The sequence below is a fragment of the Capnocytophaga canis genome (genome assembly GCF_043187445.1).
GTDB lineage: Bacteria > Bacteroidota > Bacteroidia > Flavobacteriales > Flavobacteriaceae > Capnocytophaga > Capnocytophaga canis.
Map to the genome: position 1 here is coordinate 805,518 of NZ_CP171121.1, position 57,671 is coordinate 863,188.

Here is a 57,671-nt window from a genome sequence, read left to right on the forward strand (position 1 = left end):
AATCCACTGACTAAAGTTAAATTACCATCGTAGTGCATTCCTTGTGGGAAAGTGACAGTAATAAGTGCTTCTGAGGCAGATGTCGAAAAATTTGCTCTCACAGTCAAGATACCTGCCTTAAAACCATTTTCGGCAATTGATTGCCCTCCTGAAGTTGTTACTGGAGTACCTAAACTTTGAGCCATTCCTTGCCCTAAACCGAATAACAACAAAAATAATTTTAAAATTAGTTTTTTCATAAGTAAAACGTTACGTTTATTTTTAGCCCAAAATGTGGGTAGTGAAATGGGTACAAAATTACGACAATTATTCCATAAACGATATATATACACTCATCTTTTGCATTTTATTAACCCAAATTACAGATTCAATAAAAATACTGAAAAACTTTCCAAGATAAATCTTAAAAATTTAACAATTAGAGATTAAATTATTGAGAAATAATTTTGCTTATTAAAATTGTAAAAGTAATAAAGCTATAACCATTCATGTTATTTATTTCTTATGTCACTCTGTAAAATTTTTATGAAGTATATTCAAAAGTGAATTAGTAGAATGTAGTAAGTCCTGCAAAACGAAGAAAACATATCAATTCTTCGGTTTCTCAAGACTTGACTAAAAAAGAGAGATTACCCGTTTAGGATAATCTCTCTTTCTCTTATTCAGTCAGCGGTTACTTCTTAATATACAACCAACTTCCTTTCGTATGTTTCTTGTTGTTGTTATCGGTGTATTCAATGATATAGTAATACGTACCTTGTGGCAATTTCTCAGCAGCTTCAATCGTTACTCGTCCGTTTGAAATCGCTCGGAATACTCTATTAACATTATCATAGCCTTTCGTCTCAAATACCTTAACTCCCCAACGATTGTAAATACGAACCGTATTATTAGGATATCTCTCTATACCTTGAATATGGAAGTAATCATTCAATCCATCTCCATTCACAGAAATAGCATTATAAGGTATAACTTCATCCAACACCGTTATCGTTACCTTAGCTATAGAACAGTTACCCATCGTATCGCAAAGCTCATACTCGAAACTGTCTACCCCTGCATAACCTCGGCTAGGTGTGTAAACAACATCATCATCCGACGGATCATTAGTCGTTCCATTGTCATTGATAACAACCTTTCCGTTTTTAGGTTGCGTAACAATAGTCAAGGTTCCTTGCGTAGGCACATGCTCATCATTAGATACTACTTTAACCGTAACAGGTGTATCAACTACCGTCTGTTCAACATCATCTTTCGCTACTACAGGTGTCGTTGAGGTTGTTACCTCTGTAACTACTATCGTTACTGTAGCAGTATCACAAGTAATCGTTCCTGATTTTGTACAGATGCTATAACCTATCGTATACGTTCCCGTTGGAGTACCTGACGGCACCATAACATTTCCTGTTACAGGGTCTAAGTTCGGTACTATCGCTCCCGTTGGGGTTGACGTTACAGTTATCGTTACATCAGATGTTGTTGGCGTTTTTGTACCAATTTTATCATTATCCAATACGTTAACTACAGTTCCACTTTGAGAGGTCGTTACAGTTACTGGGTCGTCAGTAGCAGTGACTACTGTAGGGGTCGTTACCGCTGTAACTGTTATTACTACAGTAGCTGTGTCGCAGGTAATCGTTCCTGATTTTGTACAGATTCTATAACCTATCGTATACGTTCCCGTTGGTGTACCTGATGGTACCGTAACATCTCCTGTTACAGGGTCTAAGTTCGGTACTATCGCTCCTGTTGGGGTTGACGTTACAGTTATCGTTACATCAGATGTTGTCGGTGTGTTTGTACCAAGCTTGTCGTTATCCAATACGTTCACTACTGTTCCACTTTGAGTGGTCGTTACAGTTACAGGGTCGTCAGTAGCCGTGATTACCGTAGGGGTTGTTACCGCAGTAACTATTACAGTTACCGTAGCTGTGTCGCACATAATCGTTCCTGATTTTGTACAGATGCTATAACCTATCGTATACGTTCCCGTTGGCGTACCTGACGGCACCATAACATTTCCTGTTACAGGGTCTAAGTTCGGTACTATCGCTCCTGTTGGGGTTGACGTTACAGTTATCGTTATATCAGATGTTGTCGGTGTGTTTGTACCAAGCTTGTCGTTATCCAATACGTTCACTACTGTTCCACTTTGAGTGGTCGTTACAGTTACTACATCATCAGTAGCCGTGATTACCGTAGGGGTTGTTACCGAAGTAACTATTACAGTTACCGTAGCTGTGTCGCACGTAATCGTTCCTGATTTTGTACAGATGCTATAACCTATCGTATACGTTCCCGTTGGAGTACCTGATGGTACCGTAACATTTCCTGTTACAGGGTCTAAGTTCGGTACGATTGTTCCAGTTGGGGTTGACGTTACCGTTATCGTTACATCAGATGTTGTTGGTGTGTTCGTACCAAGCCTATCATTATCCAACACATTTCCTACTATTTGCGTATTGGTCGAAGTGGTAACTGTAAACGTATCGGTATTCGCAGTGATATTTAATACGCTTGGCACGACAGGAATTACAATCTCTATCGTTGAATTCGCACAATTGGAAGTAGCATTACCTACACCATCTTTCTCACAGATTGAATATGTCAATGTGTATGTCTTGGTCTCGGTAGCTGTTGTCGATGGAATCAATAATTTACCATCAGTATTAATTACCACTCCTGTGAGTCCTCCATCAGTCAATAACGTTACACTTACCGTACCGCTATTTGGTGTCAATCCGTTCAAATCATCATTTGTAAAGACACTACCCACAGTTTCTCCACCTGCGGTCGTTGAAGTGAATGTATCCGAATTTGCTGTAATAGTTGATACGCTTGGAGCTATAACCGTGATCGTTACCGTAGCATCATCGCAGTTATTAGGGGTCGCTCCATTCTCACAAATCTTATACGTCAACGTATAAACTCCGCTCGAAACATTCGTTCCTACCGTTACTTTTCCGTTAGTAGCATCTAACGTAATGCCCGTTGGGGTAATAAGCGGAGTAAGCGTTACCTGACCCGTACCTGCACCTATAACCACAGGCGTACCATTAAGCTTATCGTTACTAATAACCGTTTGCGTAGTTGTGCCTCCCGATACTACCGATCCTAAATCATCGTTATCAGCTACGATGCTGTTTTCAACCGTGATCGTTACCGTAGCATCATCACAATTATCAGGGGTCGCTCCATTCTCACAAATCTTATACGTCAACGTATAAACTCCACTCGAAACATTCGTTCCTACCGTTACTTTTCCGTCGCCATTCAACGTAATACCCGTTGGGGTAATGATTGGTGTAAGGGTTACCTGACCTACTCCTGTGCCTATAACCACAGGCGTACCATTAAGCTTATCGTTACTAATAACCGTTTGTGTAGTGGTACCTCCCGATACTACCGGTCCTAAATCATCTTCATCAGCTACGATGCTGTTTTGAACGGTTACCGTTACCGTAGCAGCATCGCAGTTATCAGGAGTCGCTCCATTCTCACAAATTTTATAGGTCAACGTATAAACTCCGCTCGGTACATTATTACCAACACTAACTTTACCATTCGTAGTATCTATGGTAATACCCGTTGGGGTAATGATTGGTGTAAGGGTTACCTGACCTACTCCTGTGCCTATAATCACAGGCGTACCATTAAGCTTATCGTTACTAATAACCGTTTGTGTAGTCGTACCTCCCGATACTACCGGTCCTAAATTATCATCTTCGGCGACTATGCCGTTTTGAACCGTGATCGTTACCGTAGCTTCATCACAATTATCAGGGGTCGCTCCATTCTCACAAATCTTATACGTCAACGTATAAACTCCGCTCGAAACATTCGTTCCTACCGTTACTTTTCCGTTAGTAGCATCTATCGTAATGCCTGTTGGGGTAATAAGCGGAGTAAGCGTTACCTGACCTACTCCTGTGCCTATAACCACAGGCGTACCATTAAGCTTATCGTTACTAATAACCGTTTGCGTAGTGGTACCTCCCGATACTACCGGTCCTAAATCATCATCTTCGGCGACTATGCCGTTTTCAACCGTTACCGTTACCGTAGCATCATCACAATTATCAGGGGTCGCTCCATTCTCACAAATCTTATACGTCAACGTATAAACTCCGCTCGAAACATTCGTTCCTACCGTTACTTTTCCGTTAGTAGCATCTATCGTAATGCCCGTTGGGGTAATAAGCGGAGTAAGCGTTACCTGACCTACTCCTGTGCCTATAACCACAGGCGTACCTTTGAGCTTATCATTACTAATAACCGTTTGTGTAGTCGTACCTCCCGATACTACCGGTCCTAAATCATCGTTATCAGCTACGATGCCGTTTTGAACGGTTACCGTTACCGTAGCTTCATCGCAGTTATCAGGGGTCGCTCCGTTCTCACAAATCTTATACGTCAAGGTATAAACTCCACTCGGTACATTATTACCAACACTAACTTTTCCGTTAGTAGCATCTATCGTAATACCCGTTGGGGTAATGATTGGTGTAAGGGTTACCTCACCTACTCCTGTGCCTATAACCACAGACGTACCGTTGAGCTTGTCATTACTAATAACCGTTTGCGTAGTGGTACCACCCGATACTACCGTACCTAAATCATCATCATCAGCTACGATGCTGTTTTCAACCGTGATCGTTACCGTAGCATCATCGCAATTCAATGGATTCGAGCCGTTCTCGCAAATTTTATAGGTCAACGTATAAACTCCGCTCGAAACATTCGTTCCTACCGTTACTTTTCCGTCGCCATCTAACGTAATACCCGTTGGGGTAATAAGCGGAGTAAGCGTTACCTGACCTACTCCTGTGCCTATAACCACAGGCGTACCATTAAGCTTATCGTTACTAATAACCGTTTGTGTAGTCGTACCTCCCGATACTACCGGTCCTAAATCATCATCTTCGGCGACTATGCCGTTTTCAACCGTTACCGTTACCGTAGCATCATCACAATTATCAGGGGTCGCTCCATTCTCACAAATCTTATACGTCAACGTATAAACTCCGCTCGAAACATTCGTTCCTACCGTTACTTTTCCGTTAGTAGCATCTAACGTAATGCCCGTTGGGGTAATAAGCGGAGTAAGCGTTACCTGACCTACTCCTGTGCCTATAACCACAGGCGTACCTTTGAGCTTATCATTACTAATAACCGTTTGTGTAGTCGTACCTCCCGATACTACCGGTCCTAAATCATCGTTATCAGCTACGATGCTGTTTTCAACCGTGATCGTTACCGTAGCTTCATCACAATTATCAGGGGTCGCTCCATTCTCACAAATCTTATACGTCAACGTATAAACTCCACTCGAAACATTCGTTCCTACCGTTACTTTTCCGTCGCCATTCAACGTAATGCCCGTTGGAGTAACTATTGGAGTAAGCGTTACCTCACCCGTACCTGTGCCTATAACCACAGGCGTACCATTGAGCTTATCGTTAGTAATAACCGTCTGCGTAGTCGTACCACCCGATACTACCGTACCTAAATTATCGTTATCAGCTACGATGCCGTTTTGAACGGTTACCGTTACCGTAGCATCATCACAATTATCAGGGGTCGCTCCATTCTCACAAATCTTATACGTCAACGTATAAACTCCGCTCGGTACATTATTGCCAACACTAACTTTTCCGTTAGTAGCATCTATCGTAATGCCTGTTGGGGTAATAAGCGGAGTAAGCGTTACCTCACCCGTACCTGTGCCTATAACCACAGGCGTACCATTTAATCTATCGTTAGTAATAACCGTCTGCGTAGTCGTACCACCCGATACTACCGTACCTAAATCATCATCTTCGGCGACTATGCCGTTTTGAACCGTGATCGTTACCGTAGCATCATCACAATTATCAGGGGTCGCTCCATTCTCACAAATCTTATACGTCAACGTATAAACTCCACTCGGTACATTATTACCAACACTAACTTTTCCGTTAGTAGCATCTATCGTAATGCCTGTTGGGGTAATGATTGGTGTAAGGGTTACCTGACCTACTCCTGTGCCTATAACCACAGGCGTACCATTAAGCTTATCGTTACTAATAACCGTTTGCGTAGTGGTACCTCCCGATACTACCGGTCCTAAATCATCGTTATCAGCGATTATGGAGTTTTTAACCCTAATAGTTACCGTAGCATCATCACATAAAGAAGGTACTACTTTTGAACAAATTTCGTAATTAAAGCTATAATTACCACTTGGCGTTCCCGAAGCTACACGAACTATTCCTGTAATAGGGTCTAAACTTATCCCTGATGGTAACGTTCCTATTGGAGTTAAGGTTACACTCACCATTGAAGACAAAAATTCTCCATCATATTTGTCGTTGTTTAGCACACTACCCGTATTGCCTCCCGCCGACACCTCAAAATCATCATTATCAGCATTGATGTTTTTAACCGTTATGCTTACCGTTGCCGTGTCGCAAGGTGTACCATTTACTTTTTCGCAAATGGTATAAGTAAGCGTATATACGCCTGATGGCACGTTATTAGCCACACTCACTTTACCATCTGTTGTAGCAATGGTTATTCCGGCGTGCGGACTAACCACGTTCTTAATATCTACATCAGCCGTAGTTGCCGAAGCCGTTCCCAACTTATCGTTATCTAAAATACTTCCGGTAGTGGTTGTATTCGCTTCTACAATACCAAAATCATCCTCTACTGCATCAATGGTACACGTAGTATTAACCACAAAAGAGGTCGCCTTAGTACAAGTTCCGTTGGAAACCGTCATCGTATATGTAGTTCCAAAAGCAAAACCTGTAATGGTTGTCCCTGTATGGGTTACCCCTGAACCACTAAACGTATAGGTAAGCGTAGGGTCATAATTAGCAATGATTGCTGAACCACTATTTCCGCAAGTGGCATTTACTACATTTATGGTTGGGGTTGGCAAATCGTTTACGGTAACGGTGTAAACATTCCCCGTAGTGGGTGTTGTTGGACAACCCGAAGCATTAGACACTGAAACCACACGTAGCACTTGGGTGGTGGTAGCATTACTTACCGTATGCGTATAAACGCCACTTGTAGGTAAAGTGATGGTTGAAGCTACTCCATTTACTGTATAATGCACTTCTTCATTGGGGACTCCTGTGAAAGTAAATTTCACATCCTCACCACATTGAACTGATGATAAAGCAGTTACTGTTGGTACAGAAGCCGTCATTCCTTTAACTTCTACCTTTACAATATTCGTATACATAGGTACGTTACAAACATTTTCGACGGTTACCTCCACGAAGTAGTATTTTGCACCCATACTTGCCGTAGATGGCGTATAGGTTGACACCTCTCCCCTATTGAGCGTTTGAGCGTGTACTTGGGTAGCTCCTATCGTTCCGTTGTAGGTGCTTTCAAACCATTTGTAAATCATCTTACCTGCGGTTGGTGGTGAGGTTGAAGCCCCTAAAGCCGTTAACACCACCTGCTCACCCGAACAAACGATATGTGACACGGGTTGTGTAACAATATTAGTTTGATTGAAATTCAAGGTGATGTTTCTCCACGATGAAAGACACCCTCCGTTTTCCATACGATACTTGTACACCTCCGAGGTGGTAAGTGCATACGTATCAGGTAATTCTGTTGCAGTTTCATTACCTCCTACCATACGAATTATATAAACTCTGGGGATTGCCTCACTCCCAAAAATTTGTTTCAAGCGTGCCTTTATGTCGCTTACCACAACTCCGTTGGCACAAGTATTATAGTTCAAATCCGCCAAACGAGGATCTTCTGTTCCGTCTGGTTTTTTGTAAGCCGTATTCTTGATAATTCTTACTCTGGCTATACTGGAACAATAATTGGCTCTATTTATTTTGTAAAAAATATCCCTACTGCCTGCAACAATGTCAAACTGATGAATGGGCGTATTACCTTGCTCATCGCTGAAAAACTCAATAACATCGGTGGTTCGTGCTGTATTTTGAACCTTAATATATTGTGTCAAATCGTTAAAATGATTCGCCTCAAAAGTTACAAAATTGGTTAGATCACCCTCACAAATGTTAAAGGCAATAGCATTCGGAGAGAGGTCTTTGGGCGAAATATTTCGTTTAACCGTTAAAGTAGCGGTTTTGGTAGCCTCCAAACCACAAGCGTTGGAAATTGTATAGGTAAAGGTAAAGGTTTGTCCTTCTAATACGGGTATCATATCCTTGTGCAATGCCATAAGCCCGTTTTGTGAAACCGGGTACATACCTGAAAATTCTCGGATAACACCATTGGTATAGCCCGAAGTTATCGCCTCATTATGCACCACTGAAAACAAATTAGTACGTATGTCGTAAGAGGATTTTCCGTTGAGTTCAGAAGCACATAACTCCACATCGGTAGCGTTCGCCGTTAGCACGGGAGCTACTGCGGTACTGCCCGTTAACTGCACTTCATATTCCGCAGGAATACACAAAGTGAAAGACGCATCTTTCGGAGCTACTCTTAATTTGTACTTATGAGCAAAATCAGTAGCTTGTAGATTGCTCACCTGCAAGGTTGGTGAATGGGATAAAATGGTGCTTGGGTCGTCTTCACGGAACCATTCATAAGTATAAGCTAACGATAAATCGGGTACGGAAAGGGTAGCCGAAGTACCTTGGCAGTACTCGGTGCGGTCGGTGGTGATGACAAACGGGGTCATATTTCGGATTTCTACATCTTTGGTTTCCTGATTGCAGACATCTTCCACCGCAAATTTGTACGAAGCCGAAGGATTGGTTTCCGTGACGGTAAACTTCCCTGTGGTATTCGTAATAGGCACAAAAGAAGTATCCAAGGATCCTCCTACACTTCTGCTCAACACCTTGTAAGTGAAAGGAGGCGTTCCACCACTGGCAACCACCATAATTTCATACTGATTTGCCCCACAGGTAGCCCCTACAATATCTACCAAAACAGGCAACTCCGAAGGGGCTTCGTATTCGCCTATCACTTTCGGACACGCAGAGAGAAGCCCCACCGTGCCGGTGAGTTCCACCACCCGATAACGGGTATAGAGCTTATAGTTGTTATGATTTAAATCCTTGGTTCTATTTTCCTTTCCATTTGAAATAATATCTCCGTAAGGACTTGCATTAGGGTCAATCATATTTACCCAACGGGCTTGTGCCTCATCATAGCCTTGCAACCAATAGGAGCGTTGGTAACTATCATTGACCGCATCATAAAGTTCAATACGTACTTTACACCCTGTTATCGTTGAAAAACGTACCTTGGGGTCGGGCGTTGGGGTTTTTATTTCTACTACCTTATCAACCACATCTTGCTGACATTCAAAACCGATTGCCGATAGAGTATATTTACCAAAAGGTAGGCTGTGAAGTACGCGTCTTCCACTGACTATTGTTGTCCATTGGTCATAATCGTACTCTTGGGGAACGGCAAACGTACCCGAAGTGCCTGGTGCTGGGGTAAAGCCCGTAATACGGATTTTCTGGGGAGCTCCTGCACCACCTGCTTCTAAAAATCCGATACCATAACTTTCATTTTCACAATAATAGGTGCTATGAAACTGACTTGTATTGGGCACACCCACGGGGTTTTGCAAATCGGTTACGGTAATTTGGCGTTGAACTTCAAAGCCACATTCTGCGTGTACGTAGGTGAACTTATAGTCTCCTAACAACAAATGGGGATAGCTCACTAAGGGAAAAGCGGGCTTAGCTAACTGACCATATTTATAATATTTTCCTCCAAAGCGATGATTTTTTGTAAAACCTGCCGCCACGGGGTCAAATCCTATGGGTGCTTCATCCAATACCATATATACAAATCTATGAAGCCATTCCACAGTGGCATAAATATAGGTTTTACCACAAGAGTCGTACGCTTTATTAAGCCTTGCCCAATGGTTAAAATCATCCTCTTTTGTTTTTACCTTCTCAATAAGAGGGGCTAAATTGTGTGTCCCACAGGCGGTGGTTACTTGGAAGTTGTGCGTCCAATTGCCTTTTTCAAACGGAATTTGCACTCCTTCTCCAAAGAAATTTTTATTACCTACTGTCGGTACATTGTGGTAGAAATAGACACTTTCTTGGTTATGATCATACCCTGCATAAGCTACTAATTCAGTTCGGTTGTTAAAACTACGGGTCATCGCATACGACACCCCACTAGGGGAAGTAAGCGTATAGGAGACCGTCATCGGGTAGGGAATGGCATCAGCATGCCAATGTTCCCTTGCCATTTTTATACCACGTTGTAGCCTAACAAGCCCTCGCCCACACTCATCAGTGGGTTTTATGTAAGAAGACCCTCCAATAGGTCCTATATAAAAGGCTTGACCATCAATTCTAAAATTTAGGGTACGCCCTTGCCCGCAAGCGTCTTTTACGTACATTGTGTAATTCCCCGCAGGTAAGTTTTCAAACACATTACTGCTTTGTTCGGGTCGGGTTTCAGGGCCAGAGGTAATTTTAAAAGTAAACGGATAGGACACCCCTTTGGTAATGTTTACAATGGCTCGACCCGTATTAGCCCCACAAAGTATAGGCTGTGCGGTAATGGCGTACTCAATCCCTGGTGGGTTAGGCACTTTTAAATTGCCTACGTTTATGGTTTTTTCATAAAACGTAGTGGGATTGGTTTTCAACTCAGCACGAATAACATAGGTTTTTCCACCTTGTACGGTTTGCAAGTCGTTTCGGTCTGCGGTAGCGGTTTGAAAAGCGGTTTGCGTGGACAGCTTGTGATAAAAATTGTAATTGTCGTTGCTATCGCCCATCATTTGGTAGTAAATTCCCCCCGAATTATCGCAATACTCATCGCGCACACGGGTTTGCAAATGTACCTCCGTGGTTGGTTTTACCTCAAAAGTAACATCATCTACTACCTTGAAACTACAACCACCTGCAATGGCGTGTACTTCAAAAGTGGTATTCTGAGTAAGAACCCCCACAGGAATGGTAACCATAAATAGCGTAGTATCATAACTACCTGCAAACCACATTCCTGTGGTTTTGTTTATGGCAAAATAGGTTACACCGGTAGCCATACGCGAGTTATCCAAATAGATAACCGCATTACTACCCGATTCAATGGGTGAAAACACACTTGCCTTAGTCTGTTTAATCAGTCCATCAAAATACGGGTCACAATCTCCCGAAGGCATTGGTAACGTCGTCGGAGGATTTCCCTGAGCCCACAGCATTGGGCTCACCAAAAAGAAAAATAGTTTGAATAATATTCTCATTGAGTTAAAAATTAGTCTTTAATTATTGGAAGTGATGTAAAAAGTATGATACCTTAAAAAAAGAGGACATTTCTGTCAGGCTGAGCGAAGTCGAAGCCCTGTAATGATAAGGCTTCGACTTCGCTCAGCCTGACAATCAGAACTTCCATCATACTTTTTAAAACACGACCATTATTTATATGTGTGAAAATGGATAACTTGTTAATCAAATTTGTTGGAATATCATTGTTTTTTTATAAATGCGTACTTCATCTATCAAAAACTAACATAAAATTCCTTAACATAGTTTTAAGGGGACAAAAATACATTTTTTTTGAAAAATAATGCAATTTTTTAACTATGCTGAACAAAAAAATAGAATGAAGTTGAAAAAAGACTATTTTGTTTCATCATATCACACAAATTACAGAAAATGACAGCCTCGAAAACCTCTGTATAAACAAAACACACGAACATCTTATGAGGCTCTAAATATGTAAGAAATAGCGAAACGTTGCGTTTAACTTCTCAATTCATCCGATTTTTCCAATGGAACAGAAGGTAATCTGCAAGAAAATACTTTTACAAATTGAATATAACCAACCTCACATAATTTATCTTTCATTTATGTTCTTTTTAAAGCAATTTTTCTCTTTTTACATATCAAAATATAGTAAAAACCACCGATTTTATGCTTTTGCACCCTTACAAAAATGCAAACCTACCCGATTTTATACTCTTATCAGAGTACAATAGTGCAAAACCTGCCGATTTTATGCTTTTGTACCCTTACAAAAACACAGATCTTTCCGATTTTATGGATTTGTATCCTTATAAGAAGATAAAATTCAAGATTTAAAAAGATAGGGAGAGCTCAGTAGGTGATAACAAAACTTCAAAACTTTTAATTTCGACAGACTATGCTCCATGCATTCGCAAATTATGCTAAAAATCAATTCTCACACACTCTTCTTTGGCGGACTTTGTCTCCAAGGTCATAAACTCTCTCTTGAAAATAGCGACAATTTAAAATGAGTTAACTATATAAGAAATTAAAAAAGCTGTCCTTTCAATTTTGGACAGCTTTATATTTTAAGGTATCAAATTAAAATTCAGCATTTTGTGGCGTTCGTGGAAAAGGAATCACATCACGAATATTGCTCATCCCCGTAGCGAAAAGTACCAATCGCTCAAACCCAAGTCCAAAGCCACTATGCACTGCTGAACCGAATTTACGCAAATCCAAGTACCACCAAAGATCTTTCTCTTCAATGCCTACCGATTTTATTTTTTCTATCAACACATCATAACGCTCCTCACGCTGTGAACCTCCAACAATCTCGCCTATACCCGGGAAAAGAATATCCATAGCACGAACCGTTTTACCATCTTCGTTAAGTCGCATATAAAATGCTTTTATCTTAGCTGGGTAATCGTACAAAATCACCGGACACTCAAAGTGCTTTTCGACCAAATAACGCTCATGCTCACTTTGTAAATCAGCACCCCATTCGTCAATGATATACTGGAATTTTTTCTTCTTGTTGTGATTTGAATTTTTGAGAATGTCAATCGCTTCGGTATAGCTCACTCGTTTGAAATTATTGTTAATTACAAACTCTAATTTTTCAATAAGGGACATCGTACTACGCTCATTTTGAGGTTTTGTTTTTTCCTCTTCCAAAAATCGAGCATTCAAAAACTCAATATCTTCGCGACAACGCTCCAAGGTATATTTCAACACATACTTGATGAAATCCTCCGCCAAATCCATGTTTCCGTCCAAGTCGAGAAATGCCACTTCGGGTTCAATCATCCAAAACTCTGCCAAGTGACGCGACGTATTTGAATTTTCGGCACGGAAAGTAGGCCCAAAAGTATAGATTTTACCTAATGCCATTGCAAATGTTTCACCCTCAAGCTGTCCTGATACAGTCAAATTGGTTTCTCTTCCAAAGAAATCTTTTTTGTAATCGACTTTACCTTCTTCCGTAAGAGGCGGATTTTTAGCATCCAACGTTGTTACGCGGAACATTTCTCCCGCTCCTTCAGCATCGCTTCCCGTAATGATAGGCGTATGTACATAGAAAAATCCATTACGTTGGAAATAATCGTGTATGGCAAAAGAAAGGACTGAACGCACACGCATGATCGCCCCGAAAACATTGGTACGTACACGCAAGTGAGCATGTTCACGCAAAAACTCAAAGGAGTGTTTCTTAGGTTGTATAGGATAGGTTTCAGGATTTGAATCGCCTAAAACAATCACATTAGAAGCTTGGACTTCAATAGATTGCCCTTTTCCTTGACTTTCTACTACACTTCCGTGAATCTCTACTGCAGCTCCCGTGGTTATGCGTTTTAAAAGTTCTTCACTCGTATTTTCGAAATCCACAACAACTTGTACATTTTCAATCGTTGAACCATCGTTCAAAGCGATAAACCGATTACTTCTGAAGGTACGAACCCATCCTTTTAGGGTTACATCTTGTGCAATTTTACCTTCACTGAGTAGTTTTTTAACACTGATATACATATAGTTATATTCTTATTCGTTTTTGTTCGTCAAAATAAGTCTGCAAATATAAAGATTTTAAATGCGATTTAAAAATTTTATGAAAAACACGTTTTTCAAATCTATGCTGCTTAAAAATAACCTATACTCGAAGTACTTATGATTCGAAAATCTGTTCTAAAATTTTCAAGGTAATAAGATAGGTGGGTTTCACTCCCATAGCTCCCAAACCTCCTGAAGCTAAAGTACTTCCTGTTTCCAACGGGTTGTCAGAAGCATAGTACGCATAACGCACTTTTACATCCTCACGAATACTTTTCCTAATCTTTGAAGCTGATTGAATTGCCTTTTGATAGTGAACCCCTTCCATTTCAAGTCCGATAACGTTCCAAGTGGAACGTAAAAAATAATTTAACACGTCCTTATTTTGCAGAGATGTTCCTAAAACGGTAATCATAGACCCTTCGAACACACGAAGCCCATTCCCCTCAAAATCAGCCTTTTTCAATTCATTTTTAAACGGATAATTATCCGCTGTTCCTTCAAAAATATGTGCCGTTGGAATCATCAAATCGCCTTTTTCTCCTTCCAAAATCCCTGCTTTCCCCATGATGGAAATAGAAGCTACATTCATGAAATGAACTTCTGTTTCGGTTTTGTAGGGCTTCAAAAGTTCGTCGATGGTTTCATAAGCCTGTTCTCCAAAAGCGTAATCCATTACAAAAATCACTGGCTTTTCAGCTTCTACCACCGAATAAGAGGTATTTGAAAAATCAATCTTCGCTGTGTCGAATATCTGAACATCAATATTTGTTCCCGAGGAATCATCCAATGAAATCATTCCGTTTTTGTGAGCGTAATCATTCACTTTCTGGCGTAACTCTTCATTTTCTTTTTGGCTTAATAACTCAAAGATTTCCATCGGTTTTTTGCCTTTCATCTCGTTTTTTAAGGCTTTTTCTGCAAAAAGACTATTCATAACGCTATGTTTATTGGCACTGATAATGTGCAACGGACGATTTAACAAGCCTTGTGTATGAAGTATTTTCTTGATGGCATCTGCCCAAATTTCACTGTACAGATGATGTCCCAAGCGTTCGCGAAGCACCGAACTAAAGGTAATCACTCGTTTGTCATCGTGCAAAATTTCATCTATTGCCAATTTCCCTAACCAATATATGATGTGTATGAAACGCTCGGGGTGTGTTTCTGTTGAAAAATAGGTGTACGTTTCCAGTACCTCCTCAAAGGTACGACCTAAGATATTTCCGATATGGATCAATGTGACTTCTCGTTCGGCCTGTGAAAGTTTTTGTTTGTTCACCGATTGTGCCAATTTTTCCCAATCGCGTGTCAGTTTCCCATCATCCAACAACACATTTCGAGCAATTTTATGAGACTCCACAAACAAAAACGTCAAATGTGTTAAGGCATCATAAATATCCGACCGTCCACGGGTAATTTCAATATTCATCTGTTGGTCGTCAATGCGATAACAATTACGTCTTCGCTTCGGAGGAATAATTGAGTGAAAATGAGACTTTCGATAACCTTCATCTGCAATAAGATTTATATACTTGCACTGTTCAATACCTTCAGGAAGTCGGTCTAAAACGTACGAAAGCCCTGCTAATTCAGATTTGTTTTCGGCAATAGAACCATAGATTTCAGGACGTAGTAACAGAAGTGCTTCACGCAATGCTTCCCCTGAAATTCCCATAGGCTTATAGAACCCACGAGAGAATAAATGCCTCATTGTAACGTACATACGCTCAATAGCTCGTTTTGACTCCTGAGCTCTGGTTCGTTCTTTTACTTTCATAATATAATATATTTCGTTTTCTTAAATATGTTTACTTTCTCCAATCCTCTCTGTCACCAAAATAGTGGACATAAAAAGCAAATGATTGAAAAATAAAAATTAACTTCACAATCCCCGAAACCTATGCTTCTGCACCTGACGAATGGTTTCGCTGTTCCACTGAATGCTCTCCACAAAAGGCTTCTTTCGTAGAGGACAATCCAAATCGCATATTTCACAGGAAAAAGATTTACAATCATCCATATGGAAATTAAAATCAATGGTTCGTTCAGTATTTTTTAGTAATACCTGAATCACTTTTTCCATTTCTTGATGAGCCTCTCGAAGTGAATAGTAGTAGGGTAAAGTAATGTGTGCATCAATATGCAAGTGAGAGCCAAATTGTTGTACTTTCATGTTGTGGATATCAATCCATTCGGAATGGCGATTTTCCTGAAGAACCTTTACAATTTCGGTAATGAGGTACTCATCTTGCTCGTCCATAATACCACTGAGTGCCTTTCTGATGATTCTGTATCCAACGATGATGATATATCCTCCAAAGACAAGAGCTACAATGGCATCCAACCATAGCAAATGAGTGAAATAAACTAATACTAAACTGGCTACCACTCCAAGAGTCGAAATAGTATCACTTTTCAAGTGTTGCCCAGAACTCATCAGTACCATCGAATTTTCTCGCTTTCCTTTTTGGTAGGAAATATGTCCCAGCACATAGTTAGCAACAGCCGTTGTCCCTACTATGAAAATTCCCCAATCCAGCTGATGCAAAGCTACTCCCATTATGAGAGAATGTACTGATTGTGCAATGATTAAAATCCCAGCAATTACGATGAGCGTCCCCTCAATTCCCGAAGTGATAAATTCGACCTTTCCATGTCCGTAGGGGTGGTCATCATCACGAGGCTTTGCTCCCAAATAAAGTGAATATAATCCCATAAAGGCTGAGATTATATTCACTATACTTTCCATTGCGTCTGAAAAAACGGCATCTGAATTGGTTAATTGCCAAGCAATCAACTTGCCAATAAACAAAACAATGCCAACGATGGCAATCCCTTTTTGGAAGGATAAACTATTAGACATTAGATGGTCGCGATAACTTTTCTTTTGTTAAAATTTATCTTCAACTTCAGCCACATCCAATAAAAACTTGTGCATATCGGTGTTTCGCATAAAAGGCCTTAGTTTTTCACTTCCAGGCCCAAACATTGCCAACTCCACAAAATCAGAGGAATGATCCATACTAATCCACCCAACAGAAGTATGTGCTTTTTGGATTTCAGAAAATAATTTATACGGCAAGTGGTTGTAGTTGTAAATACCATCCTCTTGCCCTGCTTGAGCGTAATAAGTTAACAACTCTCTGGCCTGGTCATCAGTAATAGACATCTTCCCACAGTTATTGTACACGCTTTCTTTGACTTTAGCTATGCCGTCAGTAGGCTTTATGTTCTGCAATATCCAATCATTTGAATGTTTAAAGTCTTGAATTCGGTCAAAATTACCATTACATTGTTTCCCGTAAATCAATCCTGGATTTGCATTTCCATGATCGGATGTTAGCACTACTAACGTATTTCCGTCTTTTTTAGCAAAATCAATGGCAACTTTTACGGCATCGTCAAATGCCACTTGGTCGTAAATCAGTCCTCCAAGGTCATTTCCATGAGCTGCCCAATCTACTTTTCCTGCTTCAACTTGAATTACAAACCCTTGAGGATGATTCTTCATAACGTCAATAGCTTTGGCTGTCATCTCAGCGAGTGTTGGAATTTCAGCTTTAAGTACTTCATCCTGCATGTGGTCGACAGTATATGGCAAAGCTACATCGGCAAAAACTCCAAAAAGAGGTTTTTTAAGTGATGCTTTTTGCATATCTGCTCGATTTCGAACCACCGTGTATCCTTTTTGCTGTAGTATTGCATACACATCCTTCCCATCTTCACGTAAAGAAGGATTGAACACTTTGTTTCCACCTCCCATCATGACATCAAATCCTAATTCCGTATACTTCAACGCAATACCTTCCATATCATTACGTCTTTCCGACCAAACAGAGAATCCTGCAGGTGTAGCATGAGTTATTGGTACGGTGGTTACACAGCCTACCTTTTTTCCAGCTTTTTTAAACTTTTGTAGAATAGGTAGATTTTCCTTTCCATCAGGACTTATATTCAGACTTCCATTATTCACACGAACTCCCCCACCCCAGGAGGAACTTGCTGCAGCTGAATCAGTTACAATAGAACTTGCTGAAGCCATATCCATTAAACCTCGTTGTACTAAATTGGTCTCATAAAGCCCCATCCAATTGGACGGACGATCAAACTTTCGTCTGATATATATGTCTGCCATAACAAGTGTTCCTACACTCATACCATCACTTACCATGAAGATGATATTTTTAGCTTTCTTTCCTTTATTTTCCTCTAAAATGGTATTCGCACGTAGGTCAAAAGAGGAAGTTAACATTCCCCCCAATGTGGCTAATGCCCCTTGTTTAAAAAACGACCTTCTTTTCATACTTCTTATCTTTAAACATTAATCTACTTAATCTCTCTAACCAGAATTTAGTTTGGTCTCATATTCCCAAAAAGACACCTAACTATTGAAAAATATGCATTGAAAATGTTGCGAAAGTTACGTATTTTATCAGTAAAAACAAACATAATAAACAAAAAGTTTTTTTTACATATCTATTCTATTTACTCATTTATCCTGTTTTTCAGTTTTTTGATACCAACGATGTCGTTTCAACATTCGAATAGTTGGAGTTAGAAAAAATAAAAAAAACAACGATGTCAAACTATTACTAATAGTAAATGCTATAGCAACTTGCAACGACGGATTTTGGCTCAGAGATGTAGCTATGCTTTCTAAAAGCCCAAAAAATGGAAAAATAATCAACACCCCGACAATATTGAATACCGAAGCAGAAAGTGCTACCAAACGAGAGATTGGTGACATCCGAAGGCTGATAAGCAGTGCCGTTGAGGTTGTTCCAATATTTGCTCCAATAACTATGGGGATAGCAGAATCAATGGTAATAGTTCCCTGTGAAAGCAACACAATCACTAACCCCACTACTACTGAACTTGATTGAATGATAACAGTAATAAGAATTCCGTATAAAATTCCTAATAGCGGATTCGAGGCTTTGGAAAGTACCTGAATGAGCATTGGGTCTTTTTTTATGGGTTCCATAGCCTCACCAATGTAAGCCAAAGAGAAAAAGATGAAGCCAAAGTAAAATATTGATTTCCCAACAACGGACACTTTAGCAGGAATCATACTAATTAACGTTCCCAAAACGATAAACAGAGGGCCTAAAAACGTAGATTCCAAAGAAACAATCCAAGCTGTAGAAGTTGTCCCCACGTTTGTTCCAAGTAACACTAAAATACTATCTGTAAAGGTAATCGCTCCAGCATTTACTAGTGAAACAGTTATGGACGAAACCAATGTACTTGATTGAATAACAGCTGTGAACACGCCTCCAAGCAAAAAACCTCCTAACGGAAATGCTGTAATTCGACGAATCCAACGAGAAAGACGCTCTGTTCCCAAATTCTCGATTTCTTTACTAAAACTATGCAATCCGTAAACAAATAAAGTAATAGAAGCTATGATGACAATAATCGTTTGAAAATTCTCCAACATTTTTGTACAAAATTAACTTAGCAAAACTACTAAGATTTTCCAATTCAACGAACATTTTTATCATAATTAACAGTACTTTCTTCGAGTTGTTCAACATGTGCATGTATACTGTTTAAAAAAGTTTTTTAATTATGAAAAAATTCCTATTTTTGCGGTACGGTATGCTTTATCTCTTATTTTTCACCTGCATACAACTGATTTTAACCATACTAAAATATACATTTGAAGTAAACAAACTCCTTTCGAGGCACTAAATAACGAACCTATGCTACAACTAAACATAAAAAACGAAACCAGTCGACTAAAAGCCGTAATTTTAGGAACAGCCCAAAGCAACGGTCCTACACCTACGTTAGAGGAGGCATACGACCCTAAATCAGCAGAACATATCAAAGCTGGAACCTATCCGATTGAAAAAGATATGGTAAGCGAAATGGAAGCGTTTAACGCTGTCCTTAAAAAGCACGGTGTTACTGTATACAGACCTGAGTTAATCAAGGACTATAACCAAATTTTTTCACGAGACATCGGTTTTGTCATTGAGGACATTTTCATCAAAGCAAATATTTTACCCGACCGCGAACGTGAACTTGATGCCATTCAATACGTGATTGACCAAATTGATCCTACCAAAGTGGTTCGTCCCCCAGAAGAGGTACATATTGAAGGTGGTGACGTAATGCCATGGAATGACCATATTTTCATTGGAACATACAAAGGAGGGGATTATAAAAACTACATTACCGCTCGTACAAATACACAAGGGGTAGAATTCATCAAAAACCTTTTCCCTAACAAAATTGTAAAGGAATTTGACCTCGTAAAGTCAAAAATTGAACCAAGAGACAACGCTCTGCATTTGGACTGTTGTTTTCAGCCTGTGGGCAAAAATAAAGGGATTATTTACAAAAGTGGTTTCCGCGAAGAAGCAGATTACATGTATTTGGTGGAGCTTTTTGGCAAGGAAAATCTATTCCATATCACGCGAGAGGAAATGTACCACATGTTTAGTAATATATTTTCAATTGCACCCGATGTGGTGGTTTCAGAACAAAAATTTACACGTTTAAACAACTGGCTGAAAGACCATGGATTCACCGTTGAAGAAATTCCATATTATGAAATTTCCAAACAGGAAGGTCTGTTGCGTTGCTCAACCTTGCCCCTTATTCGTGAATAAACCCAGGTTTTAAAAGATACCTTTGGGGACTTACTAAACATCTTTCTGTTTTACGTGAATCATAATCCTCATTACAAACCAATGTTGAATGAAAAGGATAAGCGAATCACTTTCGAGAAGATATCAGTAAACTCTCTTTCTGCCAATTATATTAAAAAAGGAAGTGAATTAAAAATCGTAGGTCGTGTTTTAAAAAGTATGATGGTATAAAAATTTGACAATCAGGGAATAAAGTTGTATTTTTGTTGAATGCTAATAACAATTACACTCCATTGCCCCAATTGTCAAAGCACAAAGATAGTCAAAAATGGGAATAAAAAGAACAAAAAACAAAACTATCTTTGCAAAACCTGTAAACGCCAATTTATCGGCGATCATAATCTGACCTACAAAGGTTGGGCTTCGCATATTGCTGCGAAAATTCTCTTGCTTTTGGCAAGAAATGTAGGTATTCGTGATATTGCTGAAATTGAAAAAGTTAGCATCAAAAAAGTACTTTCGGTTTTGGTAAATTTCAATCGAGAAATCAAACCCAAACAAAACAAATACAAATCATTACAAGTTGATGAACTTTGGACTTTTGTGGGAAAAAAGAAGAATAAAAAGTGGTTGATTTATGCTTATTCTGCTGAAACAAAGGAAATTGTAGCGTGGGTATGGGGCAAACGAAACATAAAAACAGCCCAAAAACTTCGTGAGAAATTGAAGAAATTGGGTGTTAGTTTTGATGAGATTTGTACAGATAATTGGGAAGCTTTTGCGTCTGTTTTTCAAGAATATACACATAAAGTAGGTAAAAAATACACTACTGATATTGAAGGAAACAACACACTTTTGAGACATCGGATACGCCGAGCGGTGAGGAAAACTTGTTGTTTTTCAAAAAAGTTTGAAAACCATATAAAAGCCTTTGAAATTGTGTTTTTCTACATCAATTTTGGGTGGATTTGAGTATCATACTTTGGGAAACACTACCAAAATCGTACTCTACGACATTTTTTACAATATTCTAAAAAACAATAAGTTACAACAGATGCAATAGGTGTTTTTTTAAGTGAGTGACAACCATAACAAATATATTACCTACGGATTTGGCTTTACGAATGTGGCCTAAAGGAGATGACCCATCGGTTAAGTAACTAATAAGTAACTATTTTTTTTTAAAACCATAATATTTTAGTATACAAAAAAATACAATGAAGAAGCAAATAACCAACACAATACTAATGATTCGTCCAGTTCGTTTTCGCATGAATGAAGAGACGGCTATCAACAACTATTTTCAAGAAGAAATAGAACTAAAAAACGAAGAAATTAACAACAAGGCACAACAAGAATTTGATGCTTTTGTACAAAAATTAGAAAAGATAGGAGTAAATGTTATCGTAGTAGACGACATTTACGAACAAAACACCCCTGATTCCGTTTTTCCAAATAATTGGATAAGCTTTCACCAGAATGGGAACATTGCTCTATATCCAATGTTTGCGGAAAACCGTCGTCGTGAACGTCGTGATGATGTATTGGATTTGCTTGAGGAAAAAGGATTTTCAATTGAGAATGTGTACGACTATACCGATGCGGAAAAAGAAGAATTGTTTTTAGAAGGCACAGGCTCAATGATTTTAGATAGAGCGAATGAGGTAGCTTATTGTGCATTATCGCCCCGTGCTGATGAAGAACTATTCATCGAATTTTGTGAAGACTTTGAATATACTCCTGTGATTTTCAAAGCATACCAAACTGTAAATGGCAAACGAGCACTGATTTACCACACTAATGTAATGATGGCTTTAGGAGAAACTTTTGCTGTAGTTTGTTTGGATGCCGTTGACGACAAATCGGAAAGAAAAGCCTTAACAGAAAGTTTAAAACGTACGGGGAAAGAAATTATTAGCATTACAGAGGAACAAATGCATCGTTTCGCAGGAAATATGCTTCAAGTACAGGGTTCAGACCACACTTATCTGGTGATGAGCCAAGCTGCTTATGATTCATTAACTGAAAAACAAATAAAAAACATTGAAAAGCATTGTAAAATCTTGTATTCCAATTTGGAAACTATCGAAACCTGTGGCGGTGGAAGTGCAAGATGCATGATGGCAGAAGTTTTTTTACCAACGAACTAAAATACGAACGCAAACAATGAAAACAAAGAAACGCAACAAAACCACAGCTATTTCAGGTTCATTTTCAAGTCATAAAAAAGGAAATGCTACTCTGAATCTCTTAACCAGCATCCTTTTGATAGCTTATGGATACGTAACTGTATTGACTCCCAATTGGATGGCTTTTGACTCGAATGCTCCCAAATTCTACACTTTTGCCATATTGAACTTAGTGGTTGCTATTTTGGTGTTCTCAATTAAAGATTTCAGAGAGAAAAATAAAGTCCTTTTTGGTTTTTTCACCAATAAAATTGGAATTGCATACACCACCATCATCTTTTTTGCTTTGCTTTCATTTGCAAAAGTAATTAATGTTGAAGAGGCTGTTTTACATTTTTTCAAAGTCTTCACCGCATTTTCGGCAGCTTGGATGGTATCCGCTTTAGTGATTTATAATCCGAAAAGCATTACGGTTTTAGCCGTTTCAATGACCGCTTTATTGCTTTACGATTCGTTAGAAACATTTCGTGGGGTGTCAAAAATCATTAAGGGAACAGGCTCAGACATCGACATAAAGTCCTCCTATTCAAACAAGAACATTTTAGCTTCAGCAATGTTTATTAAAATTCCGTTTGCAATTTGGTTGTTCTTCTTCAAAAAGGATAAACTTCGCATTATTGGAGGTATCGGAACCCTTGTGGGAACTCTTGCTATATTTTTCATGAGTGCACGTGCTTTCTACTTAGCTACATTCATCATCATGTTTGTACTCATTGGATATGGTATATTAAATTATTTCATTTTAAAAAATAAAAAAACTGCTGTTAGCGTTGGTGGGCATACGCTATTTGTGTTAATCGCTTTTGGAATATTTTCCTTTGTGCAAGGAGTGATGTATCCAAAAGCTATTAAGGAAAGTACAAGTTTCACGGCTCGTTTGGCTACAATTGCAGATCAAGAGAACACAAGTAATAACCTTCGGAAAACAGCTTGGACAACAACCCTTACAGAGATGATTCCAAATGACCCTCTGTTGGGAGTAGGAATCGGGAACTGGAAGGTTCGCTATTTGGAATACGAAAACTCGTACAGCCCTCATTACATATATATGTACAAGGCTCACAACGACTTTCTTGAATTAACCTCAGAAGCTGGTATCTTTGCTGGGTTAGCTTTCTTGTCAATATTTTTATTGATAGCGTATTATTTCCTACGTGCTACTTACAAAAATAAAAATCCAGAATTAGAAAAATGGTTATTTTTACCTTTATTCGGACTTTTCGCCTACTCCTTCGATGCATTTTTTAATTTTCCCCAAGACAGACCTGAAATTCAGTCTCTATTTGCAATTTATGTTGGATTAGCTGTTGGATTATTGGTCGTTCATTTGAGTAAAAACAATCAAATTGAAGAAAATGTAATAACTGAAGAAAACACTGATAAAAAATCCGTTAAAGCAAATTCAGGAGCCATTATTGGAATGATAGCTATCGTTACTATCGTGGTAAATTTAGCAAACGTAGTAGTACAAAAAATGTACTTCGATTCATCAAAAATTCAGCGGATGGTCAAAGAAGAGCAACAAGGAGTTCGAAAAACAAAATCTACATCGGATTTTTTAATTCAAAACTATCCTAAAATCCCAAATTTGACAGCCGTTGCTGAACCAGTAGATGTGGAAAAAGCTCGTTATCTCATTGACGAAAAGAAATTTGACGAGGCTCGTAAAGTTTTACAATCCATTGAATATAATCCTTGGGACGGACGTGCTGACTACTTTACAGCTGTATCCTACTTCATGGAAGAAAACAAAAAGTACGACAGTATTTACAAATATGCTATCTGGGCAAAAGTAGCAAAACCCAATTTCTTCGGAAATGTAAATCTGGCAACTTATGGTTTGAATGGTATGGGGCGAGAAAATGAATCTATCGAGCTATGGAAAGATTTTCTGGAATTGAGTCCACCAGACACAACTTCAACAAAAAAACCTAAAAAATGGAAAAAAATACTAAAAGAAAGGTTTCATGTTGATGTGGACAAAGACGGAAGAAACGCTAAGCGTCAAGAAGCAAGTGCATGGAATGCTCTGGCCTATCTATTAGAAAAGAATGGCATGGTAGAAGAAGCAAAAGCAGTTTTGGATACAGCGATAAAATATGTGCCAAACGACAAAACTGTAGTTGATAATCAGATGAAAATCACATCTCGACTCCAAATGGAACAGTATTTACCCATCTATGGAAAGGCTTTACAATTACAACAACAACGAGACTACGTGGAGGCAGTTAAACTACTATCTCAATTCTTAGAAAAAGTTCCAGCTCATGTTGATGCTTTAGGACAAAGAGCCATCTGTTATTATAACCTACAGCAATATCAAAACGCTATCAAAGATATCGTTCGAATGGAAGAATTGGGAGCTACTCCAAGTCCTGCCATGGATAATTATTATGCATCTTGCTACTACATGATTGGGGATCGTGCCAAAGCCAAAACACTTTTTGAAAGAGCCGTTCAGAAAGGAAATGCGGACGCGGTGAATAACCTAAACAAACTAAAATTCTAACGTATGAACCAAAAAGATACACATAAGAAGGAAATAGTATCTTCCTCTGAAATGAACGTAATTCTTAATCGACTGGCATGTCAACTTATAGAGCGACATGGCGATTTTTCAAATACAGCCTTAATCGGTATTCAACCTCGAGGAACATTTTTAGCCAAACGTTTAGTAACATTACTCAGCGAAAAATACAACATCAAAAACGTCCCTTTAGGATTGTTGGACATCACTTTTTTTCGTGACGATTTCAGAAGAAATAACAAACCATTAGAGGCAAATTCTACAGATATTAATTTCATTGTTGAGGATAAAAAAGTAGTATTTGTAGACGATGTACTTTACACTGGACGTAGCATCCGTTCGGCTCTGACAGCCATACAATCATTTGGCCGTCCATCAGAAATTGAACTTTTAGTATTCATCGACCGACGTTTTAGCAGACATCTGCCCATCCAACCCAACTACAAAGGGAGGCAAGTCGATGCCATCAATCAAGAGCGTGTGATAGTACACTGGAAGGAAAAAGACGGTGAAGATACCGTTTACATCATCAATAAAGACAAAATATAACATTCATCATGAGCGAATTAAGTGTAAATCACCTATTAGGAATAAAATACATCACCGAAAAGGATATCCAACTTATTTTTGAAACCGCTGACCATTTTAAAGAGGTTATTAACCGACCTATAAAAAAAGTACCATCATTAAGGGATATTACTATTGCCAATTTATTTTTTGAAAACAGCACTCGAACTAAATTATCGTTTGAGTTAGCAGAAAAACGATTATCGGCGGATGTAATTAACTTTTCAGCATCACAATCGTCTGTAGCTAAAGGAGAAACTCTGATTGACACGGTGAATAACATTTTGGCAATGAAGGTAGACATGGTCGTGATGCGACATCCGAACCCTGGCGCATGTGTTTTTCTATCCAAACACGTAAATGCTTCCATCGTTAACGCGGGTGACGGAGCTCACGAACATCCTACACAAGCCTTGTTGGACTCCTATTCCATTCGCGAAAAGTTAGGTGACCTCGCAGGTAAAAAAGTAGTAATTGTGGGCGATATTCTACATTCACGTGTGGCTCTTTCCAACATATTTGCATTGCAATTGCAGGGAGCTCAAGTAAAAGTATGTGGCCCTAAGACATTAATTCCTAAATACATTCACACACTTGGTGTAGAAGTAGAACACAACCTAATCAAAGCTTTAGAATGGTGTGACGTTGCCAATATGCTACGTATTCAAAATGAGCGTTTGGATATCAGCTATTTCCCCACCACCCGTGAGTATGCACAACAATACGGTGTAACCAAATCTATTTTAGACAATCTACCAAAAGAAATCGTAATTATGCACCCCGGCCCTATCAATCGAGGGGTAGAAATCACCAGTGAAGTAGCTGACTCTAAACAATCCATAATCTTAGATCAAGTCGAAAATGGAGTTGCTATCCGCATGGCTGTGATTTATTTATTAGCCTCAAAAATAAATAGATAAAAGATGAGTACAAAAATCATAACAATAAAAAAATCAGAATTATCAGACTTTGTCAATACATTTAAAGATAAAGAAGAGTTGAAGTCTACGCATATTATCTTAGATTTATCAGAGATTAAGGATTTAGAAACCAAGGACTTAATTCCGTTTGTAGAAATTTCAAAATATCACACTAAGAAAAACAAAAAAAGCTTAGTCATTGTTAGTGAAGAGATTACATACGGAAATATTCCTAATGAAATCAATTTGACTCCTACCATTCAGGAAGCAAAAGATGTAATTGAAATTGAGGACATTCAACGTGATTTAGGATTTTAATGGAACTGACGATTTTAGGTTGCCATAGTGCCACTCCACGCCCGAACGCACGTCCTTCATCGCAGGTTTTGGAACTGCGAGGGCATCTATTTCTCATTGATTGTGGTGAAGGTTCACAAATGGCTCTACGAAATGCAAATGTTAAATTTTCAAGAATTAAGCACATATTTATCTCGCACCTACATGGCGACCATTTCTATGGGCTACCAGGTTTAATTTCCACTTTCCAACTTTTAGGAAGAGAAACAGAATTGCATATTTACGGCCCAAAAGGTATCAAAGAGGCTATATTGTTGCTACTCAAACTGGGAAATGCATGGACTGCTTTCCCTCTGATTTTTCACGAATTAACTTCCGAAGAGTCCGAAATATTATTAGACGACGAAAAGGTAAGTGTCCAAACTATTCCACTAAAACATCGAGTTTATACCAATGGTTTCATTTTCCGAGAGAAAATAGGTGATCGCCAACTAAATTTAGATGCAATCTACAACTATGGCATTGAAACATGTGATTATCAAAACATTAAAAACGGGAAAAACATCACCTTGCCCGATGGCGAAGTAATAGCAAATGAGCTACTCAGCTTCGACCCGATTGAACCTCAGAGCTATGCCTATTGTAGTGATACAATTTATTTTGAAGAATTAGCAACTAAAATTAAAGGTGTTAGAACAATCTATCACGAATCCACATTTTTACAACAACATACAGATCTGGCAGAAAAAACAATGCATTCAACAGCTCTCCAAGCGGCATTGACTGCTAAAAATGCAGGAGCTGAGGTTCTTATTATAGGACATTATTCATCAAGATATTCCGACAAAAATCTTTTTCTAAAAGAAGCCCAAACGGTTTTTAAAAATACTCTACTATCCGAAGACGGAAAACGAATAAAGTTTTGAAACAACCATTATTTGTTTACAAGAAAACAAATACGTCATTTAAAACTCCTCCATTCGAAAGAGAAAAACTATAAGTCGGAAAAATATTTATTACGGATAAAAAAATAATGATACAAACACAAATGAAATTGATATTTTTCATATATTTTCTATCAATCCCTTGGGTTTTCCCTCAGAATGACTCAATAAAACGTGAAAAAATTGCGAAAGTACGTTCATTTGCCGATGGAAAAAAAGAAGCCGAAAAGATTATCCTTTCGTTAATTCACAAAGGTACCGTACCTGGTGTTGCAATTACCATCACTAAAAAAAATAAAACACTTTGGCAACAAGGATATGGCTTTGCTGATTTACAACATAAAACTCCCGTATCACCACAAAAAACACTATTCCGAATAGCCAGTGTGTCAAAACCTATGTCAGCAACCACCTTGGCTAAATTACAGGAAAAAAAGAAGTTCGACTGGAACAAATCAATTTACACCTATCTTCCCAACTATCCCAAGAAAAAACATGACTTCACCATCAAGCAATTGGGTGGACATCTCGCGGGAATTCGTTCCTACAAAGGAAGAGAACCGTTTAGCAACAAACCGATGACCATTGAACAGGGAATCAACATGTTTAAAAATGAATCCTTATTATCTGTTCCCGGAACACAATACTTATATAGTAGTTTCAACTGGAATTTAATTTCCTTAGCGATGCAAAAATACCTGAAAAAGAGCTTTGAAAACATTGTTTCCGATGAACTTTTAAAACCTTTACAGATGAAAAACACCCTTCCTGACAAAGGAAAAATCATCAAAAATCAAGCTATTCCTTACTCAAACAAAAATAAAGGTAAAGGTTTTGTACGTTCGCCCGATGTAAATAATTTCTATAAATTAGCTGGTGGAGGCTATCTGTCCACCTCAGAAGATGTTGCTAAATTTGGAAATGCCGTATTGTCTGACGGGTTCATCTCTCAAAAAATAAAAGAAGAAATGCTAATGCCTCAGCAAACCTCTGCCGGAAGTTCAACAGGTTGTGGCATTGGTTGGCAATCTACCAAGGATTGGGCTGGACGCACCTACTACGGACACTCTGGAAATGGCATCGGTGGTTATGCTTGGTTTTTTGTATATCCTGAAGAGCAGGTAGTTGTTGTAATGCTTTTTAACATGACCAATCCAAAAATAAGTCAACAACTTCGAGATGTCATTGACTTTATTTTGGCTGGAAGTAAGTTTATTTATATGTAAAAGTTAACTAAATTGTGCTTATCGCACCCATTTTTCCATTTGTTGTTGTAATTTTTGGGCTTCTTCACGAGCTTTTTCGGCAAAATCAGTGCCGTTGGAGGCATAAATGATTCCTCTTGAAGAGTTTATCAGCAAACCATTATCTGCATTGAGTCCATACTCACAAACCTCGTCCAAACTACCGCCTTGAGCCCCTACACCGGGAACCAACAAAAAGTGATTCGGCACAATCTTACGGATTTCTTTCAGATATTCGGCTTTGGTAGCTCCTACTACGTACATCAAATTCTGACTATTTTCCCACGTTAAAGAAGTCTGCAATACTTTTTTATAAAGTTCCTCATTATTTACCATTTGTGTTTGAAAATCAAAAGCTCCCGCATTAGAAGTCAATGCTAAAAGTATGGTAATTTTATCTTCAAAAGCTAAAAAGGGCTCTACCGAATCCTTTCCCATATATGGAGCTACCGTAACGCTATCGAACTGCAAATCATTGAAAAAAGCCTTAGCATACATTGCAGACGTATTACCAATATCACCACGTTTCGCATCGGCAATGGTAAATATATCAGGGTGATTTTCATTGATATATGCAATAGTTTTTGCCAATGATTGCCAACCTTTCACCCCATAAGCCTCATAAAATGCCGTATTGGGTTTGTAAGCCACCGCGAAAGAGTGTGTCGCATCGATAATGGCTTTATTGAACTCAAAAATAGGGTCTTCAGTTTGTAACAAATGTGACGGAACTTTTGTCAAATCCACATCAAGTCCTACACATAAGAATGATTTCTTTTTCCGTATTTGATTTATTAGTTTTTGTAGTGTCATATACTGATACTTTTTATTTTTATGGTGTTATAATGCTGTAATTAAGATGATTTCTCCTTAAAAACAGAAAAAATATTGCCTTTTGAGCTTCCAAAGATAGGTGTTTTTAGGTAGTTTTTTATACTTTTTTAAACAATTTCATTTTTTGTATATCTATTCTGACAAATTACATTTATCATCATATGATTTCATCTTGATATAAACTTTAAGTTGCTATATTTTAACTTCTTATCAATCAAATAATTCAAAAAACACAACACTCTCAAGAAAAATATATCCAACAAAGTAACAAAAGGAATAATACTATACAGATACCATAGATTAAAATATTTTGTTTTATCCGTTCTTTTTTTAATTTACTTCTGATAGCCAATTTTATATACTCTAATTCCTCTTCGGATATTTCTTTCTCTTCAGATATTTTATCATTTACTTCTGACTTCCACCGATTGTTAGTCGTTTTATCTTTTTTGGCACGATATTTCTCACGCAAAGCATTGTTTGCATTTGTTCTTTTTATCATATCCAATACGTGTCCGCCAAAACTCATAATTGCACTTTGTTTTCCAATTGATTGCGTTAAAATAAATGATAGTTAATCAGTTAAGAAATTGACTTTTTGTATTTATTTTGATGATATTTCTTGATTTTACTCAAAAAAATGCAATTTGATACAAGAAATAATCTATATTATGAAAAATAATACTCTTTTTTGAGCGTCAGATAGAGCCAAGCTAAAGTCTATTTGTATTTAAGCTTTGACTTGGATTAGTTTAACAGAAACTATTATCGGATTGCTCGTCCAAACATTTGTAAAAACTGAGGCTCATCAGCAAGAGCATATTTTGCATAACTATAAAGTTCACGTGTCCATTTGTCAAGAGCTTCAAAGGCTTTATTTTTGTCTTTAGTAGCTTGTTCGCTTTCGTTTTTTTCCTGAGAATAAATGGCGTACAAATCTTTGGTTTGTGAGGTTTCCGATTGTTTTTCAGTGATTATCTGTTGCGTGATTTTTACCCTTTCTAATGGAGTGCGTAGGGTTTCTTGCTCAGCTAAATTCTTATAAAACAAAGTCATTTCCTCCAAAAGTGCCACGATAGACTTTGAAGGACTTCCCTTTAATGATAATCTTACCTTTGCTTCTTCATTATTTTTAAAAATGAGCTTTGCTTTGTTGCGATGTTCGCGATAGGATTTAGAGGTTTCATCCATTTTTTGTTTGAAATTCAGATATGCAACGCGTTCTTCTTCGGTTTCTTTCTTGTTAGAACCATACTGAGCTTGAGCCTTTTCGTAAAGTGCCTTTCCTTTAGCAATTTCCGATTGAGAATAGCCATAATCGTCTAATTTCTCGGCAATTTTGCTATTATTTTCCAATGTTTCAAAAAGAACTTTAGCATTTTGAAGCATTTCTTCGTTTGTAAAATAGATTTTAGAAGCCATAATTTTATATTTTTTATAGTTAAACGATTGTATTTTTAATTTTTTATCAAGGATTTTTATTTTATCAAGTCACTTTTTTATTTTCCGTACTTACTTTTTAATTTTCTACTAAAATAAGTATTCATTCCGTACTAACTTGTGTATTTTTTACACTTACTTTTGTGTTTTCCGTACTGACTCATCTGTTTTTTACACTGATTTATCTTTTTCCGCTATTGCTTTTATGCATTTTATAATGACTTTTAATTATTTTTAATTTACTACTTAGATTTTGTTACTTTATCCTTTTAACTTTATACTTTATCCTTTTAACTTTTAACTTGTGACTTGGATTTTGTTACTTTATCCCTTTAACTTTACACTTTATCCTTACCTCTTATAACTTATCAGTTACTTTTGCTGTCAAAGTTAGATATTTAGGATTTATTTTCCTAATTTTTGGAAAACATTTTTTATGGATTTTTAATTGACTATGGGAATTTTAAGAAAATGTTAGGATTTTTGCTTTTATTGAAAAAAGTATGAAATAGAAAAAATAAATAATTTTTGTGATAATAAATGAAGTTAGAGAAAAAAGCCTGTGTGCTAAAGCCTTATGGTTAATGAGTTCTAACTACTTTAATCCTAATACTGAAAAGGTTTACTATCTTTCTATATTATTGTTACTTTTTATCTTCAAAGAATTCAAACCAATTGCCGTCGGGGTCTTCAAAGGTAAGTAGTTTTCCGTAAGTTTCATATCGGATAGTGCCAATAAAATGAACATTTTGGCTTTTTAGAGTTTCGTAAAGATTTTCCATATCGTTCACTTCAAACATAATTCTTGTTTTTTGCGGTTTGACTTTTCCTTTCTCGGCAGGACGTTTGAGAATGGCAAAAGAGGTGGCTCCCAAATCGAATTCCACCCAATCTTCCTGCTGAAATTTCAGTACAAAGCCCAATTCTTGAAAGAATGCTTTAGAAACTTCCAAATCGCTCACATATACCCAACAGGCGTAGATTTTTTTGATGGTCATAATGATTAAAATATACTAAGAATATTCATTCAAACAGGTAAAAGAGGTATGAAAAAAAATCATTCTAAATATTCTATGATTTCATGAGTTACAAAATCATCAAAATCTAAAATGATTTCTTCATTTTTATACATTTCTTCTACTTTTTGAACTGCTTCTTGTTCGTTTTCTGCCTCAATCGGAACTATTCTTGATAGAATTTCCTTTACTTCTATTTTATAAATATTCATTTTTTTATTCTAAATCCCCTATTTTGTACAATTCAAAACTCTTCGTATGCAAAGCCGAAACAAAATCATAATCAATAAACTGTACTCTATTTTTTATTTGCTTAAATGCAGAATATGCTATTTTTTGTTCAAATTCTTTTTTTCTCTCACTTGCACTTAAAATATAAAATTTAGAATAAAAATCCTGTAAGTCATTAAATTTCAATAACGAATTTTGTATATCGGTAGAATGTTCAACTTCAAAAAAAGAATGTGGTAAATTCCTGTTATTGAACCATATCACATCTATTGTTTTAGCCCTATTAACGATATTTTGATAACTAAAATCAAATATTTTGTCTAAGGTAGAAATGCTCCTCAATGGTCTGTCTAAAAATAATTTATTTTTATCTTGTGCGGGAATAAAAGTGTTGTATCCTTTTAAATTTCCTATTTCGAGCAATAATCCCTGAAAATAAGTATGTGAAAATTCTTGTTCTTTCTTTGTAGATAATTGTATTTCGAACTTATTTAAAATTTCGTTCTGAAACTCTTTTAAAGCCCAAAGTCCTGGTTTTATTTTAAAGAAAAATCGTTCATCTTGTACAATCCTTCGTATGGAAGCAAAAGGAGTTTTTGTAGCCCAATCAGATACATTAACTTTATGATTGAGAAAACCGAGCGTTGCAAACCCTCCGTTTTCTCTCATAACTTGTATAACCTGTTCATATTGTTTCATATATCAGATTTTCCCCTTCTCGGATATCAATTGGGCTTTGTATCTTACTTCATTTCAAAAGACACTTCCATATTTTATGCGTCTTCCTCCACCACAGTGTTCTTCAAGATCAATTTTAACGACACAAATCCGATGAGTCCTGCCATTAGAGACGACAGCAAAATAACTAACTTAGAGTTATTGATAACCATAATATCGTTATCGAAAGCTAAAAGAGTGATAAAAATTGACATAGTAAAACCAATCCCTGCCAAGAAACCTACTCCTAAAACAGATTTCCAATTAATATCGGAAGGCAGTTTGCAAAGCCCAAATGAAACAGCTAAGAAAGATAATAAGAAAATACCCAATGGTTTTCCAACAATCAAACCTAAAGCAATTCCCAAGCTATTGTTTTGTGTTAATATCTCGGAAATGTCTCCCTCAAAGAAAATAGCAGTATTTGCCAAAGCAAAAATCGGTAGAATTACGAAAGCTACGGGTTTATGCAAATAGTGTTGCAGTTTATAGGAAGTCGACTCCTCTCCTCCATCACCAAATGGAATTGCAAAAGCCAATAGCACCCCTGCTATGGTGGCATGTACGCCCGATACCAACATGAAATACCACATCGCAACTCCTCCTAACAAATAAGGAATGAGTGATTTAACTTTTAAACGATTTAAAACTAACAACACCGCGAATATCCCCAAAGCAATAAGAAGATTTGTCCAAAGCAACTCTTTAGTATAGAAGATTGCGATGATAATAATTGCTCCCAAATCGTCAATTACAGCTAAGGCAGTAAGAAACACTTTCAGCGAAACAGGAACGCGATTGCCTAATAATGAGAGTATTCCCAACGCAAAAGCGATGTCAGTTGCCATTGGGATTCCTGCTCCCGCTTGGGTTTCCGTTCCGAAATTAAGAGCTAAAAATATTCCCGCAGGAATTAACATACCTCCGATAGCTGCAAAAATAGGAAGTAATGCATCTTTCACATTTGAAAGTTCTCCTTTGTAAATTTCTCGTTCTAATTCCAAACCGATGAGTAAGAAGAAAATAGCCATCAGTCCATCGTTAATCCAATGTTCAATGCTCAACCCTGCAGTTTTGGTTTGAAAAAATTGAACATAACTTTCTCCAAACGAAGAGTTTGCTATCAGAAGAGATATAACAGTACAGGCTATTAAAATCAAACCTCCTGCTTTTTCACTTTCAAAAAATTCTTTAAATAATTTTGTTGCTTTCATGCTTCATTTTTTTAATGATAGGATCTAAATAAATGTATCCAAGCACTTCTATTAAGAGATCCTTTGTGATTAATATAGATTTATTTGGCAATATCCTTAGACTTGCCGTTCGTTTACAGTATTTAATGTATAAAAAATATAATTGAAAAGATTTAAGTTGATGGTGAACACTACTTTTCAAGTTGGAATAGAAGTGTTCACCTCAGCAATGGATTGCATATAAACTTATCACTTAAAAAACGGTACATCCGCAATTTCTCAAAAAATTTAGCTAATACAGATATTCTTTTAATGTTGTTCAGTCTATCAAAATCTTTCGTACTAATTTTATGGGAGAAATACCAAGTAATTATTATTATTTATGAACTAAAAAATATCTCCTTCTTTGAGTTTTTCGGTATTTTCGGCAAGTTGTAGCTCGTCGATAAGACGCTGTACATCACCGTTGATAACGTTTTGCAAATCGTAGAGTGTCAGCCCGATGCGGTGGTCAGTTACACGTCCTTGCGGATAGTTATACGTGCGGATTTTAGCACTTCTATCCCCACTGGAAACCATACTTTTGCGTCGTGCTGAATCTTCTTCCATTTTTTTAGCCAATTCCATCTCGTACAAACGCGAACGCAACACTTTCAAAGCCTTATCCAAGTTTTTATGCTGTGATTTTTCGTCTTGGCAACGTACTTCAATCCCTGTGGGAATGTGTTGCAACTGAATGGCGGAATACGTGGTGTTCACCGACTGCCCTCCAGGTCCTGTTGAGGTCGTTCTGATGATTTTAACGTCTGCCATATCCAATTCCACGTCAAATTCTTCTGCTTCGGGCAATACCATCACAGTCGCCGCCGAAGTATGCACTCGCCCTTGTGTTTCCGTTTGCGGAACACGTTGCACACGATGTACCCCAGCCTCAAATTTGAGCGTTCCGTACACGTTGTCGCCCGTAACTTCAAAGATAATTTCCTTATATCCGCCCGAAGTTCCTTCGTTGAAGTCCATTACTGATGTATTCCAACCTTTTGATTGACAATATTTTGTGTACATACGATACAAATCCCCTGCGAAGATAGAAGCCTCATCGCCTCCCGTTCCAGCACGGATTTCCATTACGGCATTTTTGGCATCTTCAGGGTCTTTCGGGATAAGCATAAAGCGGATTTCCTCCTCCAATTGCGGAAGTTTTTCTTTGGCTTCGTCCAATTGCATTTTTGCCATTTCCACCATTTCAGCATCGGTTTCATTGGCGATAATTTCCTCAGCCTCACTAATGTTTGAAGTTACAATGATGTATTCCTCTCGCTTATCGATAAGCTCTTTGAGGTCTTTATATTCTTTGTTAAGCTGAATATAGCGTTTTTGATCGGAAATAACATCAGGTTGAATGATTAAATCCGAAACTTCGTCAAATCTTTGTTTTACAATGTTTAGTCTCTCAAGCATTTTGTTTTGAATATCTCTAATAAATATAGTAATTGGGTGCAAAAATAGTAAAAATGGTTTGAAATACAATTCGTTTTGAGAAATCTATATCCCTAAAAAGTCTTTTATAACCTTTTTTTGTGACTAACTAAGGAGTTACGCTCTGCTTGTATACTCTCTAAAGTTCCAGAGTAACAACCTTCTTCGTATAAGCTCCAAACACTCCCAATCCTCCTTTTATATTTGAGTTAAGAATTACGGTCTCACCAAAAGGCCCTATGTCCTCTGTGTCATTTTGCAAAGAAACGCTACGTCCGTATTCATAGAAATTAACATCCGTAGTATAGAGCGTTACGACCACCTGTTTCACATACTGAGCCGAACCGAAATCTTTTTCTGAACGCACCGTGATTCTATTTCCATCACGATTATTATCAGTAAAAAACTTAGCCTCTAATCTGCGATCGTAGTTAGATAATTCTTGACGAACCAAAATCACAGGAATGTAATAGTTACGTTCGTTGGCTCTATCTTGAAAATCAAAGGACACTTGATAGGCATCGCTACCTTCATTTTTAGTGTCGATAACGGTTACGTTTTGTATATCTCCGACAATGTTTTGAGGCACAGTACAATGAGCTGTTGCCTTATTTCCATGAGAATCTCGCACTTCTAAATGATAGGTTTTCCCCGCTTCAATTGGAAAAGTGGTTGCACTAATGGTATAATATTCTGAATTACTTTCATATGGAAGGGTAATGCTTTCATTTTGGTCGTTTCGCAACGTCACTTGTGCATTACTTACGGAAGGTATTCCCGATTGTGAGTGATTTCCAAAGGTAGGATTTGACATCGCCACTTTGACTTTTATATCGGGGCTATCGGCTGAAATATAGCTATGTATCACCAACTGAGATTGGGTACTGATTTTGGGTGGCTCAACCTCACTTTTGAAAAAATCTTCACACCCCACGAATAGAAATCCGCTAAAAACAAGCAATATATTAAAATATTTTTTCATCATAATTAGAATTTTAGGTTATACGTAATGGAAGGAATCATTGGGAATATGGAATACTGTTCAAGAACGTTTTTTTGACTTGAAGGATTTCCTGAGTATTCCCCACTGATGGCGTAGAAAAACGGATTTTTACGTGAATATGCGTTGTAAACCCCTATTTCCCACGTACGTTTCATGTTCTTTCCTTTGCTTTTATGAAATTGTACAGCTAAATCCAAACGATGGTAAGCTCGCATTCTGAAACTATTTTTTTCATCATAGTTATATGCAGTATATCCTCTGATGGCATCAGAAACATCCCCTTTGTCTACTTGGTAGGAGGAAACAGGCAAGCTAATTGCATTTCCCGTTCCGTAAACCCAAGTGCCTGAGAGAGTTATCCTGTCCGATAGGTTATAGACAGCCACGAGGGAAATGTCGTGTCGGCGGTCGTAACGAGGAAAAAATTTACGTCCTCCATTATCTCCATCAAATTGATGTTGCGTCCATGAGAGGGTATAGCCTAACCAACCCGACAGTTTTCCAACTTTCCGTTGTAATAATAATTCTGTTCCGTATGACCAACCTTGTCCCCGAATGATGCTCTCTTGCCAAGCATACTCAGAAACACTTTCAAAGTCTTCTAACAACAAGAAATTTGCACCAGGAGCATACCCAATAATATTGTTCATTTTTTTGTAATATCCTTCCAAGGAGATGCTTAGGTTTTTGTCTAAAATGTCTTTGGCAATCCCCACTGCCACTTGTCGCGATTGCTGAGGTTTTACTTCATCGGTGGTTGGTACCCATAAATCCATCGGTAGTGAAATCCCCGAGCTACTCAGCAAATGCACATACTGACTCATAGAGGCATAGGAGGCCTTCACCGACCAATCGTTCGGCAATGTATATCCCACAGAAAATCGAGGTTCGAGGTCTTGATACGACGTGTTTTTATGCAAATAGTGACTCAACCGAAGTCCTGCATTTAGTCGTAATCTTTCTTCTATCGTAAGTTCATTTTCAATATAAATTCCTGATTCCAAAGTTTTTATATCTTGTATTTTGCGTTCGAATTGGTTGAAAGTTGGGTCTTTAATGACAATCGCACTTGGCCTAAATCGATGGAGCGTAGAAGCAAATCCCGTACGAATCAAGTAATTAGGATTTAAGTTGATTTGCATGTCATATTTAAGTCCAACATCCTTAATTCCAGAGTTGTACCGCATTTCGAACGTATTATTTTTATACGTATTTTCTTGGTATATTTCAAATAAATAATCACTGAAAATCAGCGAAGTATTGGAAAATATTTTATCCGTAAACAAGTGATTCCAACGCAAAGTAGCCGTAGCATTTCCCCAATGTAATCCTCCTTTGAACACCTCTCCTGTGTTTTCTTTATCTCGGAAGTAGAACTTATCCCGACCAAAATACCCACTTAGATATAATTTATCTTTTTGGCCGAAATCGTAGTTTACTTTCATATTGAGGTCGTAAAAGAAATAACCTACCTTTTCGTTTTCAGGCATTAGCGGACGCGTCAATACATCGATATAGGTTCTTCTGCCTGAAATGATAAACGATGATTTGTCTTTAACGATGGGAGCTTCAAGCGTAAGCCTTGATGAGATAAGCCCAATCCCAATATCACCTGCAAATCGTTCTTTATTTCCGTCTTTCATGCTCATATCTAACACGGACGAAAGCCTTCCTCCGTAGCGAGCGGGAAATCCACCTTTGGTAAGATTTACGTTTTTAATGGCATCTCCGTTGAAAATAGAGAAAAAACCAAACAAATGTGAAGCATTATAAACAGGAGCATCGTCCAAAATCAGTAAATTCTGATCAGGCCCTCCTCCACGAACATACAAACCGCTACTTCCTTCCGAACCTGATTGCACCCCAGGTAGGAGTTGCAAGACTTTTAACACATCTTTCTCACCCAATAAAGCGGGTATTTTTTGTATCTGAGCAATGGGAACTTGGATGGTACTCATCTGTGAACTACGGCTAAGCATTGGGGTTGTTTCTCCCGTAACAACCACTTCTTCCAAAAGTTCAGCATCTTGCAATTCCACATTCAACGATATGTCCTCTGAAAGGTTAATGGTTTTTGTAAAAACCTGATAACCAACGTATGAAACATACAGCTCATACGTTCCCTCAGGGAGAGAAATGGTGTAGAAACCATAATTATTCGTTGTTGTTCCCACTTTTAAAGCAGGTATGTAAACATTAGCTCCGATAAGAAATTCCTTACTTCCTTTTTCGGTGATATACCCGCTAATGGTGTACTTCTTTTGTCCCCAAACAGCACTGCAAAACAGCACGAAAAAGAACAACGCAAAATTTGATGTTTTTATTCTCATTATTTAAAAATTTAATCAACTAAAATAGTTCCGTCAGAAATCAAGGTCAATAAAATGGTGTTTTTATGACTTATGGCTTTAAATTTTGTAGTGATTATCAAATTTGAAGTAGTATAAAGTTTCACACTATACGATGAAACTGAAAACTTTTCTTTAAAAAAGTAAGTTTCTCCCACTGAAAGAGACTTATTGAACGTAGCACTTCCTATCCTTATAGAATCAATAGCTTCAAAATAATTATTTTTTACACCTATGTTGTAATTTTCTTGAAATATTTCTTCCTTTTTACAACTAATCATGAATGTACTCAACCATATTAACAGCATTGTTCCAAGAAAGCGTTTTGTAAAAATCATAAACCCCATTTGTGTTATCTATTTTCTTCGGAACAAAGATACTTACACCCGTACTTTTTTCCAAAGGAATTTTATTAAAAAAATAAGATGTATGGTCGTAACATACAATTAATTTCTCAAATTGTTTTGAAAGTTCTATTTCCGTTTGATTAGGTTGTAAATGGTTCAAAAAATCCCCCATATCAAACAGATAATCAGAGCCTTCTTGGTCATATTGCAACCATTTGGTTGTATCTATTTTTTCCGTTTGTTGTGATAGACATTTATTAAAAAGATAAGCAAAATTTTTTAATTCACTTGTTTTTATAGTAGTAACGGCAGCAGATTGTAAAATTCCTTGTTTTTGTTTAAAATGAGAAACATATTTTTTAGAGATATTGTTGTAATTCACGGTACTTTCAAGCATATCTATTAAAATATCTTTGTAAGGAAAACCTGTTGCTAAAACCTCTGTTGGCGAGGCTATGATATAATCAAAACTATTTTTAAGTTCATAAAATACTTCTATGGATGCCATAAAACACGCGTCAAACAACAAAAAATCAAAGTGATAATTTACTAATGATTTCGCTAATTTTCTGATGTCCATTTCAGAATTAATCGCTGTGTCTTCTGTCGCGGTTTGGTCAACTCCAAACGATTTTACGGCTGTGGCTCTGTTTGAAGCCAACAGAGAACTTTTAGGCAACCAAGCACTACCGTGTGACCAAAGTACCAAGCCACGAATCTTTTGATTTTTGGCGGTAGTCAAAGTAATTACCTCATTTAAAACCTCTTTAAAAACAACTTCATTTGAAGAATCTTTTTCAGGATAGACTTTTAAAATTTTTGAATTGATTTGAGCAGTAGTGTCAGCTGAAATTTGGTATAGTAGTGGATGAGCTGTTTTGCGGTTCTTGGCTCGGTCAATGTAGACATAAATACTCCCTTTATCTGGATTTTCGGCTATAAATGCTTCCATTTCGTTTATGTTAGCAGTGGCATAAAAATCCAAGTCATTATCGGCTATCATGTACACAAACAACGCCTTATCTTTCTGTAAAGATGTTAATCCTGTGATTTCATCTTTATTGCAACCCACTAAAACAAACACTTGTAGCAATGCCACAAGTGTTTTTATATAAAATCTACTCCCCATATTGTTCAAATATTTTACTTCCATAAAAACCTTGACGTGTATTTATAAACCATATTTGCCCCGAATTGGCAAGTGTTTGATTTGAAGGGATTACTCCGTAGTGCTTAACATCATTATAGCGACTACTAATTAAACTCTCATTAACAGATGATATTTGTCCAGTTGTGTATCGGTCATAATCTTCAAATAGCGTATATCCATTTGTGTATTCTTGACGATATATCCCCATTATTTGAGGTATAGAAAAAGGTGCAGTTGCTGTCATTTCTCCCAAAATAGGAGCTTTTAAAGAAACTAATTTCGCTGGCATATCACTTATGGAACAAGATATACCATTGCAGTACCCAATAACCCAAGGGACATAGACATCTATCTGTGGGGCTAACTCAGGTTTTAACAAATACAAAACAGGAGTCGCTTTATAAATGGGAATAGGGCTGTACTTCACTACTTTTGATTTATCAATCAAATGTCTATTAGACATATTAATCCACTCATCAATATATTTAGTAGTATAATATTTTAACGACTGATTTCCTACCACACAATATTCCAAATCCACGTTTGATAAATTTTTAATTTCCAAGTAATCAGCTCCTTTTGGGGTGTAATTTCTTTTTAGTTCGTTGTGTAAATGTCTTTTCCCCATATGTGATTCATAGGTCAAACTGTCATACACAACTTTGACATCCTCTCCTCCAATAACAAAAGGAGTCGTTAGGGTTTCTGTTTTCACAATATTTTCAGAATTTCCTGCTACAAAAACGGAATAGCTCACTTCAACCTCAACTGCTGAACCATCTACCGATGCTAAAACAATGTAGTTATGTTTCAAGGTTTTGGATTTATTGGGGCTTTCTACTTCAACTTCAGGCTTCGTGCAACGAAGTTGAAGATTTAACGATATGCCTAACAGAACTAAGCTTCTAATAATTATCTTTTTCATAACATATCGTTTAATTAGTCATAAACCAAAAACCAAGGGTTCCACACTTGTACAGCGGTATAGTTTATTTCTTCGTTAATATTTCGTGCCTTATCAGTTATCAGCGTTCCGTTATCTATTTGTAGAAATTTGTAATTCCTCCAAAGATAACTCCCATTTGCTACCGCCCCACAAGCCAATGTCCAATGCAACTGACCATTGGCAGCTAAAAGACGTAACACGGGTTTATTTCGATAACGTATATGGTCGTAGGCGTGCAAACTGGCAAAGTGAGGCAGAGGATTTATCCAAATTTTTCCTCCTGAGGCAATCGGCATAGACCAAGCCATTTCTGCAGGAGTCATAGGTCTTGCCTCACCAAATGAACGATCCACATACCTAAGTAAGCTATTGAAAAAGGCAAATTCTCCAAAAGTACCTGCACAATCTTCAAAAAACTTATACTTATCTACTCCTTGATTTACATATACAATGTATCCACAAACCCAAGGTCCACACCAATTTCCTCGTTTTCCATAGTTCTGTATGGTTCTGTAATCTGCATATTTAGGAATAGGGAATGTATTTTTATTGGTGTTAAAATCAAAAACTCTACGTGCCCAACGAAATATTCTTCCAAAAAATTTACTATTTGTGTCATTTATTTCTTCATCGGTTGCCCCTGCAATTTCATGTTCTACTTCTGAGATGGCATTCCAAAAAGCCTCAGCCTCTTTTTCGCTTCTGTCAAATGCGGCTACCAATGAATCCTTTACAATTCCTATGTTAATTGCCTTTGCAAACTCAATTTCCTCTCGAATCGTATCATTTTCTATCAAGTGAACAGGGATATTTTCAAACGGTCTACCATCTTTTGGGAGTAACGCGGGAAAAACTTCTGTTGTTAACAATTGAATAATTTCTTGTTTATCAAGTTCTTTTACATCACTTAAAACTTCTCCTGTATCACTCGAAACAATTTGAGTTGGAGCTTCTCCTGACTTTGATTTTATTCCAACAAATTGCTCATCTTTCCAATCCACAAAAAAGGAAGGATTAGCTACCGATGATTTAGATGCCATCTCGTTGTAATTGAATGTTTTAGAAAACATTCCTTGTAGAATAGTACTTCTTTTCTTGGTAGCATTTACACGAACTGTTCCAATGGGAGAACTTTCTGTGTCCAAAGCAATATAGTCGTAATACTTTGGAATAGAAGCTAAATCATAAATAACAATTGGTCGCTCCGACAATCGATAACCATTCCAATTCATTTTCTCAACAAAACCTGTTGCTTGTAATTCTAAAAGAGCAACTTTACGAGCCATCTCGTAATGAATTACTTCTGAATTTTCTTTGAATTGATTCAACTCTTCTAAATCAGCAAACGGAAAAGCTAAATCTTCTGCTTTCCTGTTTTTACTAATGAACGTTTCCTCCACCTCTGGGGATAGAAACTCTTTTTCTTGACACGCCATCAAGGATAGAAATCCTATGGCAAAAAATAACCTTCTCATAAGAACAAAAATTTATACATGTCACAAAGCTAAGCCAAGTTATTTTAATAAACAAATTTACATATCATTTTTCTTTCTTGCTTAAACATAAATATTTTATAATGAATAAGTTACAAGTAAAAATAATTTTTACAAAATCTTAATAAATATAAAATATAGGTTTTTTTTGTAATTTTTAATATGTCTGAAAATACACTTTTCAATTCTTGATTAATCCCGATTCGATAAATATTTTTTTGGAGTAACTCCATATTTCTTTTTAAAAGCCGCAATAAAATGACTTGGAGTGCTATATCCTATTTTGGAACTTATTTCATTGATATTCATATCTTTACCCTCCAATAATTTTCGTGCAATTTCCATTTTATAATCGAACAAAAAAGCGTAAACTGAATCACCATAAATCTGCTTAAACCCTTCCTTTAACTTCTTAATATTCAACCCTATTTCATTGGAAAGTTCCTGTAAAGTAGGCGGTTCAATCATACGACCAATAATAATCTCTTTAGCTTTATGAATTTTAGCAATACTTTCTTCATCAGCCAAAAACGGACACTGCTCAATATCAGCTTCATTGGAACGATTAAAATAGAGCGCAAGTAGTTCATACACTTTCGCTTTCATATAAAAAGGCTGTAAATTTTTCTGAAAATTAGCATTCATTATCTGATGTAGTACCACCATAATAGCGGGTGCAATTTTGTCTTCCTTATAATACTTCTTGTCTCTATTTTCAAGACTTAAAAAATCTACATAACTCGCTTCATCGGAAAGTAACTTATGGAACTTTTGAATTGATATAAAAACCGAAACAATTTGTGACTTTGGCTCGACAATTTGATGCAGAGGTAAAGCCTGTTGTGGATTGTAAAGCAACAACATACATTCCGCATGTAGCGGTTTCTTGTAGTTCCCATTATTAAACAGAAATTGAGCTAATCCCTTGATATTGAAATGATACTGAATAAAATTCTGAGGAATTTCTTTTTTTATTTCTAAAGGCTCAGCTGTGTCATTTCCTATTTTTAAAAGGATGATATCCTCGCTAATAAGCACCACTTCAGAAGTACTTCCTGCGGTATTTTTTGAAAAAAAATATTGTAAATTTTTCATGTAATTTTATTTAGATTTGTTCTATATTTCCGTATATTCATTTTACTTAAAATACACATTATCAGTATAATAATTGCAAATATACAATAAAAAAAATAAACGCGTACTCAAAGAGACAAAAAAAGTTCTTTTAGCGTTATTTTTATATTTCAGTTGTGATTATTTTTGCGAAAGAATTAGCGAAGAATATTTTATGAATCAATATCATTTATCAAAGAGCAAAAGTTTTTACTGCATTGGGTTAAGCTACAAAAAAGCGGACGCTACAATGCGTGGTACTTTCAGTTTATCTTCTGAAAATAAGGCACTTTTGTTAGATGAGGCTAAGGCACAAGGCATTCAGGAGTTGTTAGTGATATCGACTTGTAATCGTACCGAGTTATATGGATATGCTGAACATCCTTTCCAGTTGATTCAATTGCTATGCGAATTTTCAAACGGTTCAGTGGACGATTTTCAAAAAATTGGATACATTTACAAAAACCGCGATGCTGTACAACATATTTTTCGAGTAGGGACTGGGCTAGATAGCCAAATTTTAGGTGACTTTGAAATCATCGGACAGATAAAACAAAGTTCTTCAGTTTCTCGCCAAAAAGGATTGTTAAGTACTTTTTTAGAACGCTTGATTAACAGCGTTATCAACGCCAGTAAACGCATCAAAAACGAGACGAATTTATCGGCAGGTGCAGCCTCTGTTTCGTTTGCTGCAGTACAATATATCTTGCAGAATGTGGTAAACATTTCTGAAAAAAACATCTTGCTATATGGCGTAGGAAAAATTGGGCGTAACACTTGCGAAAACCTTATCAAGCATACTCAAAACAATCATATTACTCTCATTAATAGAACTCGAAAAAAAGCTGAACAAGTAGCTGGAAAGTTCAACGTGTTGGTAAAAAATGAAAATGATTTGACCTCTGAGATTGCTAATGCAGATGTGTTGGTTGTGGCTACGGGAGCTCCACAACCTACTGTACACAAACAACTTATCGCAGAAAACAAAAAACTTTTAATTTTGGATTTGTCCATCCCTAAAAACGTAAACGAAAATGTGAAAGAGCTTTCGGGCGTAACGTTGGTTCACATGGATGCACTTTCAAAATTAACAGATGAAACTTTGGAACGCCGTAAAGAAGCCGTACCTAACGCTTTGCTGATTATTGAAGAGGTGAAAAATGAATTTTTCGAGTGGATGAATAGCCGTAAGTTTGCTCCTACTATTAAAGCATTGAAAAATAAATTAGAAAGCTTAAAACTTGCTGAATTGGATTTTCAACGCAAAAAAATCAACAACTTCAACGAAGAACAGGCTGAAATTATCAGTAATCGCATCATCCAAAAAATAACTACACAATTTGTAAACCACCTAAAAGACTCACAAACAGCTGACGAAACCATCAGCTGGATGCAACAAGTATTTCAGTTGGATGTAGAAGCTGTTTAAGGAATCTTTTGCCGTAATCTTTTTGACTGAATTAGAACAGATCTTTCTCCTTCAGATCTATAATCAGTTATAAAACATCTTTTAACTATTGAAGCTTCAGGGTTTTGAATCAATTAGTTGCTTTGTTGCTTACTTAATTTTTTTTCATATCTTTGTCCAAATAAAACCAAAATAGTTATGTACAATTTATTAAAAGGAAAAAGAGGAATCATTTTTGGAGCATTAGACGAAAATTCAATAGCTTGGAAAACAGCAGAACGTGTTCACGCCGAGGGAGGTAAATTCGTGCTTACGAATGCACCAATCGCAATGCGTATGGGACAAATCAAGCAATTGGCAGAAAAAACAGGCTCAGAAATCATCCCTGCAGACGCTACCAATATGGACGATTTACAGAACTTGGTAACCAAATCAATGGAAATTTTAGGCGGTAAAATTGATTTCGTATTGCACTCTATCGGGATGTCTGTCAATGTTCGTAAAAACATTCCTTACACCGAATCAAACTATGACTTTACTGAAAAGGGCTGGGATGTTTCGGCATTATCTTTCCATAAAGTGTGTCAAGTTTTGTACAAAAATGATGCAATGAACGAATGGGGAAGCATCGTCGCATTATCATATATGGCGGCTCAACGAACATTCCCTGACTATAATGATATGGCAGATAACAAGGCTTACTTGGAATCAATTGCTCGTAGCTTTGGATATTTCTTCGGAAAAGAGAAAAAAGTGCGTGTAAACACCATTTCACAGTCACCAACTCCAACTACAGCTGGACAAGGAGTAAAAGGTTTTGATGGGTTTATCGCCTATGCAGAAAAAATGTCTCCATTAGGGAACGCTACCGCACAAGATTGTGCTGACTACACTGTGAGTTTGTTCTCTGATTTAACACGAAAAGTTACAATGCAAAATCTTTTCCACGATGGAGGATTCTCTAATACAGGTGTAAGTCAAGAAGTTATAGAAAAATTTAGTTAGTTTTCCAAAAAATATACGCTAAAGGATTTACATTCAAGCTCATACCTATAAGCATTTATACTTTTGGAAAGCAACATTATAAAATAAAAATTTCGACTGTATTGTGGATTTGATACAGTCGAGGTTTTTGTTGTTTCATGAGGTATACTTTTAAAATAAAGATACATCTCTCCTTGATTTAAGTTGAGATTTTTTGTGTTATGCTAAAAAAAATCATCGTATTCCCTTTTGTGCTGTTGGTTCAGTTTTACCAGATTTTCATCTCCCCCTTGAAACCACCTACGTGTCGTTACACACCTACCTGTTCAAGTTATACCATCGAAGCTCTAAAAAAACACGGACTAGTCAAAGGAAGTTGGTTAGCAATAAAACGCATTTTTAGTTGCCATCCTTGGGGAGGAAAAGGTTATGACCCTGTACCTTAATCAGATATAAAAAAACAAAAACAATGAATTGGGAAGATTTACTTTCACTAAATCGCTTTGGCGATACCAAAAAACGTCTCAGAAAAGGGCAAGATGAAAATCGCCTTAACTTTGATGTGGACTATGATCGCGTAGTTTTTTCAAGTGCTTTTCGCAGTTTACAGGACAAAACCCAAGTGATTCCTCTGTCAAAAACAGGATTCGTACACACACGCCTAACACATAGCATTGAGGTTTCGGTGGTAGGTCGTAGTTTAGGTCGTAGTATCGGAACGCACGTGCTTAATAGATTACCTCACATGCAAGAACTCGGTTATTTGGCCAATGATTTTGGTGCAATTGTAGCGGCTGCATCTGTTGCTCACGACATTGGGAATCCTCCATTCGGACACAGTGGAGAAAAAGCTATTGGGGAATTTTTCAAATATAAAAAAGGAGCTACTATCAAGCATTTACTCTCGGGAAAAGAGTATCAAGACCTTTGTAGCTTCGAAGGGAACGCCAATGGATTCCGCATTCTGAATGAATCACGCCCAGGAGTTGAAGGAGGATTGCGTTTGTCGTATGCCACCTTAGGGGCTTTTCTAAAATATCCAAAAGAATCGTTACCTGTACGTCCTACAAAGAACATTGAAGACAAAAAATACAGTGTTTTTCAGTCGGAAAGTGCTTTTTTTAAAGAAGTCGCAAACGAACTAAAAATGCGCTCAAATTCAGAAGATTACACACTTAGATATGCACGACATCCGTTAGCCTTTCTGGTTGAAGCTGCCGATGATATTTGCTACACCATCATAGATTTTGAAGACGGCATCAATTTGGGACTTATCCCCGAAGATTTAGCCTTGGAATACCTCGGAAAGTTAATCAATGAGCGAATCAACACCCAAAAATACAGCAAATTATGTACACGAGAAGAGCGTATCGCTTATTTACGTGCTATAGCTATTGGAACCTTGATTCACGAGGCAACTAACATATTCATCGAAAATGAAAAAACAATCTTAGCGGGAGAATTTCACAGTTCATTGCTCAGCAAAAGTGTGTTTAAATCTCAAATTGAAGACATTATAAACATCAGTATTTCACATGTTTACCATTCTAAAGAAGTTATCGAAAAAGAAATTTCGGGTTACACCATACTTCAAGACCTGCTTGAAATCTTTTTCACAGCAACTTTAAATGATTTCAATGGCAAAAAAAATACATTTGATGAACTTATCTTGAAAATAATTCCCGAAACTTATAAAAAAGATTCTTCACTGTACAACCGAGTTATGGGAGTTACCTGCTATGTAGCAAGTCTTACCGATTCCAAAGCTGTGGAGTTGCATTCAAAAATTAGGGGATAATAAGCACATGTCTTTATGAAAGTATTAGTAATCGACAATTACGACAGTTTTGTTTTTAATTTAGTACACTATCTTGAAGATTTAGGGTGCGAAGTAGTTGTAAAACGCAACGATGAAATATCTTTAACAGAGGTAGCTGATTTCCACAAAATCCTACTATCTCCTGGCCCAGGCATCCCAGACGAGGCAGGGTTAATGAAAGTTATCATTGAAAAATATGCTCCTTCAAAAAGTATATTTGGAATCTGTTTGGGGCAACAGGCTATCGGCGAGGTTTTTGGAGGAACACTGATGAATCTTCCTAAGGTTTTCCATGGAGTAACCTCTCAAGTAACTGTCATAGAGGAAGATCTCTTGTTCAAAAATATGCCTAAACAGTTCACAGTGGGTCGCTATCATTCATGGGTAGTTTCATCCGTATCTGATTCACTATCCGTAACTTCTGTTGATGAAAATGGATATATCATGTCGCTCCGTCATAAAGAATATGACATTCGAGGGGTACAATATCACCCTGAATCAATTCTTACTCCCTTCGGTAAAACGATACTGAAAAATTGGATTGAAAATTAAAACATCTCTTGCCTATAAGCGTAAAAATACTTACATTTGCGTGGTTTTTAACTCTAAATGTTTTATTTATGGATACAAATCAGAATCCAACATTCAATTATAACAAGAACCCCATATTCGATCAGCGTTCAGAACTTAAACAACCTATCAGCGCTACGGTTGTGTATGTATTGGCGATTATCGGAATCGTTTTCTCTTTTTGCTGTGGCGTGGGTTTGATTCCTGCCGTTATTGCTGTATTAATAGCAAGTACAAGAATCAATCAATACAATAGCAATCCCGAAATGTACTTAGGCATTGATAATTTAAAAACAGCAAGGACTGTTGCATATATCAGTGTAATAATCAGCGTGTTGATGGTCTTATTATCTATCTACCTAATTGCTATCGTGGGATTGGAAGGAATTGAACAAATGACTGAAGAAATGCCTTATAATCATTTTGATTAGTTTTTAAAATTACTATTCTAAGCAAAAAGGCTTATGCAGTTAAACTGAGAAAACACTCGTAAACCTTGCATAGAGCTTTCTTTAGTCACATTGAGACTGGTACAAAAAAGTTAAAAATTATACGTAAAACATCGTATTTCTGAGAAAATTCTTAGATTCCTTCGATAAATATTTATTAAAAATGAAAACATTTACATTACTCTGGGGAGGTATATACGGAATCACCTCTATCATTTTAGGAGCTTTTGGGGCACACGCTTTCAAAAAAATCCTGTCCGTTGAACGATTAGCAAGTTTTGAAGTAGGTGTGAAATATCAAATGTATTCGGCTTTATTGTTACTCATCATTGGATTCTTCTTAAAGTTTGAATCTTCTTTAGAAAAATGGACTTCCATTTTAGTGATTTTAGGAACATTTTTCTTTTCTGTAAGCATCTACTTTTTATCGTTTCAAGAACATTGGGGTGTCAGTTTGCGTTTTTTAGGGCCTATTACTCCTATCGGTGGTACACTAATGATTATAGGTTGGGGATTATTAATCGCTTATTTTATCAAGTCAAAAGCCTAAACACATTTCAAGATGAAACATATTTTTCAAAAGGCACTGCCCCATTTGGTGGCAGTTGTGCTTTTTATAGCTATAGCTTTGGCTTTTTTTTATCCAGTAATGCAAGGTAAAACCATTTTCCAAAGCGATATAGTACAGTATACCGGTATGGCGAAGGAACGAAACGACTTCCGACTAAGTCAAAATGAGGAATCTTACTGGACAAACAGTGCTTTCGGAGGGATGCCTACTTATCAATTGGGAGCTAATTATTCATACGATTTTATCAAAAAAATAGACAAAGCTATTCGCTTTCTACCTCGTCCCGCTGATTATTTATTTCTTTATTTTATTGGGCTTTACGTCTTATTGCTTACCCTAAAAGTAGATATGCGAACTGCCTTTATAGGTTCAATAGCCTTTGGACTTTCTACCTACTTGATTATTATACTCGGTGTGGGACACAATGCCAAAGCTCATGCTATAGGTTATTTCGCACCCGTACTTGCTGGTATCTTACTGGTTTTCAGAAAAAAATATCTTTGGGGAGGACTGCTAACAGCCTTTGCTCTGGCTCTCGAAATCAATGCAAATCACTTGCAAATGACGTACTATCTGATGTTATTAGTACTCGTTTTTGGATGTTTTATGCTATATAAAGCATGTAAAAACAAAGAATTAAATAATTTCTTGAAAGCTACAGCCACACTCGTTGGAGCTGTTATTTTGAGTGTATTCACCAACGCTACATCGCTTTTAGCAACTCAAGAATACACACAGTGGAGTACACGTGGCAAATCGGAACTAACGATTTCTCCAGACGGAACTAATAAATTAAATAGCGGATTATCAAAAGACTACATTACGGAATACAGCTACGGATTGGCAGAATCGCTAAACCTTATCGTTCCAAGGTTGTTCGGAGGTTCAAACAATGAAGCTCTCGGAAAGGATTCAAAAACCTACGATTTTTTGGTAAAACAAGGCGTTCCTCCAACTCAAGCATTGGAATTTACAAACGGATTGCCTACATATTGGGGAACTCAACCCATAGTTGCCGCTCCAGCCTATATAGGAGTAATCATCTTTTTCTTTTTCGTGTTATCTTTATTTTTAGTCAAAGGTTACAAAAAATGGTGGCTATTAACAGGAAGTATCATGGCATTGGTACTTTCATGGGGGAAAAATTTCGACATCTTAACAAATGTGATGATTGATTATTTCCCGTTATATAACAAATTCCGCGCAGTTTCATCTATTCAAGTAATTTTGGAATTGTGTGTACCGATTTTGGCAATGCTTGGTCTGTATCGATTTTTGAAAAATACGACTGAAGAAAATAAAAAACCGCTTTTGTACACCGTTTGTATTACCTTTGGCATCGTAATTTTACTACTACTCGGCAAGGGACTCTTTGATTTTAAAGGAGTTAGCGACACTTTATATGAACAATATTACGGACGCGAAGTCGTAGCGATGATTCAAGAAGATCGGCAGTCCATGTATACGAGCGATTTGCTCCGTAGCACCATCTTTATGTTACTTACTATATTGTTTTTGAATTTATATCAATACAAAAAGATATCCGAAAAGGGAGTACAAATAGCTCTACTATTACTCATCATTTTAGATTTAGGAGGCGTAGCAAGACGTTATGTAGATGAGAAAGATTTTGTATCAACACATCGGATGAAACAACCCTTTGAAGCTACACAAGCTGATAATATGATATTAGAAGACAAATCTGTTTACCGAGTGTACGAACCTGAAGTAGGCATCAACGGAGCAAGGACTTCATATTTCCATCATTCTATTGGGGGATACCACGCCGCTAAACCAAAACGTTTGCAAGAGTTATTTGAATATCAGATTTCAAACCGAAATACAGAAGTGCTTAACATGCTCAATGTTAAATACATACTTATGCGTAACGAAAATGGACAACTCCAACCGATGCAGAATGAGGACGCTTTAGGCAATGCTTGGTTTGTAAATAAAATAATTACCAAAGACACCAACGATGAAGTCATGCAAGGGCTTTCGGATTTTAACCCGAGAACTGAAGCCATCGTCTTGACAAAAGAGGTGGAAAATTTAAATTTCAAATCATCGACAATGGATAGTACTGCAACTATAGTACTGAAAAATTACAAACCAAACAAATTAGAGTATAAAACTGATAATCAACAAAAAGGGTTTGCCGTATTCTCCGAAATGCACTACCCTCACGGTTGGATTGCAACCTTAGATGGCATAGAAGCACCTCACTACAGGGTGAACTATCTTTTGCGTGGAATGGAAGTTCCTGCAGGAAAACATACTATCACCTTTGAGTTCAAACCTCAAGTAGTAGCCACTGGAACTAAAATCACCTTAGCTGGAAATGTATTGTTGATTTTGTGGTTGCTAGGAGCAGGAGTCGTTTTTTACAAGAATAGACGTACAAAAACAGACAAAAAATAGAATAAACTGTCCGAAAAGTTATTTTTCTAAGCATCATCATTTCGAATAGGCAACAAACGAAATGATAACAAAAGAACCAACTTTTCGGACAATTTTTTTTGGAGTAAAGCACCACTAAAATTACTACTCATCTTCTTTATATTCCAAAATATCAGCAGGTTGGCAGTCAAGTGCTTTACAAATAGCTTCAAGGGTGCTAAATCGGATGGCTTTGGCTTTTCCTGTTTTCAAAATGGAAAGGTTGGAAAGCGTTAAACCCACTTTTTCCGAAAGCTCATTTAACGATATTTTTCGCTTTGCCATCATTACATCTAAATTTACAATAATTGGCATAATATCAAATAGTTAAATCGTTTTCTTCCTTCATTTTTGTACTTATTTTAAGCACTTCACTCAAAGTCATAAATAACAAACCCACAGCTACCTTAAACAACACAGGATTTGTATCCAATCGGATTCCTATATTTTTGCGTTCTATAACGCTATAAATCATTAAAGAAATATCAGTACATATAGTTATGATTATCAGTAGAATTCCTATTTTATTCAAGTTTTTAACCACTTTTTCGTTAAAAATTCGTACTCGAAGAAATAAGTATGCAGTTTTTCTGAAAAGATAAAGAATATATATGAACAAAAGATAACCAATATACCAAAGCCAAAGCACAATTTTAGCGAATAATGTGTCAGCTGTAACATCATAACCGTTCACTCTGATAGTCTCTTCCAAAAAGAATGAAATAAAACTCAAAACCCCGAAAATTGATAAAATAAATAGCAAGTCGAGAATAGTTTTTAGAATAAATATTTTTCGCATAATATCAAATAGTTAAATCGTTTTCTTCTTGTAAATCTGTTCCTTTTTTAAAAATGTAAGCAAGTACATACATCGTTGACCCTAAAAGAAGTATTATTCCCATATCCGATGCCGTTCTACGGTTAAATTCTTGGTATGACGGGATGTTAATAAAAATAAAATCACTTATGGCTTGAAAAATAAATATGAAGCAACTTAAAGAAATAGCTATTTTACTGATTTTTAAAAAATTGTCAGCCAATTTCTCTTTAAAAAACGAGTTGTTCACATTTAATTTTGAAACAGATTTAGCCGCTATCAAACTCATATAAATTTTTGAAAAGGCAATAATTAACTCAAAAAAAACAATAATTCCGTAATAAATTGGGTAATTTTGGAAGAACATCAATTTTCTACCCCAGCTTGATGTGTTGTTCTCTCTCGAAAAAATCAAAGGAGATATGAATTCGAACAACATTCGTATTGCATCAAAAGAAAATATCACTAATATCAACCAAACAGTTAATTTAATGAGTTGAAAATCGGAAGATGTAATCTTTTTCATTGTATCTGATTTTAAAATTATGATGCAAATATAATAAATTTTTATCGAAAAACAATAAATATTTATTATATTATTTGATTAAGAAATATAAAAAATAAGCATAGATTATTTCAGGAACCTCGACTAAATATGAGTTCTTATTGAAGCTATTATGGGCAAAGAATAAAAAAAGCCCCGAAGTGGAACTTTTCTTATAAAATGTATTCTATGATTATCTTTTGCTAATCTCAACAAAAGATCTTTCTGTACTTCCTACGTACACTTGGCGTGGTCTTCCGATTGGCTCTCCACCTTGACGCATCTCTTTCCATTGAGCTATCCAACCTGGTAAACGTCCAATAGCAAACAAAACGGTAAACATTTCCACATGCATTCCCAACGCTCGGTAGATAATTCCTGAATAGAAATCCACATTTGGATACAAGTTTCTTGATTTGAAATACTCATCCTCCAAGGCTACTTTTTCTAAATGTTTGGCAATATCAAAAATTGGGTCATCAATTCCAAGTGAATTCAATACGTCATCCGCAGCTGCTTTGATGATTTTAGCACGAGGATCAAAATTTTTGTACACTCGGTGTCCAAAGCCCATCAAACGGAATGGATCGTCCTTGTCTTTTGCTTTTCTGATATATTTTTCTACATCACCTCCATCGGCTTTAATATCTTCCAACATTTCTACTACAGCTTGATTAGCTCCTCCATGAAGAGGCCCCCAAAGAGCAGAAACTCCAGACGAAATAGTAGCAAATAAACCTGCATGAGACGAACCTACCAAGCGAACGGTAGAAGTTGAACAGTTTTGCTCGTGATCACCATGCAGAATTAGCAATTTATTCAACGCACTTGCTACTCTTGGATTCACTTTATACTTATTTGTTGGGACGGCAAACATCATATTTAGAATATTGTCGATGTATTCCATATCATTGTTATAGTAGTTCAATGGAAGTCCTTCTCGTTTGCGATACACCCACGATGCCAATACTGGAATTTTTGCCATCACTTTACATACAGCTTCGTACACATCTTTCTCACAAGATACGTCCACTGCCTTAGGATTGAAAGCTACCAAAGCACTGATCACCGATGACAACACTCCCATTGGATGGGCTGTTTTCGGGAAACCATCTAAAATACCTTTCATCTCCTCATGAATCATTGTGTACTTATGAATTGTAGTGATGAATTTTTCATACTCAGCTTTGGTTGGTAAATCCCCAAAAATCAGCAAATAAGCCACTTCCAAGAAATCTGCTTTCTCAGCTAACTCCTCAATATTATATCCTCTATAACGTAAAATCCCTTTTTCTCCATCCAAAAAAGTAATTGCACTTTTACAAGCTCCAGTATTTTTATAACCTGAATCCAAGGTAATCAACCCTGTTAAAGCACGTAATTTCTCAATGTCAATTGCTTTTTCATTTTCGGTTCCTGTAATCACTGGAAATTCATATTCTTTTCCGTCAAAGACTAATTTTGCTGTTTCTGCCATAAGTTTAATTATAAAGTTTTATTTTACTAATATCGTTTTTTCGCTTAAAACGTGGCTAATATACAAAAAACTTTTCTGATCAACAAAAATTTTTATCCATTTTTTTAACGCAGTTACTTTTTGGACAGTTTCATTAACGGATTCTTAGCCCCTTTTTAAACGAAAATATAAAAAAAATAGCTTTCCGCTTTTTTTCGAAAACCCGACCTTTCATATCTGTTTATCTGTTACTCTTACAATTTACTTCTTCTACATTTTTAAAGATATTGAGAAAAACCAAAACATTTTGTGGGTACTCTACCTCACGTATCGAAATTCAAAAAAACATTATTTTTTTGAAAGATAGATACAACATTCTAAAAGTAAAATCCTAACTACTAATTTTATAACTTAGACTCATCTATCAATATCAAACAACCGTTACTCTCTATACTATCTAAATCGTTTACAGGCACATACAAATGATTTTTGTGAAAAAGAATTCTTGAGCCTAAATTTTGATTATCGTATGTCAGTAAATAAACTTTGGTTTTGTTATTATTCCTATCGTGTTTAACGTAGTGTATTTTTCTTTGAAAAAGAAACGTAAATCTTAAAAAATCGGAATCTTCATAAACGTTCTGCACAAGGGAAGCATACTTGTTTATGTTCTCAGGCTGATTCGTAAACTGAATCAATTCATAGAATTCTTTTTTCTTAACATCCGAAGGAATTGATTTCTCTTGAAAATCCACAATATATTTGGGAAAGCATTCTTGTTTTTCTGTGATTGTAAAAATAGTATCATTAAGTATTTCCCAAAACAACATATTTTTGCCGTCTCCCACATTAAAATTATTTAGAGAAAAAAAACTATGAGCCAACCACCTATTTTTAATATTCTTTTCAATGCTATAATCTTCCTTTAAAATGCTATATGAAGGAGTTTTTCTATGACTACCCCCATACATATTTTTTGAAATAAACTTCCCATCGGACAAAGGATAGATAAAATTTGGAGTTATACTATCATATCTATCGCTCAAGTTTATAGTTGATTTGTATCTACCTTGAAAATCGTAAATAATCATCCGTTTTGTCTGATCATCATATATAAAAACATCATCTCCCTTTATGAAGAAAGAATTAAAATTACTATATTCATCGGGGGCTGCTCCTTTTGAACCTATTTGGGATAGAAACCTCCCTTGTTCGTCAAAAAGAAAAAGATTACTTAAAGAGCGTATTAAAAAACCTTGACCATTTAAAACAATTTCATCCAAGTTTCCTAACATCGATTCTTCTGAAAACTCAAAACAGACCTTTCTTTCAATATGTTGAGATAAGTCAACGTTCTCAATTTTATCAAAATCAATAAGAATTTTGCAAAACTCCTCCCTGTCTTCTTTTTTTTCGCAACCAAAAATGAAAAAAGACATAAGTAGACAAAATAAAATAGAATGTTTCATACGAAAAAACGTTTAGTTATTCTACGAACAAAAGTATAAAAATATTTGAAATGCCTATTGCCATGAAATTAAAAAGTTATCGCCTAAATTTGAAAAAGAGAACATAGCATTCTCATAATCTCTATTTTTTTTAAAAAAAAGGGCGAAAGATTTTTCGCCCTTATGTTATACTAATTTCACCAATAAATTATCGTCTTGTTTTTCAACGAAAGCTACCTTTTTGCTGGTCAGACCTTTGATGGTTTTATCCCATTTTTTGTTGGATAGTCCCGATTGGGTTTTTAACTCTTCCAACGGAAGTGTTTCCGCTTTTTGGAGGATTTCAAACACCATTTTTTCATCTTCGTTTAATTCTACTGTCTGTGTGGCTTTCGCCTCAGGCTTCATTTGCGGGAAAAAAAGTACTTCTTGTATACTTTCGTTATTGGTCAGGAACATTATGAGTCTGTCCATCCCGATTCCCAAGCCTGATGTTGGAGGCATACCAAATTCTAACGCTCGTAAAAAGTCTTGGTCGATGAACATCGCCTCGTCATCGCCTCGCTCGGAAAGTGCCATCTGTGCCTCGAAACGTTCGCGTTGGTCGATAGGGTCATTCAACTCGGAATACGCATTGGCGATTTCTTTTCCGCAGACCATAAGCTCGAAACGCTCGGTCAGATTGGGATCGTTGCGATGTTCTTTGGTCAGTGGCGACATTTCTTTCGGATAATCCGTGATAAATGTAGGTTGAATGAAATTTCCTTCACATTTTTCACCGAAAATCTCGTCTATTAGTTTGCCTTTACCCA

46 protein-coding genes (2 of these 46 cut by a window edge) are annotated in these 57,671 nt (G+C 36.8%); 18 read left to right on the forward strand and 28 right to left on the reverse strand.

The features are described from left to right. From ACF3OB_RS03530 to ACF3OB_RS03560, 7 genes are all read right to left on the reverse strand, one after another. Positions 1–239, reverse strand: partial view of an Ig-like domain-containing protein gene (locus tag ACF3OB_RS03530; protein WP_392448362.1) — the start only. Its footprint begins 10,894 nt before the window's first position; the window shows 239 of its 11,133 coding nt (coding positions 1–239); it begins with the start codon at positions 237–239; the stop codon falls past the left edge of the window. A 434-nt stretch (positions 240–673) separates the two neighbouring features. After that, positions 674–11,218 carry a gliding motility-associated C-terminal domain-containing protein gene (locus ACF3OB_RS03535; protein ID WP_392448364.1) on the reverse strand — a complete coding sequence of 3,515 codons (10,545 nt, stop codon included), beginning with the start codon at positions 11,216–11,218 and terminating at the stop codon, positions 674–676. A 1,084-nt stretch (positions 11,219–12,302) separates the two neighbouring features. Next, on the reverse strand, positions 12,303–13,733 hold the full coding sequence (asnS, locus tag ACF3OB_RS03540; protein ID WP_042008499.1) for an asparagine--tRNA ligase: 1,431 nt from the start codon (positions 13,731–13,733) through the stop codon (positions 12,303–12,305). 136 nt (positions 13,734–13,869) lie between these two features. After that, positions 13,870–15,534: a DUF6909 family protein gene (locus tag ACF3OB_RS03545; protein ID WP_232751809.1), complete on the reverse strand. Its 1,665-nt coding sequence runs from the start codon at positions 15,532–15,534 to the stop codon at positions 13,870–13,872. A 105-nt stretch (positions 15,535–15,639) separates the two neighbouring features. Next, positions 15,640–16,620, reverse strand: coding sequence for a cation diffusion facilitator family transporter (locus ACF3OB_RS03550; RefSeq protein ID WP_212895384.1), 981 nt, complete (start codon positions 16,618–16,620; stop codon positions 15,640–15,642). A 27-nt stretch (positions 16,621–16,647) separates the two neighbouring features. Next, complete coding sequence (locus ACF3OB_RS03555) at positions 16,648–18,060, reverse strand: alkaline phosphatase (protein WP_095894123.1); 1,413 nt, start codon at positions 18,058–18,060, stop codon at positions 16,648–16,650. A 186-nt stretch (positions 18,061–18,246) separates the two neighbouring features. Then, entirely contained in the window at positions 18,247–19,197 is a 951-nt protein-coding gene (locus ACF3OB_RS03560; RefSeq protein WP_095894122.1) for a Na/Pi cotransporter family protein, read from the reverse strand. A gap of 265 nt (positions 19,198–19,462) precedes the next feature. Here ACF3OB_RS03560 and ACF3OB_RS03565 point away from each other — a divergent pair, with 265 nt between their 5' ends. From ACF3OB_RS03565 to ACF3OB_RS03610, 10 genes are all read left to right on the forward strand, one after another. Beyond that, on the forward strand, positions 19,463–20,377 hold the full coding sequence (locus ACF3OB_RS03565) for a dimethylarginine dimethylaminohydrolase family protein (RefSeq protein WP_042008492.1): 915 nt from the start codon (positions 19,463–19,465) through the stop codon (positions 20,375–20,377). A gap of 54 nt (positions 20,378–20,431) precedes the next feature. Continuing rightward, on the forward strand, positions 20,432–20,587 hold the full coding sequence (locus ACF3OB_RS03570; RefSeq protein ID WP_392448368.1) for a hypothetical protein: 156 nt from the start codon (positions 20,432–20,434) through the stop codon (positions 20,585–20,587). A gap of 39 nt (positions 20,588–20,626) precedes the next feature. Next, a complete protein-coding gene (locus ACF3OB_RS03575; protein WP_095893401.1) occupies positions 20,627–21,328 on the forward strand; it encodes an IS1 family transposase in 702 nt (233 codons plus the stop codon). A 245-nt stretch (positions 21,329–21,573) separates the two neighbouring features. Further along, a complete protein-coding gene (ctlX, locus tag ACF3OB_RS03580) occupies positions 21,574–22,506 on the forward strand; it encodes a citrulline utilization hydrolase CtlX (protein WP_392448370.1) in 933 nt (310 codons plus the stop codon). Positions 22,507–22,522: 16 nt separating this feature from the next. Continuing rightward, positions 22,523–25,054, forward strand: coding sequence for an O-antigen ligase family protein (locus ACF3OB_RS03585; protein ID WP_392448372.1), 2,532 nt, complete (start codon positions 22,523–22,525; stop codon positions 25,052–25,054). Positions 25,055–25,057: 3 nt separating this feature from the next. After that, positions 25,058–25,621, forward strand: a complete 564-nt coding sequence (gene pyrR / locus ACF3OB_RS03590; protein WP_042008486.1) for a bifunctional pyr operon transcriptional regulator/uracil phosphoribosyltransferase PyrR — start codon at positions 25,058–25,060, stop codon at positions 25,619–25,621. An 8-nt stretch (positions 25,622–25,629) separates the two neighbouring features. Then, positions 25,630–26,559, forward strand: a complete 930-nt coding sequence (locus ACF3OB_RS03595; RefSeq protein WP_042008484.1) for an aspartate carbamoyltransferase catalytic subunit — start codon at positions 25,630–25,632, stop codon at positions 26,557–26,559. A 3-nt stretch (positions 26,560–26,562) separates the two neighbouring features. Then, positions 26,563–26,877, forward strand: a complete 315-nt coding sequence (locus ACF3OB_RS03600; protein ID WP_042008483.1) for a hypothetical protein — start codon at positions 26,563–26,565, stop codon at positions 26,875–26,877. Beyond that, entirely contained in the window at positions 26,877–27,782 is a 906-nt protein-coding gene (locus ACF3OB_RS03605) for a ribonuclease Z (RefSeq protein WP_392448374.1), read from the forward strand. Before ACF3OB_RS03600 ends, ACF3OB_RS03605 begins: the two co-directional genes overlap by 1 nt. A 122-nt stretch (positions 27,783–27,904) precedes the next feature. Further along, positions 27,905–29,026: a serine hydrolase domain-containing protein gene (locus ACF3OB_RS03610; RefSeq protein ID WP_392448376.1), complete on the forward strand. Its 1,122-nt coding sequence runs from the start codon at positions 27,905–27,907 to the stop codon at positions 29,024–29,026. An 18-nt stretch (positions 29,027–29,044) separates the two neighbouring features. Here ACF3OB_RS03610 and pyrF read toward each other — a convergent pair whose 3' ends face one another. The 15 genes from pyrF to ACF3OB_RS03685 all read right to left on the reverse strand — a co-directional run bounded on the left by pyrF (position 29,045) and on the right by ACF3OB_RS03685 (position 44,336). Beyond that, positions 29,045–29,857, reverse strand: a complete 813-nt coding sequence (pyrF, locus tag ACF3OB_RS03615) for an orotidine-5'-phosphate decarboxylase (protein WP_172919934.1) — start codon at positions 29,855–29,857, stop codon at positions 29,045–29,047. A 262-nt stretch (positions 29,858–30,119) separates the two neighbouring features. Beyond that, on the reverse strand, positions 30,120–30,407 hold the full coding sequence (locus ACF3OB_RS03620) for a hypothetical protein (RefSeq protein ID WP_392448378.1): 288 nt from the start codon (positions 30,405–30,407) through the stop codon (positions 30,120–30,122). A 236-nt stretch (positions 30,408–30,643) separates the two neighbouring features. Beyond that, positions 30,644–31,300: a hypothetical protein gene (locus tag ACF3OB_RS03625; RefSeq protein ID WP_095912389.1), complete on the reverse strand. Its 657-nt coding sequence runs from the start codon at positions 31,298–31,300 to the stop codon at positions 30,644–30,646. 662 nt (positions 31,301–31,962) lie between these two features. Further along, the gene (locus ACF3OB_RS03630; RefSeq protein ID WP_392448379.1) at positions 31,963–32,316 is read right to left on the reverse strand and encodes a VOC family protein; all 354 of its coding nucleotides are present in this window, start codon (positions 32,314–32,316) and stop codon (positions 31,963–31,965) included. A 59-nt stretch (positions 32,317–32,375) separates the two neighbouring features. Further along, positions 32,376–32,546: a DpnD/PcfM family protein gene (locus ACF3OB_RS03635; RefSeq protein WP_082023462.1), complete on the reverse strand. Its 171-nt coding sequence runs from the start codon at positions 32,544–32,546 to the stop codon at positions 32,376–32,378. 4 nt (positions 32,547–32,550) lie between these two features. Then, complete coding sequence (locus ACF3OB_RS03640; RefSeq protein ID WP_392448383.1) at positions 32,551–33,264, reverse strand: hypothetical protein; 714 nt, start codon at positions 33,262–33,264, stop codon at positions 32,551–32,553. A 74-nt stretch (positions 33,265–33,338) separates the two neighbouring features. After that, the gene (gene nhaA, locus ACF3OB_RS03645) at positions 33,339–34,496 is read right to left on the reverse strand and encodes a Na+/H+ antiporter NhaA (protein WP_392448385.1); all 1,158 of its coding nucleotides are present in this window, start codon (positions 34,494–34,496) and stop codon (positions 33,339–33,341) included. A gap of 366 nt (positions 34,497–34,862) precedes the next feature. Beyond that, the gene (gene prfA, locus ACF3OB_RS03650) at positions 34,863–35,936 is read right to left on the reverse strand and encodes a peptide chain release factor 1 (protein ID WP_392448387.1); all 1,074 of its coding nucleotides are present in this window, start codon (positions 35,934–35,936) and stop codon (positions 34,863–34,865) included. Positions 35,937–36,093: 157 nt separating this feature from the next. Beyond that, positions 36,094–36,939 carry a DUF4249 domain-containing protein gene (locus tag ACF3OB_RS03655; protein ID WP_392448389.1) on the reverse strand — a complete coding sequence of 282 codons (846 nt, stop codon included), beginning with the start codon at positions 36,937–36,939 and terminating at the stop codon, positions 36,094–36,096. Between the two features lie 2 nt (positions 36,940–36,941). Beyond that, positions 36,942–39,287 (reverse strand): TonB-dependent receptor, encoded by a 2,346-nt coding sequence (locus ACF3OB_RS03660; RefSeq protein ID WP_392448391.1) that lies wholly within the window; start codon positions 39,285–39,287, stop codon positions 36,942–36,944. An 11-nt stretch (positions 39,288–39,298) separates the two neighbouring features. Continuing rightward, positions 39,299–39,586, reverse strand: coding sequence for a hypothetical protein (locus ACF3OB_RS03665; protein ID WP_392448394.1), 288 nt, complete (start codon positions 39,584–39,586; stop codon positions 39,299–39,301). Beyond that, on the reverse strand, positions 39,579–40,805 hold the full coding sequence (locus tag ACF3OB_RS03670; protein WP_392448396.1) for a clostripain-related cysteine peptidase: 1,227 nt from the start codon (positions 40,803–40,805) through the stop codon (positions 39,579–39,581). The genes ACF3OB_RS03665 and ACF3OB_RS03670 overlap by 8 nt, the downstream gene beginning before the upstream one ends. Next, positions 40,771–41,727, reverse strand: a complete 957-nt coding sequence (locus ACF3OB_RS03675; protein WP_392448398.1) for a hypothetical protein — start codon at positions 41,725–41,727, stop codon at positions 40,771–40,773. Before ACF3OB_RS03675 ends, ACF3OB_RS03670 begins: the two co-directional genes overlap by 35 nt. Positions 41,728–41,741: 14 nt before the next feature. Continuing rightward, on the reverse strand, positions 41,742–43,223 hold the full coding sequence (locus ACF3OB_RS03680; protein ID WP_392448400.1) for a hypothetical protein: 1,482 nt from the start codon (positions 43,221–43,223) through the stop codon (positions 41,742–41,744). A gap of 210 nt (positions 43,224–43,433) precedes the next feature. Then, complete coding sequence (locus ACF3OB_RS03685) at positions 43,434–44,336, reverse strand: AraC family transcriptional regulator (protein WP_042347109.1); 903 nt, start codon at positions 44,334–44,336, stop codon at positions 43,434–43,436. Between the two features lie 193 nt (positions 44,337–44,529). On the opposite strand from ACF3OB_RS03685, the gene hemA reads away from it, so the two are divergent. The 8 genes from hemA to ACF3OB_RS03725 all read left to right on the forward strand — a co-directional run bounded on the left by hemA (position 44,530) and on the right by ACF3OB_RS03725 (position 52,576). Beyond that, on the forward strand, positions 44,530–45,783 hold the full coding sequence (hemA, locus tag ACF3OB_RS03690) for a glutamyl-tRNA reductase (protein WP_095912379.1): 1,254 nt from the start codon (positions 44,530–44,532) through the stop codon (positions 45,781–45,783). Positions 45,784–45,960: 177 nt separating this feature from the next. Further along, entirely contained in the window at positions 45,961–46,767 is an 807-nt protein-coding gene (locus ACF3OB_RS03695) for an enoyl-ACP reductase (RefSeq protein ID WP_042010276.1), read from the forward strand. 200 nt (positions 46,768–46,967) lie between these two features. Further along, on the forward strand, positions 46,968–47,192 hold the full coding sequence (gene yidD, locus ACF3OB_RS03700; protein ID WP_095912378.1) for a membrane protein insertion efficiency factor YidD: 225 nt from the start codon (positions 46,968–46,970) through the stop codon (positions 47,190–47,192). A gap of 23 nt (positions 47,193–47,215) precedes the next feature. After that, positions 47,216–48,544, forward strand: a complete 1,329-nt coding sequence (gene dgt, locus ACF3OB_RS03705; protein WP_392448403.1) for a dGTP triphosphohydrolase — start codon at positions 47,216–47,218, stop codon at positions 48,542–48,544. A 15-nt stretch (positions 48,545–48,559) separates the two neighbouring features. Then, a complete protein-coding gene (locus ACF3OB_RS03710; RefSeq protein ID WP_095894107.1) occupies positions 48,560–49,117 on the forward strand; it encodes an anthranilate synthase component II in 558 nt (185 codons plus the stop codon). A 68-nt stretch (positions 49,118–49,185) separates the two neighbouring features. Beyond that, positions 49,186–49,566, forward strand: coding sequence for a CCC motif membrane protein (locus ACF3OB_RS03715; protein ID WP_052458244.1), 381 nt, complete (start codon positions 49,186–49,188; stop codon positions 49,564–49,566). A 181-nt stretch (positions 49,567–49,747) separates the two neighbouring features. Further along, positions 49,748–50,134, forward strand: a complete 387-nt coding sequence (locus ACF3OB_RS03720; RefSeq protein ID WP_042010265.1) for a DUF423 domain-containing protein — start codon at positions 49,748–49,750, stop codon at positions 50,132–50,134. A 12-nt stretch (positions 50,135–50,146) separates the two neighbouring features. Continuing rightward, a complete protein-coding gene (locus tag ACF3OB_RS03725; RefSeq protein ID WP_095894106.1) occupies positions 50,147–52,576 on the forward strand; it encodes a YfhO family protein in 2,430 nt (809 codons plus the stop codon). A 123-nt stretch (positions 52,577–52,699) separates the two neighbouring features. Here the strand turns inward: ACF3OB_RS03725 and ACF3OB_RS03730 are convergent, their stop codons facing one another. The 6 genes from ACF3OB_RS03730 to lysS all read right to left on the reverse strand — a co-directional run. Further along, complete coding sequence (locus ACF3OB_RS03730) at positions 52,700–52,909, reverse strand: helix-turn-helix domain-containing protein (protein ID WP_042010260.1); 210 nt, start codon at positions 52,907–52,909, stop codon at positions 52,700–52,702. Between the two features lie 4 nt (positions 52,910–52,913). Further along, positions 52,914–53,393, reverse strand: coding sequence for a DUF2975 domain-containing protein (locus tag ACF3OB_RS03735; RefSeq protein ID WP_095894105.1), 480 nt, complete (start codon positions 53,391–53,393; stop codon positions 52,914–52,916). Between the two features lie 4 nt (positions 53,394–53,397). Beyond that, entirely contained in the window at positions 53,398–53,937 is a 540-nt protein-coding gene (locus tag ACF3OB_RS03740) for a hypothetical protein (protein WP_042010253.1), read from the reverse strand. A 211-nt stretch (positions 53,938–54,148) separates the two neighbouring features. Continuing rightward, positions 54,149–55,432 carry a citrate synthase gene (locus ACF3OB_RS03745; RefSeq protein ID WP_172914551.1) on the reverse strand — a complete coding sequence of 428 codons (1,284 nt, stop codon included), beginning with the start codon at positions 55,430–55,432 and terminating at the stop codon, positions 54,149–54,151. Positions 55,433–55,815: 383 nt separating this feature from the next. Further along, positions 55,816–56,880: a 6-bladed beta-propeller gene (locus ACF3OB_RS03750; RefSeq protein WP_392448405.1), complete on the reverse strand. Its 1,065-nt coding sequence runs from the start codon at positions 56,878–56,880 to the stop codon at positions 55,816–55,818. A 165-nt stretch (positions 56,881–57,045) separates the two neighbouring features. Further along, positions 57,046–57,671, reverse strand: the 3' end of a protein-coding gene (lysS, locus tag ACF3OB_RS03755; RefSeq protein ID WP_392448408.1) for a lysine--tRNA ligase. 1,072 nt of this gene lie beyond the right edge of the window; 626 of the gene's 1,698 nt are visible here — the last part of the coding sequence; the start codon falls outside the window, past its right edge — the gene reads right to left on this strand; the stop codon is at positions 57,046–57,048.

Excerpts from the sequence above, each read along its gene's own strand:
- ACF3OB_RS03535 (WP_392448364.1), bottom strand. The coding sequence starts at position 11,218 with ATGAGAATATTATTCAAACTATTTTTCTTTTTGGTGAGCCCAATGCTG.
- asnS (WP_042008499.1), bottom strand. The coding sequence starts at position 13,733 with ATGTATATCAGTGTTAAAAAACTACTCAGTGAAGGTAAAATTGCACAA.
- ACF3OB_RS03545 (WP_232751809.1), bottom strand. The coding sequence starts at position 15,534 with ATGAAAGTAAAAGAACGAACCAGAGCTCAGGAGTCAAAACGAGCTATT.
- ACF3OB_RS03550 (WP_212895384.1), bottom strand. The coding sequence starts at position 16,620 with ATGTCTAATAGTTTATCCTTCCAAAAAGGGATTGCCATCGTTGGCATT.
- ACF3OB_RS03555 (WP_095894123.1), bottom strand. The coding sequence starts at position 18,060 with ATGAAAAGAAGGTCGTTTTTTAAACAAGGGGCATTAGCCACATTGGGG.
- ACF3OB_RS03560 (WP_095894122.1), bottom strand. The coding sequence starts at position 19,197 with ATGTTGGAGAATTTTCAAACGATTATTGTCATCATAGCTTCTATTACT.
- ACF3OB_RS03565 (WP_042008492.1), top strand. The coding sequence starts at position 19,463 with ATGCTACAACTAAACATAAAAAACGAAACCAGTCGACTAAAAGCCGTA.
- ACF3OB_RS03575 (WP_095893401.1), top strand. The coding sequence starts at position 20,627 with ATGCTAATAACAATTACACTCCATTGCCCCAATTGTCAAAGCACAAAG.
- ctlX (WP_392448370.1), top strand. The coding sequence starts at position 21,574 with ATGAAGAAGCAAATAACCAACACAATACTAATGATTCGTCCAGTTCGT.
- ACF3OB_RS03585 (WP_392448372.1), top strand. The coding sequence starts at position 22,523 with ATGAAAACAAAGAAACGCAACAAAACCACAGCTATTTCAGGTTCATTT.
- pyrR (WP_042008486.1), top strand. The coding sequence starts at position 25,058 with ATGAACCAAAAAGATACACATAAGAAGGAAATAGTATCTTCCTCTGAA.
- ACF3OB_RS03595 (WP_042008484.1), top strand. The coding sequence starts at position 25,630 with ATGAGCGAATTAAGTGTAAATCACCTATTAGGAATAAAATACATCACC.
- ACF3OB_RS03600 (WP_042008483.1), top strand. The coding sequence starts at position 26,563 with ATGAGTACAAAAATCATAACAATAAAAAAATCAGAATTATCAGACTTT.
- ACF3OB_RS03605 (WP_392448374.1), top strand. The coding sequence starts at position 26,877 with ATGGAACTGACGATTTTAGGTTGCCATAGTGCCACTCCACGCCCGAAC.
- ACF3OB_RS03610 (WP_392448376.1), top strand. The coding sequence starts at position 27,905 with ATGAAATTGATATTTTTCATATATTTTCTATCAATCCCTTGGGTTTTC.
- pyrF (WP_172919934.1), bottom strand. The coding sequence starts at position 29,857 with ATGACACTACAAAAACTAATAAATCAAATACGGAAAAAGAAATCATTC.
- ACF3OB_RS03620 (WP_392448378.1), bottom strand. The coding sequence starts at position 30,407 with ATGAGTTTTGGCGGACACGTATTGGATATGATAAAAAGAACAAATGCA.
- ACF3OB_RS03625 (WP_095912389.1), bottom strand. The coding sequence starts at position 31,300 with ATGGCTTCTAAAATCTATTTTACAAACGAAGAAATGCTTCAAAATGCT.
- ACF3OB_RS03630 (WP_392448379.1), bottom strand. The coding sequence starts at position 32,316 with ATGACCATCAAAAAAATCTACGCCTGTTGGGTATATGTGAGCGATTTG.
- ACF3OB_RS03635 (WP_082023462.1), bottom strand. The coding sequence starts at position 32,546 with ATGAATATTTATAAAATAGAAGTAAAGGAAATTCTATCAAGAATAGTT.
- ACF3OB_RS03640 (WP_392448383.1), bottom strand. The coding sequence starts at position 33,264 with ATGAAACAATATGAACAGGTTATACAAGTTATGAGAGAAAACGGAGGG.
- nhaA (WP_392448385.1), bottom strand. The coding sequence starts at position 34,496 with ATGAAAGCAACAAAATTATTTAAAGAATTTTTTGAAAGTGAAAAAGCA.
- prfA (WP_392448387.1), bottom strand. The coding sequence starts at position 35,936 with ATGCTTGAGAGACTAAACATTGTAAAACAAAGATTTGACGAAGTTTCG.
- ACF3OB_RS03655 (WP_392448389.1), bottom strand. The coding sequence starts at position 36,939 with ATGATGAAAAAATATTTTAATATATTGCTTGTTTTTAGCGGATTTCTA.
- ACF3OB_RS03660 (WP_392448391.1), bottom strand. The coding sequence starts at position 39,287 with ATGAGAATAAAAACATCAAATTTTGCGTTGTTCTTTTTCGTGCTGTTT.
- ACF3OB_RS03665 (WP_392448394.1), bottom strand. The coding sequence starts at position 39,586 with ATGATTAGTTGTAAAAAGGAAGAAATATTTCAAGAAAATTACAACATA.
- ACF3OB_RS03670 (WP_392448396.1), bottom strand. The coding sequence starts at position 40,805 with ATGGAAGTAAAATATTTGAACAATATGGGGAGTAGATTTTATATAAAA.
- ACF3OB_RS03675 (WP_392448398.1), bottom strand. The coding sequence starts at position 41,727 with ATGAAAAAGATAATTATTAGAAGCTTAGTTCTGTTAGGCATATCGTTA.
- ACF3OB_RS03680 (WP_392448400.1), bottom strand. The coding sequence starts at position 43,223 with ATGAGAAGGTTATTTTTTGCCATAGGATTTCTATCCTTGATGGCGTGT.
- ACF3OB_RS03685 (WP_042347109.1), bottom strand. The coding sequence starts at position 44,336 with ATGAAAAATTTACAATATTTTTTTTCAAAAAATACCGCAGGAAGTACT.
- hemA (WP_095912379.1), top strand. The coding sequence starts at position 44,530 with ATGAATCAATATCATTTATCAAAGAGCAAAAGTTTTTACTGCATTGGG.
- ACF3OB_RS03695 (WP_042010276.1), top strand. The coding sequence starts at position 45,961 with ATGTACAATTTATTAAAAGGAAAAAGAGGAATCATTTTTGGAGCATTA.
- yidD (WP_095912378.1), top strand. The coding sequence starts at position 46,968 with ATGCTAAAAAAAATCATCGTATTCCCTTTTGTGCTGTTGGTTCAGTTT.
- dgt (WP_392448403.1), top strand. The coding sequence starts at position 47,216 with ATGAATTGGGAAGATTTACTTTCACTAAATCGCTTTGGCGATACCAAA.
- ACF3OB_RS03710 (WP_095894107.1), top strand. The coding sequence starts at position 48,560 with ATGAAAGTATTAGTAATCGACAATTACGACAGTTTTGTTTTTAATTTA.
- ACF3OB_RS03715 (WP_052458244.1), top strand. The coding sequence starts at position 49,186 with ATGGATACAAATCAGAATCCAACATTCAATTATAACAAGAACCCCATA.
- ACF3OB_RS03720 (WP_042010265.1), top strand. The coding sequence starts at position 49,748 with ATGAAAACATTTACATTACTCTGGGGAGGTATATACGGAATCACCTCT.
- ACF3OB_RS03725 (WP_095894106.1), top strand. The coding sequence starts at position 50,147 with ATGAAACATATTTTTCAAAAGGCACTGCCCCATTTGGTGGCAGTTGTG.
- ACF3OB_RS03730 (WP_042010260.1), bottom strand. The coding sequence starts at position 52,909 with ATGCCAATTATTGTAAATTTAGATGTAATGATGGCAAAGCGAAAAATA.
- ACF3OB_RS03735 (WP_095894105.1), bottom strand. The coding sequence starts at position 53,393 with ATGCGAAAAATATTTATTCTAAAAACTATTCTCGACTTGCTATTTATT.
- ACF3OB_RS03740 (WP_042010253.1), bottom strand. The coding sequence starts at position 53,937 with ATGAAAAAGATTACATCTTCCGATTTTCAACTCATTAAATTAACTGTT.
- ACF3OB_RS03745 (WP_172914551.1), bottom strand. The coding sequence starts at position 55,432 with ATGGCAGAAACAGCAAAATTAGTCTTTGACGGAAAAGAATATGAATTT.
- ACF3OB_RS03750 (WP_392448405.1), bottom strand. The coding sequence starts at position 56,880 with ATGAAACATTCTATTTTATTTTGTCTACTTATGTCTTTTTTCATTTTT.